The organism is Methylobacterium brachiatum, from assembly GCF_020523825.1.
GTDB classification, from domain to species: domain Bacteria; phylum Pseudomonadota; class Alphaproteobacteria; order Rhizobiales; family Beijerinckiaceae; genus Methylobacterium; species Methylobacterium brachiatum.
Genome location: NZ_JAJALK010000023.1, coordinates 1 through 56,206, shown reverse-complemented (window position 1 = coordinate 56,206; position 56,206 = coordinate 1). Strand labels below are relative to the sequence as shown.

Below are 56,206 nucleotides of genomic sequence, written 5' to 3'. Positions count from 1 at the left end.
CCAGGCTGTAGCCGGGACGGGCCTTCATCAGGGCGTCGCGCAGGGTCTCCTCGGCCTTCCGGTCCGCGGCCGAGACGAAGTCGCCCGGGCCCTTCCGCGAGACCTGAAGGTTCTCGACCTCGCCGAAATCGCGGCGCAGGCCGCGGGCGGCCTTGCGCACGGCGTCGACCATCACGGTCATGAGCGGAGAGGAGATCATTGGTCCGGGACTTTTCGGGGAATGGAGGTTGGCGCCGTGGTTACAGGCCGGCGCCGGAAAAGACGAGCCTGCCGGGGACGGGCAAGCCCGGCGGATTGTGGCCGGGGCTTCCGAAGCAGGCCGATCGACGCCGACGCGCGCCATCCCCTCCCCCCTGCGGGGGCGGGCGGCCCCTGCGACAGCAGAGGTCGGGAGAGGGGAACCCGGCGCCCGGAAGAGTCGGCGTGGGCGTGACGGCGCAGCCTCATTCTGCACTGCCGCTCCCCTCCCCCGCAGAGGGGGCGGAGCGGCGCGCGAGGCCGGCCGCAGAAAACCTACTCGGCCGCCTCGACGAACACCGTCCCGGCGCGCGGCAGGTCCAGGGTTTCCCAGGTCTCGGCCAGCGCTGCGGCGAGGCGGGCGATATGGGCCGCGTCGTGGAACGGCGACGGGGTGATGCGCAGGCGCTCGGTGCCGCGCGGGACCGTCGGGTAGTTGATCGGCTGGATGTAGATCGCGTGGCGCTCCAGCAGGTGGTCGGCGGCCGCCTTGCACAGCTCCGCGTCCCCGACCATCACCGGCACGATATGCGTCTCGGTCTCCAGCACCGGCAGGCCGGCCTCGGTCAGCGCCGCCTTGGTGGCGGCGGCCTGGGCCTGGTGCGCCTCGCGCTCGGTATTCGAGCGCTTCAGGTAGCGGACCGAAGCCCGGGCGGCCGCGGCCACGGCCGGCGGCAGCGCGGCGGTGAAGATGAAGCCGGGGGCGAAGCTGCGCACCGCGTCGCAGATCGCAGCCGAGGCGGTGATGTAGCCGCCGACGCAGCCGAAGCCCTTGGCGAGCGTCCCCTCGATCACGTCGACCCGGTGCATCACGCCGTCGCGCTCGGAGATGCCGCCGCCGCGGGGCCCGTAGAGGCCGACCGCGTGGACCTCGTCCAGGTAGGTCATCGCCCCGTAGGTGTCGGCGAGGTCGCAGATCTTGCCGATCGGCGCGATGTCGCCGTCCATCGAGTAGACCGACTCGAACACGATCAGCTTCGGCCGGTCGCCGGCCGCGCGGAGCAGCTCCTCGAGGTGCTGCAGATCGTTGTGGCGAAAGATCTTCTTGTCGCAGCCGGAATGGCGGACGCCCTCGATCATCGAGTTGTGGTTGAAGGCGTCGGACAGGATCAGGCAGTTCGGGATCAGCTTGGCGATCGTCGAGATGCCGGCCTGGTTCGAGACGTAGCCCGAGGTGAAGACGAGGCCGGCCTCCTTGCCGTGCAGGTCGGCGAGCTCGCGCTCGAGATCGACGAGCGGCGAGTTGTTGCCGGCGATGTTGCGCGTGCCGCCCGCGCCGACGCCGCAGCGCGCGGCGGTGTCGGTCATCGCGGAGACGACCTCTCTGTGCTGGCCCATGCCGAGATAATCGTTGGAGCACCACACGGTGATCTCGGTGGTCTTGCCGTCGGGCTTACGCCACTTGGCGGTCGGGAACCGGCCGGAGATCCGCTCGATATCGGCGAAGACACGGTAGCGCCGCTCGCCGTGGAGCTGGTCCAGGGCGCCCCGGAAATACCGCTCGTAGCCAGAGCCGGCGCGCGTCGAGCCCGCTTGGGCGAGCATCGTGCTGGGCATCCGGGTGACGGTCATCGAGCGTCCTTCGCGTGTTCGGCCGTGCGGGCGGTGCCGGCACGGCACCCAAGTCCCGCGATCGAGGTACGGCCTCGGTCCAGTCCTTCGCGTGAGAGGCGCAAGATACGCGCGGATCTGGAACTGGTTCAAGGTAAGGTTCCGACATCTCTGCCCTGCGCCCGTTGAGAGGCCAGGACGAACCCGCTAGCCTCACGGCCGCTCGCGACCCACCCGAACACGGCTCCAGATCCTTGAGCATCCCCTCGTCTTGCTGCCGAATGGCCTGCCCCGGTGCGGGATCGCGCACCTCAAGCCTGCGGCGACGAAGGGTCGCGCGATGAGCGAGACCAAGGATGCCCGCACCGAGCGCCTGAAGGCGGCGCTTCGCGAGAATCTGCGGCGGCGCAAGGCCCAGGGTCGCGGCCGCGCCGAAACGGGGCCGTCGCCCGGGGCGGGAGAGTCCGAACCCAGCGAAACCGATTCTCGCGGTCCAGATTCCGACAAAACCGGTCTATAGGGGACGGCCAAGCCTGGGCGCCGCGGCGTCCACCAGGAGAACGGCCGGCCGCGCGCCAGGGAGGTGCGCCGCCCGAGGACACACGATGGACCGCATTCACATCACCGGCGGCGCGCCTCTCAACGGCGTGATCCCGATCTCGGGCGCCAAGAACGCGGCGCTGCCGCTGATGATCGCGAGCCTGCTCACCGGCGAGACGCTGGAGCTGATCAACGTCCCCCGCCTCGCCGACATCTCGGCGCTGACGCGGATCCTGGGCAATCACGGCGTCGACCACATGGTCGTCGGCAAGCGTCCCGGGCAGACCACCGAGACCGGCCAGACGATCCGCCTCACCGCCTCGAACGTCATCGACACCACCGCGCCCTACGACCTGGTCTCGACCATGCGGGCGAGCTTCTGGGTGGTGGCGCCCCTGCTCGCGCGCTTCGGCGAGGCCAAGGTCTCGCTGCCGGGCGGCTGCGCGATCGGGACCCGGCCGGTGGACCTGCTGATCATGGCCCTGGAGAAGCTCGGGGCCGAGATCGAGATCGACGCCGGCTACGTGGTCGCCCGCACCAAGAACGGCCTGCGCGGGGCCGAGGTGAATTTCCCCAAGGTCACGGTCGGCGGCACGCATGTGGCCCTGATGGCGGCCTCGCTGGCCTACGGCACCACGGTGATCGAGAACGCCGCCCGGGAGCCCGAGGTGGTCGATCTGGCCGAATGCCTGAACAAGATGGGCGCCAAGATCCGCGGCGCCGGCACGCCCCGGATCGAGATCGAGGGCGTCGCCCGGCTGAACGGCGCCCGTCACGAGGTGCTGCCCGACCGGATCGAGACCGGCACCTACGCCATGGCGGTGGCGATGACCGGCGGCGACGTGATCCTCAAGGACACCCGGGCCGAATTGCTGCATTCGGCGCTCGACGTGCTGTCCACCACGGGGGCCGAGATCAGCCAGGTCGAGGGCGGGATCCGGGTGCGCCGCAACGGCGGCGGGATCGCGGCGGTGGACGTGACCACCGACCCGTTCCCGGGCTTCCCCACCGACCTCCAGGCGCAGTTCATGGCGCTGATGACGCTCGCCAAGGGCCAGTCGCATATCCGCGAGACGATCTTCGAGAACCGGTTCATGCACGTGCAGGAGCTGGCCCGCCTCGGCGCGAAGATCCGGCTCGAGGGCGACCTCGCGATCGTCGAGGGCGTCGAGCGCCTCAAGGGCGCGCCCGTGATGGCGACCGACCTGCGCGCCTCGGTCTCCCTGGTGATCGCCGGCCTCGCCGCCGAGGGCGAGACCCAGATCAACCGGGTCTATCACCTCGACCGCGGCTTCGAGGCCCTGGAGGCCAAGCTCGGGCGCTGCGGCGCACAGATCGAGCGGGTGCGGGCGTAGGCCTGGCACCTGCCGATCGCGCTGCTGGCGGCGCCGTATTGTCTCGCGCACGACGCCGCCTGAGACGCCTCAGCCGCCGATCTGCCCGCGCTTGTACCCGAAACCGGGTATCTCGCAGCCGCAGGGCGCGTTGTACGGGGCGGGACGGGTCGGGCAATCGTCTCGGGCCGTGACGCAGATGCTGCCGCTGCGCCAGCGCCGGTCGTAGCGCGGCCGATCCCAATCGTCGTCCGGGGGCGGAGGGGGCGGGGGCGGGCGCCGACGCGGGCGGTCGTAATCGTCGTAGGGCGGCGGTGGCGGGGGCGGAGGCCGGCGGGGCCAATCGTCGTCCGGCGGCGGCGGCGGGGGTGGCGGCCGACGGCGGCGGTCGTACTCGAAGCGGTCCGGCCCGGGGCGGCCGTAGATGTAGACATCCGCGTCCGGGCCAACCTGCGCGCGCACCGGGACGGAGATCAGCTGTGCCAGGGTCAGGGCGGCCAGGGCCGCGAGCGGGATCCGTTTCACCATCGTCGTCCTGCCTCGAATCGTCGCCTCTTCGTCCGGCCGCCCGTCTCGACGGAGCCCGGTCGGCCTCCTTTTGGGCGCGCTCGCTTGCGCCGAACCGGTGTTCGGGCCGGCGGCGAGCGCATGAGCGTGAATCGGATGAACCGCCGCCGAGACGGCGATCCCGGCCCCGGCCGTTGCCCGCGCCGGGTCTGACCGCTACCTACGGCCTGCCGCGAAGCCGCCGCCGTCGCACTCCGCCCGCGCCCCGCTATCCCCGAGGATCCTTTCATGGAGCTGCTCAAGCTCGCCGCCCTCGATACCGAGGACCTGACCGTGATCTCCGCGCACCTCCAGGACGCGATCCTGCGCCCGGAGGATCTGACCTACCTGGCGGGCGAGCAGCGCTTCCTGATGGTCGTGCGGCGCTTCGACTGGACCCCGGACGTCCCGCCCCGCCGGCGCCTGGCTGGGGTGCATTTTGAGCGCGTCCTGCGCGTGAAGACCCGCGGCCTGGCACCGGGCGACGCGATGCCGATGAGCCTGCTCGCCCTGACCTTCGAGGCGACCGACGCGCCATCCGGCCATATCGACATGGTGTTCTCCGGCGGCGCCGCGGTCCGCCTGGAGGTCGAGTGCATCGAGGTCCGGATGAAGGATCTCGGCCCGGTCTGGGAGGCGGTCGCCCGCCCCGGCCACGCGATCGATCCCGAGATCGACGCCATCCCCGCCCCCGGCCCGGCGGCCTGAGACAGACGAAAGACATCCGATGGTCCGGCTCGACAGCCAAGCTCCGAATTTCGCCGCCGACTTCGCGCGGCTGCTCACCGCCAAGCGCGAGATCGCCGAGGATGTCGACGAGGCGGTCCGCGGCATCATCCACGAGGTCGTGACCCGCGGCGACGCCGCCCTGGTCGAGTTCACCCGGCGCTTCGACCGGCTGGGTGCGGAGTTTTCCGCCGACGCGCTGCGGATCACAGAGGCCGAGATCGACGCGGCCGTGGCCGCCTGCCCGGCCGAGGCGCTGGACGCCCTACGCCTGGCCGCGGAGCGGATCGAGGCGTTCCACGCGCAGCAGAAGCCGCAGGATTACCGGTCGACGGACGCGCTCGGCGTGACCTCCGGCTGGCGCTGGACGGCGCTGGAATCGGTCGGCCTCTACGTGCCGGGCGGGACGGCGAGCTATCCGTCCTCGGTGCTGATGAACGCCGTGCCGGCCCGGGTCGCGGGGGTGCCGCGGATCGTCATGGTGGTGCCGACGCCCGACAACACCCTCAACCCCCTGGTGCTCGCCGCCGCCCAGCTCTCCGGGGTCCACGAGGTCTACCGGGTCGGCGGCGCCCAGGCGGTCGCGGCCCTGGCCTACGGCACCGCCAGCATCGCGCCGGTGGCGAAGGTGGTCGGCCCGGGCAATGCCTGGGTGGCCGCGGCCAAGCGCCGGGTGTTCGGCCAGGTCGGGATCGACATGATCGCCGGCCCGTCCGAGGTGCTGATCCTGGCCGACGGCCACGCCAATCCGGACTGGATCGCCGCCGATCTCCTGGCTCAGGCCGAGCACGACACCGCCGCCCAATCGGTGCTGATCACCGACAGCGCCGCGCTGGCCGAGGCGGCGGAAGCCGCCGTCGAGCGTGCGCTCACCACCCTGCCCCGGGCCGAGATCGCCCGGGCGAGCTGGCGCGATTACGGCGCAATCATCCGGGTGCAGGATTTCGACGAGGCGGTGCCGCTGGTCGACCGGCTCGCCCCCGAGCACCTGGAGATCGAGACCCAGGATGCCGAGGCGCTCGCGGGCAAGATCCGCAACGCCGGGGCGATCTTCCTGGGATCGCACACCCCGGAGGCGATCGGCGACTATGTCGGCGGCCCGAACCACGTGCTGCCCACCGCCCGCTCGGCCCGGTTCTCCTCGGGCCTCGGCGTCCTGGACTTCATGAAGCGGACGACGATTCTGGCCTGCACCCCGGAGAGCTTGCGGGCGCTCGGCCCGGCGGCGATAACGCTCGGCCGGTCGGAGGGTCTGGAGGGTCACGCCCGCTCCGTCGCGATCCGGTTGAACCTGTGAGGGTGTGGGGATGGCCGAGAAGCAGCGCGGGCCGAACCGCCTCGCCAAGGTAAGCCTGGACGAGGCGTCCATCGCCCGCGGCAACCCGGATCAGGAGCACGAGCGGGCGATCGCCCTGTTCGACATCCTGGAGGACAATTCCTTCACCATCCCGGGCCGGGAGGGGCCCTACGCGCTGACGCTGGGCCTCGTCGAGAACAAGCTGTCCTTCGCGATCAGCACGGTGGACGGCGAGCCGGTGATGACGCACCTCCTGTCGCTGACGCCGTTCCGACGGGTGATCCGCGACTACGAGATGATCTGCGAGAGCTACTACAACGCGATCCGCACCGCCTCGCCGTCGCAGATCGAGGCGATCGACATGGGCCGGCGCGGCCTGCACAACGAGGCGTCCGAGACGCTCAAGCAGCGCCTCGACGGCAAGGTCGATCTCGACCACGACACGGCGCGCCGCCTCTTCACCCTGATCTTCGCCCTGCACTGGAAAGGCTAGGGCGCCCTCCGGCCCCGAGCGGCGATGGCTGAGCCCTTTCCCGAGACCACCCCGAAGAAGCGGCGGGTGCAGTCGGTCCTGTTCATGTGCAACTACAACGCCGTGCGCTCGGCCGCGGCCGAGGCGATCGCGCGGGCCTATTTCGGCAAGTCGACCTACGTCCAGTCGGCCGGCGTCCGCTCGGGCGAGCCCACCGACCCGTTCATGATCGCGGCCCTCGACGAGGTCGGCATCGACGCGAGCCGGCACCGCCCCCGCACCGTCGAGCAGCTCGAGGATTGGGAGGGGCTGAACTTCGACCTGATCATCACGCTCTCGCCGGAGGCACACCACCGGGCCCTCGACCTGACCCACACGATCGCGGCCGATGTCGAGTACTGGCCGACGCCGGACCCGACGCTGCTGCAGGACGCCTCCCGCGAGCAGCGCCTGGAGGCCTACCGGGACGTGCGCGACGGGCTCACCCGGCGGATCAAGGCGCGGCTGAAGACCTAGCCGCGACGCGCTCCACCCGGGACAGAAGGCAGCCGGGCCGCGCGGTGTGGACGTTGACGAAGGCCGTGCGGGGATCGTCCAGGGCGCGCAGCAGCGGCGCGTCGACCTCCGCGCCGGGACAGACATGGCCGAGGTCGTACAGGCAGAGATCCTCCGCGTCGTAGGCCCGGACCGACACCAGGGCGTTGGCGCGGATGATCGGGGCGACGACGTCCGCCGCCTCGAAGCCCGGGCAGGGCTGCGCGTGCAGGAAGATCGGGCTCGGGGTCCAGTAGATGCCGCGTGGGCGCCCGAGATCGTAGGAGCCCAGCAGCATCGGCGCGCCCGGTTCGGCGCAGAGCAGGCAGCGCCGGCACGGAAATCCGCCCGCACCGGTCGCCGTCACCCGCCGCAGCAGGTTGTCGAAATCGTCGCGTCCGCTGCGGCGGAAACGGTCGGCGACGGCGGCGTCGATCGGGATGCAGCGATATCGGGTCATGGATCTCTCCGGGGCCCCGAAACCGTGCCGTCCAGCCGGCCGGAAAACGTCCCGTTCCTTGCTGCCGCGTCCCGGTTTCCCCGCCCATCGAGGGCCTGAGCCGTGCCGCCGCGACGGCCAAAACATTTCGCCAGCGAATGTAACCGCCCCGTGATTCCCCTGTCCGCGGAAAGTTCCTCACGCCCACAAATTGCTATAGTTTCCGAGACCGTCAATCGTTTCGGAAAAATCTCATGTTCAAGGCGCGATTTCTTGCAGTATCCGCCTGCGCCGGCATCTTGTCTTGCGCGCCGGCAAGAGCACAATGGAGCCCCGTCGGGGGCCTATTGAATGTCGCGGTCACCCAAAACTGCACGTTGACCTCGGGGAATATCGCCACCGCGACGCGAGACGGCATGTTCCTGTGCCCGGCCCGGGCGGAGCTGGTCGACTCCCAGGTCAAGGACGCGAGCCACTTCTATGTCGTCCATGAATACGGTCTTCTCGCCATCAGGACGAACTCGGATAAGCTGGCGGATTGCTGGGCCGCGCACCAGCTCGCCCGCGCGCCGAACGGGCCGCACTACGTCAAGCAGTGGATCACGCACTGGAGCAATTACGGCATGACCCGCCCGACGCTCGGCACGCCGGCGCAGAGGATCGCCAATGTGCGGGCCTGCTGCGCCTGCGGGATCTAGCGGTGTCGCGCGCGATCGGGTTGCGGCCGGCTGCGCGCCCGTTGCGTCGCTCGGAGCGTGAGCGCGCCTCGGCGGCTCACCCCCGGCTGCTGACCAGCCATGCCCGGATGCGGCCGGCGAGCCTGGGCCGGGCGCGGGCGACGTCGTCATCGTCCAGGAGCGGGGAGCGCGCCAGGGCCGCGAGATAGGCCTCCTCGGCAGCGCGGCAGGCGCGGAACGCGGCATCCGCGGCGGGATCGGGATCCGTGAGCGCCGCTTGGATCCGGAAGTTGCGGCTCAGGCATTCGCGCCAGCTGCCGTGGCGCATCTCGGTTTCGCTGCCGGCGCGCGCAGGCCCGGTGACGAGCAGCAGCGCCGCGAGCAGGGCAGACGATACGAAGGTGGCTGGCGACATGGATCGGGCACTCGGTCCAGCGGCAGAGTGCGTCCAGAGGGTTAGCGAAGGGTTAAGTGAGCACCGCAATACCGGTGCAGATCACGAGCCCGCGGGCCCCCGACACGAGAATCCCCGGCGCCCGAGCGGCGCGGCCGAAGCGATCAGCGGTTGGCGGTGGTGACCGGCGAGGTGACGCCGCCGAGGGAAACCCAGGCCGTGGCGTCCTGGCTCTCGCGCTTGATGAACACGTAGCCGGTCTTGTGCCACGGCACGATCGCGTTGGTCTTGTTGTCGAGGACCATATCGCCCCGGTCGGTGATCAGGGTGAGGACCGCGTGGCCCTCGCCTTTCTCGTCGATCACCACGGTCATCCGCATCGCCCGGCGGGGCAGGCCGGCCTCGGCCAGCAGGTGGCGCTTGAGCAGCTGGAAATCCTCGCAATCGCCGATGCCGTCCTCGGCGAGGTCCCAGCGGTCGGCGACGTGGAGATGCTCCATGTCGGTCTTCGGCTCGACCGACTTGTTCACCCGGCGGTTGACCGAGACGATCGTCGCCCAGATCGCCGGGGTCAGGCTGATGCGGGCCGGCTCGCTCCGGTCGACCGTGCATTCGGCCGCGTAGGCCTGGCAGAACGTCACCCAGGCCGCGATCGGGCGGGCGGCGCCCTGGGGCTCGGCCCCGAGCTGGGGAGACGGCAGGCTCGCGAAGGTCTGCGCCTGACCGGCATTGGCGCCGAGCCCGGCGAGGCACAGGGCAGCCCAGGCGAACCCGGCCAGAACGCGACGGCGGCGGGAAACCCGACGCGGCGCAGAGCTGGCGACCGAACCCTGCACCTTGGAAGCCGCGAACCGCATCGCCGTGACCCAACCGTTAAGCTCTCGTTAACGAAAGCTCTCACGCCGGGGGGCCGGCGGCAATCGGCGGCTTAACAAAAGGTTAATGCTGTGCGCAACGCGGATGGCGCGGGATTTTAACGGGCTGTGGCGCCGGCGCCCTTCGGGGTTTGGCCGACGCGCAAAATCGTGAACGTTCTCAACGCGGATCCGGTCGTTCGGCCGCTGTCACCCGGGTGCCGCATCCGCGAAAATCTGTGGGCGGCCGGCGACCACGGGGCGTCACCTACGGCGCATGCACCGCCATCCAAAGTTCAGGAGACGCGGCCGGGCTCAGCCGGATTCCTTGGAAACGGCGAGCAGCAGCGTCCGAAATCGGGGCCCGTCCGTGCCGGCCTGCTGTGCCTCCGAACGTGAAAAATCCGCCCGATGACGGGGCGCCTCGCGAGGAGCGCTCGCGCCCGCGCATCGCCCTGGGGGCGGTTGGCGTTGCGTGCCGGGTCGGCCGTGCTAAGTCGCCGTCGCTTGACAGCCGGTAAGGAGTGTCCGTGCGCGCGACCGCCCCCCTCATCCTCACCCTGTTCCTCGCCCTGATGCCCCGCCCCGCGCTTTCGGCGCCGGACGAGGCCGTCTACGCGGCGGTGAAGGCCCAGAACGAGCCGTATCGCGAGACGCTGAAGGGCTTGGTCGACGTCGATACCGGCACCGGTCAGGTGCCGGGCCTCGGGAAGGTCGAGGCGACCCTGCGGGGGCTGCTCGAGGGGCTGGGCTTCTCGGTGGAGGCCCGTCCCGCCCCGGCGCTGGGCGGCAACACCCTGGTCGCGACCAAGCCGGGCAAGGGCCAGCGCCGGATCATGATGCTGGTGCATTACGACACCGTGTTCGGCGAGGGCGACGCCGCCAAGCGGCCGTACACCGAGCGCGACGGCCGCGCCTACGGCCCGGGCGTCGCCGACGCGAAGGGCGGCGTTGCGATGGTCCTGCACACCGTGGCCGCGCTGAACGCCCTGCATTTCGACGGCTACGGCACCCTCACGGTCGTGTTCAATCCCGACGAGGAGCGCGGGTCGCCCGGCTCCCGGGCCGAGATCGGCAAGGTCGCGCGGGGGCAGGACGTCGTCCTCTCGTTCGAACCCTCCTTCGATGAGGCGGGCGTGGATGCGGTCACGGTGGCGACCAAGGGCATCAACTACGCGAGCCTGACGGTGAAGGGCCGCGCCTCGCATGCCGGCGGGGCGCCGGAGGCCGGGCGCAACGCCGTCGTGGAGATCGCCCACCAGATCCTGCAGCTCCAGGATCTGGGCGACGCCGACAAGGGCACGAGCCTGCACTGGACCATCGTCCAGGGCGGCACGAAGCCGAACATCATCCCGGACGCGGCGAAGGCGGAGGGCGACATGCGCTACTTCGTGCCGAGCGAGTATGACCGCGTCCTGGCCCAGGCCCGGACGATCATCGAGCGGCACCGCGTGCCGGACACCGAGGTGCGCTTCGACCTCGCCAAGGGCCGGCCGCCGCTGCCGCGCAACCCGGCCACGCAGGACCTCGGCGCGCGTGCCCGCGCGATCTACGCGGAGCTGGGCGCCGATCTGAAGCTTGCCGAGATCGGGGGCGGCACGGATGCGGGCTACGCCTTCCAGCCGGACAGCCCGGGTAAACCGGCGATCCTGGAATCCCTCGGCATCGTCGGCGGACGCTACCACAGCGCCGACGAGTTCGCGGTGCTGGCGAGCATCACGCCCCGTCTCTATCTCGCCACCCGGCTCGTCATGGAGGCGTCGAAGGCGGACGGGACCAAGGACGGGACCAAGTAGGCCTCCGCCGCGCTCCCGGCTCGCGCACGCCCGCCGCCGAAGCGGACGCCGGTCCGGCGGGCGGATCCGATCAGATCCGCCGATCGGAATCCAGGCCCTGCAGCGGACGTCCGCCCTCGGCATTGTTCCGGTCGGGGCGCCCCACGACGCCCCGTTGCGCAGATCGGTTGTGCACGACATACTCCCGTTAAGACTCTGAAGAGCGCGCGGAAAGTGCGCCGAGGGGACACCAGGGGATGGAACGTGGCTCAAGGACCGGGAGTGCGCCGCCATCTGTGCGGCATCTGGACCGCCTGGTCGGAGGCGGCATCGCCGGACGCCGCGGTCGGTGAGGTCGCGCGGGCGATCGGTACCCCTTCCCTGTCCCAGGTCGTCGCGTTCTTCTCGGCCGATTACGATCCCGAGATCCTGGCCGCCGCCCTGGAGGCCCGGTTTCCGGGCGTGCCGGTCGCGGGCTGCTCGATGTCGGGCGGCATCGCGCCGTCCGGCGGCCTCGACCGGGGCCTCGTGGTCATCGCGTTCCCGGCCGAGCGCTTCCGCATCGTCTCGACCGTGCTCGCCGCCATCGACCAGCTCGATGTCGAGCGCACCGCCTCTTCCGTGCGCGCCCTGCGCCGGACCCTCGATCCCCCCGGCGCCTGCCGCGAGGCCGAGGCGCCGGCGGCCGGCGGCCGCTTCGCGCTGTCGCTGATCGACGGGCTCGCCAACGCGGAGGAGACCGTCGTCTCGGCCATCGCCTGGGCCCTCGACGGCATCCCGATCGTCGGCGGCTCGGCCGGCGACGATTTGCGCTTCCGCGACGCGGTGCTGCTGCATGGCGGCCGGATCCACCGCAAGGCGGCGGTGCTGGTGCTGGTCGAGACCGATTGGCCGTTCGAGATCTTCAAGAGCGACAATTTCGAGCCGACCCAGACCAAGTTCGTGGTCACCGCCTCGGACAGCGAGCGCCGCACCGTCCACGAGCTCAACGCCGAGCCGGCGGCGCGGGAATACGCGATGGCGATCGGCCTCGACCCCGAGGGCCTGTCGCCGATGAGCTTCGCGGCCTACCCGCTCGCCGTGAAGGTCGGGGGCGAGTATTTCTGCCGCTCGATCCGCCGCGTGAACCCGGACGGGTCGCTGAGCTTCTTCTGCGCCATCGACGAGGGCGTGGTGCTGACGCTGGCCGAGCCGCGCGACATCGTCACCTCAACCCGGGCCGAGCTGACGCGGCTCGACACGGCGCTGGGCGGCGTCGACCTGATCATCGGCTTCGAATGCGTGCTGCGCCGGCTCGATGCCGAGAGCCGTCAGGTGGGCCACGGCATCGCCGACCTCTACCGCCGCTACAACGTCGTCGGCTTCGAGACCTTCGGCGAGCAGTACCGGGCCATGCACCTGAACCAGACCTTCACCGGCATCGCCATCGGCAAGGGGCTGAACGCGCGCGACGGCGCCGGCGACGCCCCGGCCGCGCCATGACCCTGCACCCGTCCGGGCTCGAGACCGACGCGTCCCTGCGCCGGCGGATCGAGAAGCTGGAGCGGATCAACGCCGCGCTGATGTCCCATGTCGAGCGCAGCATGGATCAGCGCGGCAGCGCCTACTCGCTGTTCCAGACCGCGATCATGCTGGAGGGGCGCGTCCGCACCCGCACCGAGGAGCTGACCGGGCTGATGCACCGGCTGGAGCGCTCGAACGCGGCGCTGGCGGCGGCCAAGGAGGAGGCCGAGACCGCCAACCGCTCCAAGACCCGCTTCCTGGCGGCGGCGAGCCACGACCTGCTGCAGCCGGTCAACGCCGCCCGCCTGTCGATCTCGGCGCTGGACGACCTGCCGCTGCCGCCCGAGGCGCGCGCCATCACGGGCCAGGTCGAGCGGGGTCTCCAGACCATCGAGGACCTGATCAAGACGCTCCTGGACATCTCCAAGCTCGATGCCGGCATCGTCCGGCCGCAGCTGCAGGCGGTCTTCCTGCCCGACCTGCTGGCCGAGCTGGCGGAGAGGTTCAAGCCCTTCGCCGAGCGCAAGGGCCTGCGGCTCGCGGTGCGCTGCCCGGAGCTGACCGTCACCAGCGACGTGATGCTGCTTCAGCGCATCCTCCAGAACCTGGTCTCGAATGCCATCCGCTACACCGCCACCGGCGGCATCGTGCTGGCGGCGCGCCGGCGCGCCAGCGGGGTGCGGATCGACGTGACCGATACCGGCTGCGGCATCGCCGCCGAGGAGCGCGACCTGGTCTTCGAGGAGTTCTTCCGGGGCGGCGCCCGGACGAGCAGCGCGGAGGAGCCGGGCCTCGGCCTCGGCCTGTCGATCGTCCGCCGGATGGCCCAGGCGCTGGACCATCCCCTCACCCTCGCATCCCGGCCCGGCCACGGCACCCGGGTGACGCTGGGCCTGCCGATGAGCTCGATTCCGGCTGCCACGGCGCCCCCGGTGCCGGTGGCGACCCGGCTCTCGGGCGCCCATGTCCTCGTGGTCGAGAACGATGCCGCCACGGCCGACGCCATGGCGCGCCTGCTGCAGAACTGGGATGCCCGGGTCTCGACATTCCGCGATCTCGCCGGCGTGCGCGGGGCGATCGATGCCGGGGCCGCGCTGCCCGACATCCTGGTGCTGGACTACCATCTCGACGACGGCGTTTGCGGGCTCGACGTCGCCGCCTATCTGCGCGGCCGATCTACGCGTCCGCTCCCCGCGATCGTCACCACCGCCGACCATTCCGAAGCGATCGAGGCGCGGGTGGCGGAGGCCGGCGCCGAGCTGGTCCACAAGCCGGTCAAGCCCGCCCAGCTCCGCTCATTGCTCACCTACATGCTGGCCTGACGAACAATCCCGTCCGCGCCGTGACATAGGACACGCCGCAGCCCTCGACGCTGTGCCGCGGCTGCGCGAGAGGGAACCGGCATCCGCGGTGCATCAGCGCCCGGGTCTCCCCACGCAATCGACGTCGCCGGCCCTCCGGGACGCCGCAGGAGCGCGCGCATGGCGCAGGTCCCGGCCGGTACAGGCGTCCCCGCCCAGCATGACGGCCTGCCGCCGCGGGAGCGGGTCCTGGCGATGGCGGCGATCGGGCTGGCCATGACCATGGCGGTGCTCGACGGGGCGATCGTCAACGTGGCGCTGCCCGTGATGGCCAAGGACCTCGCGGTGAAGCCCGCCGACGCGATCTTCGTGGTCAACGCCTACCAGATCGCCGTGACGGCGAGCCTCCTACCGTTCGCGTCGCTCGGCGACATCTTCGGCTTCCGCCGGGTCTACCTGCCGGGGCTCGCTCTGTTCGTGGCGGCCTCGCTCGCCTGCGCGCTGGCGCCGAGCCTGCCGCTCCTGATCGTTGGGCGGATCGTCCAGGGGCTCGGCGCCGCGGCGATCATGAGCGTGAATATCGGCTTCGTCCGGTTCATCTACCCGCACCGCATGATCGGACAGGGGGTCGCCAACGTCGCCCTGGTGGTGGCGGTGGCCTCGGCGGCGGGGCCGACCGTGGCGGCCGCGATCCTGTCGGTGGCGAGCTGGCCCTGGCTGTTCCTGGTCAACGTCCCGGTGGGGCTGCTCGCCCTGGCGGTGGCCACGCGCACCCTGCCGGCGACCCCGGCGAGCGGGCGGCGCTTCGACCTGGTGAGCGCGGTCCTCAACGCGCTGACCTTCGGCCTGCTGATCATCGGCATCGACGGGCTCGGCGACCCCGAGGGCCGGGCGATCGCCGTCGCGGAGCTCGTCGGCGCCCTGGTGATCGGCACGGTCTTCGTGCGCCGCCAGATCCGGCTGCCCGCCCCGCTCCTGCCGGTGGACCTGCTGCGGATCCCCGCCTTCGCCCTGTCAATGGCGACCTCGGTGGCCTCGTTCTGCGCCCAGATGGTGTCCTACGTCGCGCTGCCGTTCTACTTCCAGGACGTGCTGCACCTTTCCAGCACCCAGACCGGCTTCCTGCTGACCCCCTGGCCGATCGCGGTGGCCGCGATGGCGCCGATCTCGGGGCGCCTGGCCGACCGCTACCCGCCGGGGCTGTTGGGCGGCATCGGGTTGGCGATGCTGGCTGCCGGCCTCGTCTGCGTGACGCTCCTGCCCGAGGCGCCCGCCACCATCGACATCGTCTGGCGCCTGACCCTGTGCGGGCTCGGCTTCGGCCTGTTCCAGTCGCCCAACAACAAGGTAATCGTCACCTCGGCGCCGCGGGAGCGCGCCGGCGGCGCCAGCGGGATGCAATCGACGGCCCGGCTCACCGGACAATCGCTCGGCGCCGCCCTCGTGGCGGTGATCTTCGGGCTGACCCACGGGCTGGGCGCCGAACGGGCCGTCACCTGGTCCCTCGTCTGCGCGGTGGCGCTCGCCACGATCGGCGGCTGCGCCAGCGTCCTGCGGCGGGGTAAGGGCGGTTAGGCGGGCCCGGCATGCCACCGACCGGCCCGGCGCGCGTTGGCCGGAGATCCACAATCCCGCGTTCCCAGCCCCGGAGCCTCCGTCCATGGATCTCGACCTCACCGGCAAGAAGGCCCTCGTCACCGGCTCGACCGGCGGCATCGGCTACGCCATCGCCAAGGAACTCTGCGACCTCGGCGCCGAGGTCGGCATCAACGGCCGCACCGCCGAGCGCGTCGAGGCGGCGCTGACCCGGCTGCGCGCCGAGACAAAGGCCGGCCGGGTCTTCGCGGCGCCGGGCGACGTCGCCAGCGCGGAGGGGGTCGATGCCCTGACCCGGGCCCTGCCGGCGGTGGACATCCTGGTCAACAACACCGGGATCTTCGAACCGAAGCCGTTCTTCGAGATCCCGGACGCGGATTGGCAGCGCTTCTACGACGTGAACGTGATGAGCGGCGTGCGCCTGTCCCGCGCCTACGCGCCGGCCATGGCCGAGCGCGGCTGGGGCCGCGTGATCTTCATCTCGAGCGAGTCCGGCATCAACACGCCGACCGAGATGGTCCATTACGGGATGACCAAGACCGCACAGCTGGCGATCTCGCGCGGCCTCGCCCAGACGGTGGCCGGCACCGGCGTGACGGTCAACAGCGTGCTGCCCGGGCCGACCCTGTCGGAGGGCGTCGCGGAATTCATGACGCAGATGGCCGGAGGGGCGAAGGATGCCGACCTCGACGCGATGGGCCGGGCCTTCGTGGCCGAGCATCGCCCGTCGTCGCTGATCAAGCGTCTCGCGACGGTGGAGGAGGTGGCGAGCCTCGTCGCCTATCTCTGCAGCCCAGCAGCGAGCGCCACGACGGGCGCTGCGCTGCGGGTGGATGGCGGTGTCCTGCAAGGTCTCGCGTAGACCGCCTCGGGCGAAACGGTCATCGGCTCGGGGCCGTCCGGCCCCGTTTGATCGCGCGCCACCGGTCCGGCGTAAGCGCCGGACACGGGCTTAGCCGATCAAGACTTCAGGTGAGCCGCGAGATGCTTGTTCATCTCGAACATGGAGCACTTGTCCTTACCGAAGACCTTCTTGAGCTTGTCGTCGGCGAGGATCTCGCGCTTGTTCTCGGGGTTCTGCAGGTTGTGCTTCTTGATGTAGTCCCACACCTTACTGACCACCTCGCCGCGCGGCAGCGGGTTGGTGCCGACGATCGCGCCGAGATCCGCCGACGGCTTCAGCGGCTGCTGCAGGGCGTTCGGCTTCGCACCGGCGGCCTTGGTGGCGGCAGGCTTGGCAGCCTTCGCGGGCGCGGCCTTGGCGGCCTTCGGCTCGTCAGCCTTCGTGGTCTTGGCCGCCTTCGGCGCAGCCTTCTCGGTCTTCGTGGCCATAAACTTCCTCCGGTTCTCGGGCCGCAGGCCGGGGCATGAGCGCCCCACGGCCGAGCCAGCATAGCAGCAACTAAGCGGTGCTGCCGCCGTTCCAAGGGGAAATCGCCTTCGCGGGCCCCTCATCCACAGGGCACGCGCGGAAATCCACACCCGAACCGGCCGATCTGCACCGCCGCGCAGAACATTCCGTCGGCCTTGCGCGCGCGAAACCTGATCTTAACGGTGGCGCGCGAGAAATACAGTCATGTTTACCCCGGTCCTCGCGCTCGCGCTGTTGCTCGCCACCGGGCTCGTGCTCGGTCTTGGTCTGAGTGTCCGGGCCGAACCGGCCGCGTCCGGCCTCGAACCGCCCCGCGGGCTGGTCTGAAAGCGTCCGGGATTGCCGCGCCGCGCCGTCCGGTGCATCTGCCCGCGAGCATGATCGATCCCATCACCTCCACCACCCTGGAAAGCACCGCGCACGTCGTCCAGGTGGCGCTGAGCCCGGTCTTCCTGCTGTCCGGCCTGGCGACGCTGCTCAACGTGTTCGGCGCCCGGCTCGCCCGGGTCGCCGATCAGGCCGAGCGCGTCTCGACGCTGCTGGCCGGGGCCGGCGAGGCCGAGCGCATCGTCCTGGGCCAGCGCCTCGACCGGCTGCACACGCGCTCTCTTGCGCTGGATGCGGCGGTGTTCCTGGCCGCCCTCGGGGGCGTGGCGACCTGCGGCTCCGTTCTGACGCTGTTCGTCGGCGCCCTGCGCGACAGCACCGTGGCGAGCCTGCTGTTCGGCCTGTTCGGGGCCGCGATCCTGTGCACGCTCTGCGCGCTCATCGCCTTCGGCTTCGAGATGCTGCTGGCGAGCCGCTCGGTGCGGGACCGGATCAACCAGCGCCGGGCCAATGCCGGGATGCTCGCGGATCTTTAGGGCGACCGGAACCCGCTCCCGCCCCGGCGTTTAGTCACCAGGGCCGGGGGAACGTCCGGCCCGGTCTGCGTAACCCGGGAGTCACCATGCCGACGGATCTGCCCACCGAGCGCACCGTGAGAAAGACGGGCACCCTGGAGCTCGATCCCACCGGCGAGGGTATCGCCATCGACGAGACCGCCCGCCTGATCGCCTCGAACAAGGTCGAGGGCACGGCGGTCTACGATCGTGAGGGGAAGCACCTCGGGGCCGTGTACAACTTCATGGTGGATAAGGTCACCGGCCAGGTCGCCTACGCGGTCCTGGCCTTCGGGGGCTTCCTCGGCCTCGGCGAGAACCATCACCCCCTGCCCTGGAAGGCGTTGACCTACAGCACCGAACTCGGCGGCTACGTGGTCGACATCGATCCGGGCAACCTCGCCGGCGCCCCGAGCCACGGCCCGGGCGAGGACGCCTTCGCCGACCCGAACTACCGCGGGAAGATCGAGGATTATTACGGGGTGCGCGCGCCGACCCTGTGAGCCGGGTGGCGCGGGCGACCGGCGCGACCTCTCAGCAGATGCCGGGCGTTCGCGCATCGCTGCCGGATGAGCGCTGCGGCTACCCCCGGGCGCGCCTCCCTCCCCCCCGCGGGGAGGGAAAGCGCCGCCGGTTTGCCCGCCCCGCGCCCGCCCTTAGAACTTCCCGCCGAGGCCGACGCTGCCGCCGGGCGAGAGCATCGGGCCCATCGAGCTGCTGCCGGAGCCGCTCGACGCGTTGCCGCCCTCGATATCCTCGCGCCGGATCCGACGCTCGGCGGCGCTGGCCGATTGCGTCGCGCCGCCGGCGCTCCTGGGGATCGCGAGCTGCTTCGTCGGGGTGGTCTGGAGCGGCTGGCCGTCGGGATCGACCGCGGCGTTGCGCGGCTCGCGGTTGGGCAGGGACCCGCGCAGCGACGGCGGCAGCCCGACATCCGAGGCCGGCATCACGCCGCCCCCGCCGCCGAGCGCCTGACAGCCGGCCACCAGGCCGACCAGGGCGGCGCCGAGCGCGAGGCTGCGCGCCGCGGCGCGTCCCGACGAGGTGAGGGTCGACATCGTGTAGTCCTCGCAAGGGGCCGCAAGGGTCTGCGCGGCTCGCATGGGTTTCTGGTCCGCTGTCTACGCTGGGGTTGCGGCGAAAACCAGACACCCCCTCTGCGGCGCGGAACTTGCGGCCCGGCCGCGACGATCCATAACTTCGCCCAGGTCCTGCGACAGGATGCTCTCCGCAGGCGGGGTCGCGCCGGCGGCGGGCCCGAATCCGGCCGATACGGTCGCGGTCGTGCCGGCGCGTCGGCTCGGCCCGGCCCTTCCTCAGAGGATGTAGCGTGTTCAGAACCTCCCGGATGATCGCGGCCGTGACGCTCGCCCTGTGGGCGTCCGGCGTTGCGGCGCAGGCCCCGTCCAGCCCGGGCGATGGTGCATCCGGCCAAGCCCCGCCCCAGGCCTCGCCGCCGAGCCCGCCCGCCGCGCCGCCGGCCCCGGCCGCGACCACGGGAACCGCGCCCGCGACGCCCCCCGCCCCCGCCACGCCGGCGGCCCCGGCGAACGCCGCGCAGCAACAACAGCAGGGGACCCCGGCGACGGTCCTCGACACCCAGGATTACGAGAGCCTGCTTGGCCGCAGTGTGCGCAGCGCCGGCGGCGACGAGCTGGGTCGCGTCATCGACATCATCATCGACAAGGACGGGCATCCCCGGGCGGCGATCATCGATTTCGGCGGCTTCCTCGGCGTCGGCACCCGCAAGATCGCCGTGGATTGGCGCGCCCTGCGCTTCACCCCCGACGGCAACAAGGAGCGCAAGCTCTCGGTCGCGCTGACCCGCAACCAGGTCCGCGTGTCGCCCGAATACAAGGCCGGCGAGCCGATCGTCGTGCTCGGCCCGGCGAGCCCGGCCGCGCCCCCGCCCGACGGCGACCAGGCGACGAGTGCGGCGCCGCCCGCCGGCCCAGCCGCGCCCGCGCCGACAGCCGCCGCCCCGGCCGCTCCGCCGACGGCGCCCGCCGCCGCGACCGCGCCCTCCGCGCCGGCTCCGGCCGCGCCGCCCCCCGCCACCCCTCCTGAAAAGGCCCCGGACAAGTGACGGTGGCCCGGTTGAAGGCCAGACCCGCCGTTTCCCCCCGCGAGCGCGAGGTGTCCCGTCAGGACCCGCGGTCGCGGCCCGTCCGCCTGAAGGATCAGTCGGCCGAGGTCGCGCGCGAGCCCTCGCGCGCAGCCGCGGAGGCGGCGCCGGTGGACCGAACGGTGTCGGCGGTGAGCCGCCACGGGCTCGACGCCTTCGCGTTCTTCGTAGCCAACCTGCAGACCGGGTTCGGGCCGTTCCTGGCCGTCTACTTCTCGCAGGCGAAGTGGACCCAATCCGATATCGGCTTCGCCCTCACCGTGGGCAGCCTCGTCGCCCTGCTCGGTCAGGTGCCCGGCGGCGCTTTCGTGGACGTGGTGCGCTCGAAGCGCTTCGCTGCCGCGGTGGCGGTGATCGGCATCTCGGGCAGCGCCTTCGCGCTGGCGGTCTGGCCGAGCTTCCCGGTGGTGCTGCTGGCGATGGCGGTCCATTCGGGCGCGAGCTGCGTGCTGACCCCGGCGATCGCGGCGATCAGCATCGGGCTGGTCGGCCGGGCCCGGGCGGGCGAGCGCCTCGGCCGCAACGCGAGCTTCGCGGCGGTCGGCAACGCGCTCGGCGCCGCCGGCATGGGCGCCATCGGCTACTACCTCTCGAACGGCGCCGTCTTCTACCTGACCGCGGCCCTGGTGGTGCCGACGATCATCGCGCTCAGCCGCATCCGCGCCCAGGAGATCGACGCCAACGTGTTCCAGGAGCCGGCCGCTCCGGCGCAGGCGCCGCGCGCCTCCGGCAAGGACGGGGTCCGGGCGCTGCTGACCAATCGCGGGCTCCTGTGCTTCTCGGCCTGCATGGTCCTGTTCTTCCTCGCCAACGCCGCGATGCTGCCGCTGGTGGGCAGCGTGCTGACCCTGCGGGCGAGCGAGACCGCCACCGCGCTCATCGCCGCCTGCATCATGGTCCCGCAGGCGGTGCTCGCGGTGAGCGCCCCCGCGGTCGGCCGGGCGGCCGAGCGGTTCGGCCGCTACCCGGTGCTGCTCCTCGGCTTCGGCGCCCTGCCGGTGCGCGGGCTGATGCTCGCATACACCACCAACCCCTACGGCCTCGTCGCCATCCAGGTGCTCGACGGGATCTCCGCCTCGGTGCTCGGCGTGATGGTTCCGCTCGTGGTCTCGGATCTCACCCGGGGTACGGGGCGTTTCAACCTCGCGCTCGGCGCGGTCGGCACCGCGATGGGCGTGGGCGCTGCCCTGTCGACGTCGCTCGCCGGCATCATGGCCGACCGCCTGGGCAGCCACAGCGCCTTCCTGGGGCTGGCCCTGATGGGCTTCGCGGCCTTCATGCTGGTGGCGCTGATCATGCCCGAGACGCGCCAGCCCGCGGAGGAGGCGTGATCCGCGGCACCAGATTCGCTTGCGTGTATCCGCGCCGCTCAAGCGGCGTTCAGGTTTGACAGATAAAAGCGCGCGGGAGGTGCGGGCCGGTGCAACATATGGCAACGCTGTCGCGTTGCCGCTGCGGGTCCGACTGCGCCCGCGTTGCACTCCGCCTCAGCCCGCACCAGCCAGTGCCGCGTGAATACGGAATGGTCACCGCGATGGAAGAGCTGCACCAATACGCTGAGAGGCCCTTCGCCTTTGTCGGGCGATACCTCCGGCGCCGCTGGGTGCCCCACCTTGTGATCCTGATCTCCGTGCTCGGCGCGGTCGGGTTCTCGGTCTCGACCGATTACGCCCTCAAGGGCGTGGTCGACGCGCTGACCAAGGGTCCGGGTCCGGGCAACACCGTGGTCTGGGGGGCGCTCGCGGTCCTGATCGGCTTCATCGCGGCCGACAACATGCTCTGGCGCGTGGCGGCGCTGACCGGGGCCTTCACCTTCGTGGGCGTGACCGGCGACATTCGCCGGGACCTGTTCCGGCACATGACCGGCCATTCCCCGACCTTCTTCTCCGACCGGCAGCCGGGCACCCTGGCCTCGCGCATCACGGCGACCTCGAACGCGATCTTCACGGTCGAGAACATGTTCGTGTTCAACGTGATGCCGCCGACGGTCGCGGCCTTCGGGTCGATCGCCTACATCGCCACGGTCAACACCACCATGGCGGCGATCCTGGCCGGCGTCTTCGCCGCCGTGGTCGTGCTGATGTTCAAGATGGCCGCAGCCGGCAAGCCGCTGCACCACGACTTCGCCGCCAAGGCGGCCTCGGTGGACGGCGAGATGGTCGATCTCGTCGGCAACATGTCCCTCGTGCGCGCCTTCTCGGGCTTCAAGCGCGAGGGCCAGCGCTTCGAGGGCACGATCGCCACGGAGATGCGCGCCCGGCGCTCGTCGCTGCTCTACCTCGAGAAGCTGCGCATCGTGCACGCGGTGCTCACCGTGCTGGCGGTGTTCGGCCTGCTCTACTGGGCGATCCAGATGTGGGAGGCCGGGCAGGCGACCAACGGCCAGGTCGTGCTGGTCTGCACGCTCGGCATCCGCATCCTGGCGGCCACCCGCGACCTCGCGGTGGCCCTGGTCGACGCGACCCAGCACACCGCCCGCCTCGCCGAGGCCCTGCACACCCTGCTCCAGCCGCACGACCTCGTCGACCATCCGGAGGCCAAGCCGCTGACCGGACAGGGCGCCAAGATCGAGTTCGACCACGTCGCCTTCAACTACCCGGACGGGCGCCCGGTCTTCACCGATTTCGATCTGGTGATCGAGCCGGGCCAGAAGGTCGGCCTCGTCGGCAAGTCCGGCGGCGGCAAGTCGACCCTGTTCTCGCTGCTGCAGCGCTTCTACGACGTGAAGAGCGGCGAGATCCGGATCAACGGCCAGAACATCGAGCGCGTCACCCAGGAATCCCTGCGCGAGGCGATCACGGTCGTGCCTCAGGACGTGTCGATGTTCCACCGCTCCCTGCGCGAGAACATCCGCTACGGCCGGCCCGACGCCACCGACGAGGAGGTCTGGCAGGCCGCCGAGGCGGCGCGCTGCACCGAGTTCATCCAGGCCCTGCCGGAGGGCTTCGACACGATGGTCGGCGACCGCGGCGTGAAGCTCTCGGGCGGCCAGCGCCAGCGCATCGCCATCGCCCGGGCGATCCTGAAGAACTCGCCGATCCTGCTGCTCGACGAGGCGACCTCGGCGCTCGACGCGGAATCCGAGCAGGCGATCCGCCAGGCGCTCGCCAACCTGATGAAGGGCCGCACCGTCATCGCGATCGCCCACCGCCTCTCGACGCTCCAGGACTTCGACCGGATCGTCGTGCTGGAAGGCGGCCGCATCATCCAAGACGGCTCGCCCGACAACCTGACCCATCTCGACGGCTTCTTCCGCGAGCTGATGAAGAAGGAATCGATGTCGATGTCCCTGGCCGCCGCCTGAGGGCGGCGCTCCGGGGAACCCGGCCGTGCCCGACCTCGACAGCGTCATCCGGGAGATCGCGGCGGAGATGGCGCAGCGCTCCGACCGGGGCGCGGTGGCCGACTACATCCCCGAACTGGCCCGGGTCGACCCGAACCAGTTCGGCATCGCGGTGATCGATGCCGACGGCCGGGTCACGACCGGCGGCGACAGCGAGACGCCGTTCTCGATACAGAGCGTGTCGAAGGTGTTCACGCTCACCCTGGCGCTCGGCATGGCGGGCGACCGGCTGTGGAAGCGGGTCGGGCGCGAGCCCTCGGGCAACCCGTTCAACTCGATCGTCCAGCTGGAGCGCGAGTGCGGGGTGCCGCGCAACCCGTTCATCAACGCCGGCGCGATCGCGGTGACCGACCTGATCCTCTCGGGCCACGAGCCGCGGGAGGCGCTGGGCGAGATCCTGCGCTTCCTACAGTTCCTGGCCCAGGACCCGACCATCACCATCGACGAGCGGGTGGCGGCCTCGGAGAAGCGCACGGGCTTCCGCAACACCGCGCTCGCCAACTACATGAAATCGTTCGGCGTCATCGAGAACCCGGTGGATTACACGCTCGGCGTCTACTTCCACCATTGCGCCATCGCGATGAATTGCCGGCAGCTCGCCATGGCGGGGCGGTTCCTGGCCCATAACGGCCGCAACCCGTCGACCGGCCACAATGTCGTCTCGGCCGAGCGGGCGCGCCGCATCAACGCGATCATGCTGACCTGCGGCCACTATGACGGCTCGGGCGAGTTCGCCTACCGGGTCGGCCTGCCGGGCAAGAGCGGCGTCGGCGGGGCCATCCTGGCGGTGGCGCCCGGCAAGGCCTCGATCGCGGTCTGGTCGCCCGGCCTCGACGCGGCGGGCAATTCCCATCTCGGCCGCGTCGCGCTGGAGCGCCTGACCCAGCGGATGGGCTGGTCGGTGTTCGGGGCCTGAGATTCGCTGGCTTCAGCGCGCCGCCGTCTCTGCGAGATCCACGCGGAGGGCTCCGCCAAGCCAAAGGGCCTATCCCACAGATCCCCTCATCCTGAGGGGCCGCGAAGAGGCCTCGAAGGAGCCCTCAAGCCGGCCGCGCGATCCCTGGAGGCCTCCTTCGAGGCCTTCGCTTCGCTTCGGCACCTCAGGATGAGGGTTTTGGGTCGAAGCGGCTCCGGTTGCGCCCAGACCCGCCCTCGGACGGGTCCCGTGTCGCGAGGGAGCAGTTGCGCAGCAGAGCCTTTCGGATCTCGCCGTCGCCTCGAAACGCCGAGGCAACGTCATCCGGCGAACGGCCACCGCCCACGATCTTCGAGGAACGCATCGTATGCTATCCGGGATGCCCCTCGCCCGTCGAAACGGCCAATCCCGGCTTGGCGCGGACACGCTCGCCCTGCCTGTGCACCAACGAACCCTTGCAGGCGTGACAGTTCCAAGGCAGTGGCGAGCACATAAGCGACACAGCTGGGTACGGGAGGCGCGGGCGGATGGCGACGACACGGATCGTGCAGCCTGACGGACCCGCCCTGGAGCCCGGTGCCATCCTGGCCCGCCTCGACCGCCTGCCGCCGACGCGGACGATCTGGCGCCTCGTGGCGTTGCTCGGCCTCGGCTTCTTCTTCGAGCTGTACGACCTGCTGTTCACCGGCTACGTCGCCCCGGGCCTCGTGAAGGCCGGGATCCTCACGCCGACCACGCCCGGGCTGTTCGGCGCCAGCGGCGTGGCGAGCTTCGTGGCGGCCCTGTTCACGGGGCTGTTCATCGGCACCCTGATCTGCGGCTGGCTCGCCGACCGGTTCGGCCGCCGGGCGATCTTCACCTGGTCGCTCCTGTCCTACACGGCCGCCAACGTGGTGATGGCCTGCCAGACCGACGCGTTCGGGCTCAATCTCTGGCGGCTGATCGCCGGCATCGGGCTCGGCCTCGAGATGGTGACCATCGGCAGCTACCTCTCGGAGCTGGTGCCGAAGGGGATCCGCGGCCGCGCCTTCGCCCTGTGCCAGGGGATCGGCTTCACCGCCGTGCCGGTGGTGGCCTTCCTGTCCTACCTGCTGATCCCGACGGCGCCGCTGGGCATCGATGGCTGGCGCTGGGTCGTGCTGATCGGCGCCACCGCGGCAATCGGGGTCTGGTGGCTGCGCGCCGGCCTGCCGGAGAGCCCGCGCTGGCTGGTCGAGCGCGGGCGGCTCGCGGAGGCCGACGCGGTCCTGCGGCGCCTCGAGGGCCGGGTCGCCGCCGAATACGGCCGCCCCCTGCCGCCGCCCGCAGCACCGGAGCTGGTGCAGCGGCGCGGCGCCTACGGCGACCTTTGGGTGCCGCCCTATCGCCGCCGGGCGCTGATGATGGCCGGCTTCAACGTCTTCCAGACGGTGGGCTTCTACGGCTTCGCCAACTGGGTGCCGACGCTGCTGGTGGCGCAGGGCATCACCATCACGTCGAGCCTCGCCTACACGGCGCTGATCGCGCTGGCCGCCCCGGTGGGCCCGCTGATCGGGCTCGCCATCGCCGACCGGTTCGAGCGCAAGCATGTCATCGTCGCCGCCGCGCTGGTCTACATCGCCTGCGGTCTGGCCTTCGCGCAGACCCGGGACGTGCCGGTGATCGTCGCGCTCGGGATCGGCCTGACGCTGGCCTCCAACGTGATGTCCTACAGCTTCCACGCCTACCAGGCCGAGCTGTTCCCCACCGGCATCCGGGCCCGGGCGGTGGGCTTCGTCTATTCCTGGAGCCGCTTCTCCGCGATTTTTACGGGGTTCGTCATCGCCTTCGTGCTGCGCGAGGCCGGCACCCCGGGGGTATTCCTGTTCATCTCCGCCGCGATGCTGGCGGCCGGGTCGCTCGTCGGGTTCCTCGGGCCCCGCACCCGGGATGTGGCCTTGGAGAAGATCGCGGGGTGAGGCGCGGTCCGCACGCATGCGAATCGTGCTAGTCTGACGACATGGTCGCGCAGCCGAAACCCCGGATGACGGTCGACGAGTTTCTGGTCTGGGCCGAGGGCCAGCCAGGGCGCTACGAGTTGGTCGACGGCGAGGTTTTCGCGATGTCGCCGGAGCGGGTGCGGCACGCGGAGGTCAAGGCTTCGGCCTACCTCGCGCTCCGATCCGCCCTGAACCGGACTCAGTTTCCCTGTCGCGCGCTACCGGATGGAATGAGCGTCCGCATCGATGACACGACGGTCCACGAGCCCGACGCCCTGGTCTATTGCGGCGCGCGCGCGGACCCGGACGCGACCGAGATCCCCAATCCCGTCATTGTCGTCGAGGTTTTGTCGCCCAGCACCGTCGCGGTTGATTCCGGCCGCAAGCTTTCCGGCTATTTCAGCGTCGCCAGCGTCGCGCACTATCTGATGATCGACCCGGTCAAGCGCCTCGTGATCCACCATGCGCGCGGCACCGAAGGGCTGATCGAGACCCGCATCGCCAGCGAAGGCACCCTCGACCTGACGCCACCCGGAATGAGCCTGTCCGTCGCCGAGCTGTTTGCCGATCTCCCGCCCCCCGCAGATCCCGCGGCTTGATCCGATCCGAGGCGGATGTCACAGCGGCGCAACCGCGAATCAGGACGCCCGGATGACCACACCCCTCGATCTCCTCGTGCTCGGCAACGCCATCGTCGACGTGATCGCCCGCACGGACGACGCCTTCCTGGACGCCCAGGGGGTGACCAAGGGCGCGATGCAGCTGATCGACGAGGAGCGGGCGGAGGCTTTGTTCGCCGCGATGGGCCCGGCCACGATCGTCTCGGGCGGCTCGGGGGCGAACACCGCGGTGGGCGCGGCCCTGCTCGGCGCCAAGACCGGCTTCGTCGGCAAGGTGCGGAACGACGAGCTCGGCGGCCTGTTCGGCCACGACCTCAAGGCCACGGGCGTCGGCTTCACGGTGCCGGCGGCGAGCGAGGGGCCGGCCACGGCCCGCTGCTTCGTGCTGGTGACGCCGGACGGCGAGCGCACGATGAGCACCTATCTCGGCGCCTGCCAGGGGCTGAAGCCCGAGGACGTGGACCGGGCGCTCGTGGCCTCGGCCCGGGTGGTCTACCTCGAAGGCTATCTGTGGGACCCGCCCGCCGCCAAGGACGCGTTCCGCAAGGCGGTCCAGATCGCCCACCAGGCCGGCAACGCGGTGGCGCTGACCCTGTCGGACGCGTTCTGCGTCGGCCGCTACCGGGACGAGTTCCTGGGGCTGGTGCGCGACGGCAGCATCGACATCCTGTTCGCCAATATCGGCGAGCTGCAGAGCCTCTACCAGACCGACGATCCCGAGGCCGCCGTGGCCGCGCTCCGCGACGAGCGCAACGCCCGAGGCCGGCACCTGCTCGGCCTGGTCACCCGCTCGTCGGAAGGCGCCCTGGTGGTGCAGGGCGGCGAGGTCCGGTCGGTGGAGGCGAGCCCGGTCCGCGAGGTGCTGGACACGACCGGGGCCGGCGACCTGTTCGCGGCCGGGTTCCTGGCCGGCCATGCCCGCGGCCTCGACAACGTCACCAGCGCCCGCCTCGGCGCGCTGGCGGCCGCCGAGGTGATCCAGCATATCGGCGCGCGCCCCCAGGCCGACCTCATCGGCCTGGCCAAGGCGCGCAAGCTGATCTGAACGGGGCCGCTCAGAGCGCGGGCCGCCGGGGCGGGTCCCGGTTCGGCGTAAGCGAGCGCGCGTTGCGATCGCGGACTCGGAGCCGAGCCCGATGGCAACGCGCTGGGGACCGGCTCTAGGCGGCGCGCACCGTCGCGAGGAAATGCGTCACCTCGCTCCGGAGATGCTCGGAGCGCAGCGACAGCTCGGATGCCGAGCTGAGCACCTGGTCGGCCGCCGCCCCGGTCTCGTTGGCGGCGTCTGCGACCCCGGAGATGCTGCTCGTCACCTCGCCGGCGCTCGAGGCCGCCTCGGTGACGTTGCGGGCGATCTCCTGGGTCGCGGCCCCCTGCTCCTCGACGGCGGCGGCGATCAGGGTCGCCACCGCGCTGATCTCCTGGATCCGCCCGCCGATCCGGCCGATCGCCGACACGGCGTCGTCGGTGGAGGCCTGGATCCGTCCGATATGGCCGCTGATCTCGTCAGTGGCCTTGGCGGTCTGGCTCGCCAGCTCCTTCACCTCGGCGGCGACCACGGCGAAGCCGCGGCCGGCCTCGCCGGCGCGCGCCGCCTCGATCGTGGCGTTGAGCGCCAGCAGGTTGGTCTGGCCGGCGATGGTCGTGATCATCGTCACGACGTCGCCGATCCGGGCGGCGGCGCCGCTCAGCTCCTGCACCAGATGCGCCGTCGACGCCGCGTCCTCGACGGCGGCCTGGGTCAGCGCCGCCGCGTTCGAGACCTGGCGGCCGATCTCCTGGACGGAGGTCTCGAGTTCCTCGGCGGCCGAGGCCGCGGTGTTGACGTTGGCGGCGGCCAGCTGGGCCGCGCTCGCCACCCGCAGGGATTGGCTGGCGGTGCCGGAGGCGGTTTTGGTCATCGTCGTGGCGGTGGTCTGCAAAGCCGCCGCCGCCCCCGACACCGTCCCGATGATGCCGCCCACGGCGCCCTCGAAGGCGTCCGCGATCTGGCGCATGCCGGTCTTGCGCTGCTCCTCGGCAGCCTGCCTTGCCTGCGTGGTCTCCGCCTCCAGCGCGCGGGCCCGGATCAGGCCGTCCTTGAAGACCTGGACGGAGGCCGCCATGGCGCCGATCTCGTCCCGCCGCCCGGCATAGGGAACGGCGACGGACAGGTCCTGCGCCGCCAGCCTGGCCATGATCGCGGTCATGGACCGGATCGGGCGGGCGACGCCGCGCAGGATCAGCAGGAGGGCTCCGGCCGTCGCGGCCAGGCCGGCGACCAGCAGGGCGGCCGTCACGGTCCAGGCGGTCGTATAGGCGTCCTCGGCGCGCCGCGTCGCGGCCTGCGTGCCCGCGGCATTGACCTTGGCCAGGTCCGACAGCGCCCCGAAGACGTTGACCAGGGGCATGCGGGCCGGCGCGATGGCGTCGCGGGCGGCGTTGCGGTCACCGCGCTTGAGCGCCGCCATGATGGGTTCGCGGGCGGCGAGATAGGCCTGCCACCGCGCCTCGAAGGCGTTCCACATGGCGGTCTCGTCGGCGGATCCGAGATGGGACCGGTACTGCTTGAACTTCTCGGGGATGGCCGCATCCATCTCGGTGAACTCGGCGTCGAGGTCGCGGTTTTCGGCGCTGTCCTCGGCGATCACCTTGCGGATCGTCGTCGTGTGGTACCGGAGCGCCAGGAACTGGAGATCGTCCAGCTCGTGATTCTTGACGTTCCAGACCTCCCGCATCTCCCGGGCCGACTCATGCACGTCGTGAATGCTCAAAATATTGGTCAGAGAATTGACGATCAGAAGAACAAAGCCAACAAACGATACAAGAAATAATCGAATGGCAATACTACGCGCCCACTGCATTCCACCCTCCATCCCACGTCGCCGCATTGAACCTTAGCGCGCCGGGATGACAAAAAGAGTTTAAATTTCACCGCCCCATCTGAAAAATACGGCGGATCGGCGCGGAAGACCGCAGAACATCTTTCGCGCCGTTCGACTGACATCCGGAGCGGGGGCGACGCCCCCGCCGGATCAGGGCTGCAACAGCACCTTGCCCACCGCCGCCCGGCGGGTGAGCAACCCGAAGGCCTCCTGGAAATCGGCCAGCGCGTAGGTGCCGTGGACCTGCGCGGTGAGCTTGCCCTCGGCGACCCAGGCCAGCAGGCGGCGCTGGTCGGCCCGGTGCGCCTCCGGCTCGCGGTCGAGGAAGGCGCCCCAATGGACGCCCTGCACGTCGAGCTCCTTCAGGAGCATCAGGTTGAGCGGCAACCGCGGGATGCCGCCGGCGGCAAAGCCGATGACGAGGTAGCGGCCGCGCCAGGCCAGGGCCCGCAGAGCGGGCTCGGCATAATCGCCCCCGACCGCATCGTAGACCACATCGACCCCGCCGCCGCTGATCCGGCGCAGCTCGTCCTTGAGGGTCGCGGGGTCGTAGACCAGCGTCGCCTCGGCGCCGTGGGCGCGGGCGACAGCGAGCTTCTCCTCCGACGAGGCGCAGGCGATCACCCGGGCCCCCATCAGCCGTCCGAGCTCCACCGCGGCGAGGCCGACGCCCCCGGAGGCGCCGAGCACGGCGAGCCACTCGCCCGGCTGGATGCGCGCCCGGTTGGCCAGCGCATGCAGCGAGGTGCCGTACGTGATGGTGAGCCCCGCGGCCTGCGCGTCCGGCACGGCCTCCGGCACCGGAGTCAGCTTGGCGGCGTCGACAGCGATCCGTTCGGCGCAGCAGCCGGAGCCGGCATGGACGATGACCCGGTCGCCGACGGAAACGCCCGCAGCCCCCTCCCCCAGCGCCTCGACCACGCCGACGCCCTCGCCCCCGGGCGAGAACGGCAGCGGCGGCTTCACCTGGTAGCGCCCGGCCACGATCAGCGTGTCGAAGAAGTTGAGGGCGGCGAGGCGGATCCGCACCAGGGCCTGCCCGAGGCCCGGCACCGGATCGGGGCGCTCCACGATCTCCAGATGCTCCGGCCCGTCGAGCCTCGTGCACAGCAGCGCCCGCATCCTGTCCTCCCGGTTGGTGTCTTTGCGCTCTGTTCAGGCCCGGACCGGCGGCGGGGTCAAGCCGTCCCGATCATCTCGCGGATGCGCGCGCCCAGCACCTCGACCACGAACGGCTTGGTGATCACCTGCATGCCGGGGTCGAGCTGGCCGTTGCCGAGCACGGCGGCCTCCGCGTAGCCGGTGATGAACAGCACCTTCAGGCCGGGGCGCGTGGACCGCCCGGCCTCGGCCATCTGCCGCCCGTTCATGCCGCCGGGCAGCCCGACATCGCTGACCAGCAGGTCGATGCGCACGTCGGATTGCAGCACCTTGAGGCCGGCGACGCTGTCGGCGGCCTCGATCGCCGTATAGCCCAGATCCTCCAGCACCTCGGTGACCAGCATGCGCACGGTCGGCTCGTCGTCGACCACCAGCACGGTCTCCCCCGGCGCAGCCCGGGCGGGCGCCCCGGCGGCGGCCAGCGGATCCTCCTCCGCGACGGTGCCGCCATGGCGGGGCAGGTAGAGGCAGACCTTGGTGCCCCGGCCGAGCTCCGAGACGATCCGCACCTGGCCGCCCGATTGCTGGGCGAAGCCGTAGATCATCGACAGGCCGAGGCCGGTCCCCTGCCCGAGCGGCTTGGTGGTGAAGAACGGCTCGAACACCTTGCCGACGATCTCCGGCGCCATCCCGGTGCCGGTATCGGTGACGCGCAGCAGCAGATACGGCCCCGGCGGCATGTCGCGCTGCCGGGCCTCGCGCGCGTCGAGCGCGGTGTTGGCGGTCTCGATGATGATCGACCCGCCCTCCGGCATCGCGTCCCGGGCGTTGATGCACAGGTTGAGCAGCGCGTTCTCGAGCTGCGGCGGGTCGACCAGCGCCGGCCACAGGCCCGTGGCGGCGATCACATCGACCGTCACGGCCGGGCCGACCGTGCGCCGGATCAGCTCTTCCAGGCCAGCGACCAGCCGGTTCACGTCGGTGGGCTTGGGGTCGAGGGTCTGCCGGCGGGAGAAGGCGAGCAGGCGGTGCGTCAGGGCGGCGGCGCGCTTCGACGCACCCTGGGCGGCGTTGATGTAGCGGTCCACATCCTTGAGCCGGCCCTGGGCCAGCCTGGTCTGGATCAGCTCCAGCGAGCCCGAGATGCCGGCCAGCAGGTTGTTGAAATCGTGGGCGATGCCGCCGGTGAGCTGGCCGACCGCCTCCATCTTCTGCGACTGGCGCAGGGCCTCCTCGGCGGCCGCCAGGGCGTCGGCGCGCTCGCGCTCCGCGGTGAAGTCGCGCCCGACGGCGTTGATCACCGTCTCCCCGGGCCGCGCCGCCCAGGTGATCCAGCGGTAGCTGCCGTCCCGGTGGCGGTAGCGGTTGTCGAAGCGCGCCTGGCTGCGCCCCTCGGCGAGCTGGCGCCCGCCCTCGGCGGTGCGGCCGAGATCGTCCGGGTGGACGAAGTCGATCAGGTTCGTGCCGACGAGCTCGTCGGCGCGCCAGCCCAGCACCTCCGTCCAGGCCGGGTTCACCGCGGTGATCGTCCCGTCGAACAGGCAGCGCAGCATCATGTCGGACGAGAGGGTCCACAGGGCGTTGCGGTCGGCGGTGCGCTCCTCGACCTGCCGGGCCAGCGAGGCGTTGAGGTCGCGCAGCTCGGCGAGTGCCGTCTCCAGCCGGGCCTGGCTGTCCGTGAGGGCGGCGTCGGACAGGACCCGGCCCGTGGTCTCGTTGGTGAGGATGAACAGGCCCGCGACCTTGCCGTCCGCGTCGAGCACCCGCGAATACGAGAAGGTCCACCACGTCTCCCGGGCGCCCCGGTCGCTATCGAGCCGCCACGGCAGGTCCGTGAACCGCTCGGGCCGACCGTCCATGGCGGCGTCGATGATCGGCTTGGCCTGCGCCCAGCCGTCGGCCCAGACCTCGTCGAACCGCGCACCCATGGCCCAGGGCAGCCGCGGCCCGAGCAGGGGGACATACGTGTCGTTGAAGAAGAAATGGAGATCCGGGCCCCAGGCCAGGATCATCGATTCCGGCGAGTTGAGCACCAGCGACAGGGCCGCCCGGAACTCCGCCGGCCAGGTCTCCGGCGGGCCGAGCGGATGGCCGGACCAGTCGCGCGCGCGGATCATCCGCGCGGCTTCGCCGCCGCCGGCGAGGAAGGCCAGGGGATCGGTCACGGGGCGATGGCGATCCGGGTCATGGAGAAGCGTCGGCGTTTCGGTCTTGGGTCATCTCGAGAGCCGAAAACCACTTTTCGAGACGCCGCGCTAGACCAACTTGAGACGGACAACGCCAAGACCAGGCTAGAGCGCGTGCGCCGGTCTTGGCTTTACCCCCTCAATGCGCCTCCTGCCAATTCTCCGCCGCGTTGGCTTCCACCACCAGCGGCACCTTGAGGGTCAAGGCCGGCGCGGGCGCCTCCTCCATCACGCCGCGGATGATCGGGATCGCGCGCTCGACCTCGTCCTCGGCGGCCTCGAAGACCAGCTCGTCGTGCACCTGCAGCAGCATGCTGACCTTCAGCTTCTGGGCGGTGAGCGCGGTCTCCATCCGGGTCATCGCCCGGCGGATGATGTCGGCGGCCGAGCCCTGGATCGGGGCGTTGATCGCCTGGCGCTCGACGCTGGCGCGCTCGGACGGGTTGTTGGAGCGGATCTGCGGGTAGTGGCAGACCCGGCCGAACAGCGTCGTGACGTAGCCCTTGTCCCGGCAGATCTTCTTCGTGCTGTCGATGTAGTCCCGGATGCCCGGGAACTGCTCGAAATACTGCTTGATGAAGGCCGAGGCCTCCTCCCGGCCGATGCCGAGCCGGTCGGCCAGCCCGAAGGCCGAGATGCCGTAGATGATGCCAAAATTGATGGTCTTGGCCCGGCGCCGCAGGTCGGGGGTCATGTCCTTGAGCGACACGCCGAACATCGCCGAGGCTGTCGCCGCATGGATGTCGATCCCGTCCGCGAACGCTTTGCGCAGCTCCGGGATGTCGGCCATGTGTGCCAAGAGCCGCAGCTCGATCTGCGAGTAATCCGCTGAGATCAGCCGGTTGCCCGGCGCAGCCACGAAGGCCCGGCGGATGCGGCGGCCCTCCTCGGTGCGGATCGGGATGTTCTGCAGGTTCGGCTCGGAGGAGGACAGGCGGCCCGTCGTCGTGGCCGCCAGCGAGAACGAGGTGTGGACCCGGGCGGTCTCCCGGTCGGCATGGGTCTGGAGGGCATCCGTGTAGGTGGATTTCAGCTTCGAGAGCTGGCGCCACTCCAAGATCTTTTTCGGCAGGGGATGCCCGGCCTGGGCCAGTTCCTCCAGCAGCGTGGCGGGCGTCGCCCATTGCCCGGACGGCGTCTTCTTCGCCCCCGGCAGGCCCATCTTCCCGAACAGGATGTCGCCGATCTGCTTGGGCGAGCCGACGGAGAACTTCTCGCCGGCATCCTCCTGGATCTCCTCCTCCAGGCGGACCAGGATCTGCGAGAAATCCCCCGAGAGCCGGCTCAGCATCTCGCGGTCGACCCGGATGCCGCGCTGCTCCATCCGGGCGATCACCGGCAGGAGCGGCCGCTCCAGGGTCTCGTAGACGGCGACCCGCCGCTCGGCGACGAGGCGTGGCTTCATCATCCGCCACAGGCGCAGGGTGACGTCCGCGTCCTCGGCCGCGTAGGCGGTGGCCTTGTCGATGGCGACGCGGTCGAAGCTGACCTTGTTGCGCCCGGTGCCGGCCACGTCGGTGAAGGTGATCGGCTGGTGGCCGAGATGGCGCCGGGCCAGCTCATCCATGCCGTGGCCGCCCTTGCCGGCGTCGAGCACGTAGGAGATCAGCATCGTGTCGTCGAACGGTGCGATCTCGATGCCGTAGCGGGCCAGCACCACCCAATCGTATTTCAGGTTCTGGCCGACCTTCAGCACCCCGGGATTCTCGAGGAGCGGCTTCAGCCGGGCGATGGCCGCGTCGAGCGGGATCTGGCCGGGCACCGGCTCGGCCACATCGGAGGCCGCCGCGCCCTCGCCGAACAGGTCTGTGGAATCGGCCTGCACCTTCGCGGCCTGGATATGGGCCAGCGGGATGTAGCAGGCCCGGCCGGTGGCGGTCGCCAGCGAGACGCCGACGAGCCCCGACTTGTGCGCGTCGAGCGCGTCGGTCTCGGTATCGACCGCGACCACCCCGGCCTCCTCGGCTTCGGCGATCCAGGCGTCGAGCTGCTCCAGCGACGCGACGGTCTCGTAGGCGGCCGTGTCGAACGGCGCCACCGCCTCCGCGGCGCGGGCCGCGACGACGTTGCCCGGCGTCGCCTCGATCGGTGCCCGGGGCTTGGCCGGCGCGTCCGGCAGGTCGAGATCGGCGAAGGGATCGACCTCGCCGCCCTCGGGCGGGGCGGCGCCCGGCGGTCGCTCGGCCCCGGCCGCCGCGGTCTCCGGGTCCGGCGGCACGGAATCGCCGAAGAACGGCACCGCGTCGCTGCCGCCGGCGCCGTTCCGGTAGCCGTGGGGCCGGGCGCCCGGCAGCAGGGCCGGATCGGGCTTCACCGCCTCGGGATCGACATGCAGCATCTGGGCGATGCGGCGGGTCAGGGTGTTGAACTCCATCGCCTTGAGGAAGCCGACGAGCTTTTCGGGGTCGGGCTTGGGCACGGCGAGGTCGTCGAGGGGCACCGGGACGGCCACGTCCTCCATCAGCGCCACGAGCTTGCGTGAGAGCTTGGCCTGCTCGACATTGGCGAGCAGGGTCTCGCGGCGCTTGGGCTGCTTGATCTCGCCCGCGCGCTCCAGCAGCGCCTCGAGGCTGCCGAACTCCTTGATCAGCGCGGCGGCGGTCTTCAGGCCGATGCCGGGCACGCCGGGGACGTTGTCGGAGGTGTCGCCGATTAGCGCCAAGGCGTCGCCGATCTGGTTGGGCTGCAGCCCCTCCCACTTGGCGATGATCGCCTCGACATCGAGGTTGCGCTCGGGCCGGTAGCCGGCCTTGCCCTTGGCACCGGATTCGAAATCGTAGAACCGGACCAGCGGCCCCACGAGCTGCATCAGGTCCTTGTCGGAGGAGACGATGATGACGCCCGCGCCCCTTGCCTCCGCCTGGCGGGTGTAGGTGGCGATCAGGTCGTCCGCCTCGTAGCGCTCCAGCTCCACCGCGTGCAGGCCGAAGGCGCGCACCGCGTCGCGCATCAGCGGCATCTGGCGCTTGAGGTCGTCGGGCGCGTCGGGGCGGTGCCCCTTGTAGTCCGGGAACATCTCCTTGCGGAACGAGCCCTCGGACTTGTCGAAGACGATCCCGAGATGGGTCGGCATCGTGCCGGCGGCGCCCTCCTGGATGAACTGGGCGATCTTGGTGCAGAACAGCCGCACGGCGCCGGTGGGCAGCCCGTCCGAGGGGCGCGAATTGTACTTCTGGTCCTGGTTGATTGACTGAAAATAGGCCCGGAAGATGAACGACGAGCCGTCGACCAGGATCACCTGATCGCCCGGGCCGACTTTTTTCGGACTTGCAGCAGCGGTCTCGACGGTCATGGGCGCAGGCGTCTCGGGGCGATCAGGGGTCGGGCGCGCGGGCGAACTCGGCCCGGCAGGCCGCGACGAGAACGGGCAATTCGTCGTGGACGGTGAGCCAGACGATGTCCAGAGTCACGCTGTCGTAGCCGTGGCGGTAGACGTTGCCCGCCCCCGCGATCAGTCGCCACGGCACATCCGGATGCTGGGCCTTCGCGGCGGAGCTGAGCCGGCGGCTCGCCCCCGAGATGATCTCCCGGCAGCGCACGACGGCGTAGTGGGTGCGGTCGTCCGCCGCGAAGGTTGGAAATGTGAACCCGGCCACGAAGGCGACGGCCCGCTGCGCGTTGGCGACGATATCCGAGCAGGCGGCGCGGTCGCGCTCAGAAGGCGACAAGGGCATCGCGCTCGGCCCGCTCCCGGATCCGGTCCTTCAAGCCCGCGCGGTTGGCGACATCGACGCGGATCGGGAACAGATCGCCGATGAACCGGCACAGCCCGACATACCCGTAGACGCCGCCCACCAGAGGGGCATCGATCTCGATCATCACGTCGAGGTCGCTGTCGGCCCGGGCCTCGCCGCGGGCCACGGAACCGAACAGGGCCGCGTGCCGGACGCCGCGACGGCGCAGCTCAGCCTCGTTGGCGCGCAGGATGGCGAGGGCGGCGTACCTGTCCATGGCGGAGGGGCCGTGCGGATGCGATGGCCAGGATGTTAACAGAAATGCGGCGGTGGGGCCTGTGCATCGCCGCGCGCATTTCCCCCGGGTTGGCGAGGATCAGCACGATTGCTGCGTCTCTTCCCGCGGCCTTCCTGTGCGGCTCGATCGCATCGCTGGCGTGCCGGGGTATGAGCACAACGCCTTCCGAGCTATGATGACTTGGTCGGGGATGAAGCTGTCGTTCCGTACCCTGAGGGCTGCTGTCGAGGTCTGCTGACAGCGGACGTCGCCGACCGGCTCTCTCTCGTCCTCTAGACGCCTACCGTCCCGATGGCTGCGGCTCCAGGCGTATCGTCAGCTTGTGGCCGGTCGCCCGCGCGTAACGCTCCAGGGTGCGTGTCGAAGGCTTGGTCTTGCCGCTCTCCAGTCGGGACACGGCACTCTCGGTCGTCCCCATACGGGTTGCCACCTCGGCCTGGCTCAGCTGCGCATGGGTCCGAGCCGCGATCAGCGCCGATACCAGGGCGAATTCCTCATCGAGTGCGTCGTAGGCTTCGCGGTAGGCGGGATCATCCGCCATGCGCTTCTTGTGTAGCTCGCTGGCCTTGATCATGCTCATCGCACCTCCTTGGCCCGTTGCCGGGCGAGTTCGAGTTCGCGGTGTGGGGTTTTCTGGCTCTTCTTCACGAACACCCGCACGATCACGACGCGCTGCCCCGTTACCGTCACGTAGATGGCGCGGGCGATGCCGTCCTTGCCGGTGATCCGAAGTTCCCAGAGTCCGTGGCCCAGTGGCTTGCTCCAATCCCGCGGGAGGTTCTGCAAACCGTGGGCTTCGATCACCTGGATCATGCGGGCGAGCCGGGCCTGCATATCCACCGGCAGCTCGGCCTCTTCCTGAGCAGCGGACGACAGATATTCGACGCTCCACATATCCGGGACTTAGCAAAAATGCGAAGTTCCGTCAAAGCTGGGCGCTGGGACGCTGTCTGTCGTCATCTACGCCATCGGCGACGTCCTCAAGCCGCAGGCGACATTAGCGGCAGTCGAAGATCGGATCGGCCAGACATCCCTGCTCCGCCACGCAGTACAGGCTTGTTGATCCGCCCGCTTATCTTTGCGCTATTATTATATAGAAGCATTGTCGTCGTGCGCAGCACCACACGGGGGCAGTGGGATCAAAAGATCTGCCCCGTTCGACCGATCACGCGGCCAGCTCGCGTCCGAGCTCCTCCACCCGGCGCAGGTCGTCCACGAAGGCCGCGTAGGCTTCCGCCTTGGCCTCGTCGGGCAGGCGCAGCAGGTAGGACGGGTGGACGGTGATGAAGCCCTGGAAGCGGTTGTCGAGCCGGTCGAACCGGAACGGGCCGCGCGCCCGGGTGATCGGGACCGCCTTGCCGGTGAGCGCCAGAACCGCGGTGGCGCCGAGCGCGACCACGAGCTTCGGGGCGACGAAGTCGAGTTCCCGGTCCAGCCACCAGCGGTAGTGGCTGACCTCGCCGGCCGTCGGCTTCTGGTGGATGCGGCGCTTGCCGCGCTCCTCGAACTTGAAATGCTTCACCGCGTTCGTGAGGTAGCTCGCCTCCCGGTCGATCCCGGCCTCCGCCATGGCGCGCGAGAGCAGCTGCCCCGCCGGTCCGACGAAGGGCCGGCCCTGCCGGTCCTCCTGGTCGCCCGGCTGCTCGCCCACGAAGGCGACGGTGGCGCCGACCGGCCCCTCGCCGAGGACCGCCTGCGTGGCGCCCGGGACCAGCGGCTCGGTCCGCTTGATGATCGCGTTCAGCGCGTCGAGGCTCTTCGGGTCCTGGTCGGCCATGGCGGCGACGGCGCGGGCGGGTTCGCGGCGTGTGGGCAAGGTCGGCTCCCTCTCGATCATGGCTTCGGTCCGTCCCGCCGCCGCCCGGACGAGGGCGGGGATCGCGGCGGTCTCGGGCATGTTGCGCCAGTACTTCTTGGGCATCTCCGCCCGCATGGCCTTCAGGTTGGTGCGGGCCGGGTTGAACGTGCTCTCGTAATAGGTCTGCCAGCCGGCCTCGAACCCGTCGCCCTCGGGCAGCGCGGCCCGGTCTCCCGGCGGTCCGAAGGCCAGGGTCTCGGTATCCCAATGCGCCGAGCCGTCGGGTGTCAGGATCGACCAGCGCATGCCGCGGAAGCGCGCGACGAAGAACGGCGCGGCCGCCTCCAGGATGTGGTGGTCGGGCTCGAACCACGCCACGAAATGCTCGCCCCCCGAATCCTCGGCGCGGCGGAAGCGCAGGAAGGCGTGCATCTTGTGCAGGTCGCGCCCGATCGCCTTCGCCATCCGGTGCAGGCGGTGGACCAGGGGATCGCTGCCGACCTCCATCAGGTGCCGCTCGCCCCGGCAGACCCGCCAGATCAGGGCGTAGAGCAGGCCGTAGCGCTCCGGATCACGATGGGGGATCACCTGGGGGATCAGGCCGGCGACGGCCTTGGGCAGGGCGAGCGGGCCGGCAGGGGCCTGAGCCGTCTCGGCACCGAACAGGCCGGGCGAATCCGTCACCGACCACGTCACCGCCTCGGGCGGGACGCCCTGCGCCACGAGCCGGCGCGCGGCATCCCGGAAGCCGGCGAGATCGGCGCCGGGGCGCAGGAGGATGCTCTGCGGCGTGTACGGAGTCCCTCCCCCCTCTGCGGAAGAGGATGGGCCTTGCATCAGCGAGGATCGGGAGAGGGGCAGCGCGACGGTGGTGGTTGGAGCAATCGTCGCGCCCTGTCCGGCATCGCCGCTCCCCTCCCCCGCCCCGCTTTGCGGACCACCTTCCCCCACAGCGGAGGGAGGGAATGCACGCAGGCCGCTCATCAGAACAAGCTCAGCTGCCGGGCCGGCTCGACCAGGCGTTCGCGCAGGTCGAGCCGGTCGGTGAGCCCCACCGGGCGATGGTCGGCGGCGATCAGGAACGGGCGCGCGCGTTTCAGCCCCGAGGTCAGCCGGGCGACGTCGTCGAGGCGCAGGGTCGCGTGGCGGCGCGCCTGAACGATCTTGTCGACCGCCTTGGCGCCGAGGCCCGGCACCCGCAGCAGCCATTCCCGGTCGGCCTTGTTGACGTCGACAGGGAATTTCTCGCGGTGCTTGAGCGCCCAGGCGAGCTTCGGATCGATGTCGAGGGCGAGCATGCCGCCGTCCGAAGCGTCGGCGACCTCGTCGGGGGTGAACTCGTAGTACCGCAGCAGCCAGTCGGCCTGGTACAGCCGATGCTCCCGCTGGAGCGGCGGCGGCTTCGGCGGCAGGATCGACGACCCGTCCGGGATCGGGCTGAAGGCCGAGTAATAGACCCGCTTCAGGCCGACGCTGCCGTAGAGATGCGCGCTCTTGCGGATCAGCGCCTCGTCGGTGGTGGCGTCGGCCCCGACGATCACCTGGGTCGAATGCCCGGCCGGGGAGAAGCGCCGCTTCTCGGCCTTGGCCTCGACGATGCGCTCGCCGATCTGCGTCATGGCGTTCTGGATCGCGGCGGCGTCCTTCTCGGGGGCCAGCCGCTCCAGGCTCGCCTCGGTGGGAAGCTCGACATTGATCGAGAGCCGGTCGGCGTAGAGGCCGGCCTCCTCGATCAGCCAGGGGCTCGCCTCCGGGATCGACTTGAGATGGATGTAGCCGGCGAAGCCGTGATCGCGCCGGAGCGACTTCGCCACCCGGGTCAGCAGCTCCATCGTGTGGTCCGGCGACTTGATGATGCCGGACGACAGGAACAGGCCCTCGATGTAGTTGCGCCGGTAGAAGTTGAGGGTGAGGTTCACGACCTCCTCGACGGAAAATTTCGCCCGCCGGACATTCGAGGAGCGCCGGTTGATGCAATAAGCGCAGTCGAACAGGCACCAATTGGTCAGCAGGATCTTCAGCAGCGAGACGCAGCGCCCATCCGGCGTGTAGGCGTGGCAGATGCCCGCCCCGGTGGTGGAGCCCAGCCCATCCTTCCCTGCCGCGCGCTTCGGCGCCGCCGAGGAGGCGCAGGAGGCGTCGTATTTGGCGGCATCAGCCAGGATGCGCAGTTTCTTGGCCAGGGTCTCGTCCATCGAACAGACAATGAACGAGAGGCCTCAAGAGGCAAGGCCGACCGGCGTCCGGCCCCCGTCCGCGATGCCGCACCCCGAGCGCAGGCAATCCCCTGGCTCGTTTCCGCATGGCGTCCTGCTCAGAATGCCAAGGCAGGACAATGCTTTTCGTATAGTATAGTACTTGCCCTGAAGGATTAAAGATAAATAATTTACACATAAGAACTAATGAAGTACGGAACCAATATTAGAATGACAAAATGCAGACGCGCACTTGATTCCTTGGCATCGCGTTCCATTGTTATGTCTTGTGGACGAAGAAACTCGCCTGAGGCACCTAATGGGTGCCGAAAAATGGACTAAACCAAGCATGACGCTGGCATCTGGCGGATTCGTCTACATAATTGGGGGCTATATTTGAACTCGACTCGGTCCTCCGGGTCGCTTGAACAGGAGTTGTCTGATGAGTGCCACCATCGCTCCGGCATCCGCCTCACAAGCTCGCATCGTCCCAGACTTGGTAGCCAGCTCCGACAACAATCGGTCGGACGCTGTCAAAACCGAGCCCAGCAACCAGTCCGCCGATCCGCGCCCCGCGCAAACTGTCTCGCCCCGACAGGGCGATGCAATCCTGAGCCTTGCCAGCACGGACGGCTCAACAGCGCCATCCCAACAGGGGAACGGCGGTAGTCAGAGCGTGTCGGCGGCGAACCGGGCATATCAGGACACGGCTTCGCGCTCGAACAGTGGGGACAGTGTTTTACGGCCGCAAAGCGTGGATGATGATGTGAATTCGCGTGACATTTCAGTTGGCCCTGGCGGTTCATCCGGTAGCAGCGACGGCAGCGGAAGCATTGGAGTGGGTGGAACGCCTGCTGTCGGAGTCGGGAGTGGGGACGGAAACGGCTCAACATCGGCCCAAGATTCAACGCCAGCTCCAACTGACCCCACCGACCGCGGCTTAGGTGCGACGACCTATGTCTAAGGTACGATATCAAAGGCCCTTTATCGCGCCCCACGGATATCACTCAATAAAACTTATCACGCAGGCAAGGGAATAATCGATCAAATGCTTTTGCGAACAATAGCACCGGAACTGCAGTACTTCCGGTGTGTTGATCCTGCTCCTGCAACAAGCCTCTGATTCACATATTGAGTGAAGGTCCGCCAAGGAAAAGGCGGGCCTTCCCCCGCGAAAACAGCCGAGGCGACCCGAACGGGGGACACACGGTCCGGGTATTTGTTCTGGCCCTGTTATTGTTGAAGGGAACAGCTTCATATTCTCAACCGTTAATTCGCTTCGATATATATGAAATTAATGAATATCGGCCAATTGTTGCATTTGATGGGAGCGACGATCGCTCGTTAGAGCCTATGGCATGGAGCGCATTCACGCCAAGGAAGATGGTTCTCGCTTTTGAAGATATATCTTATTCCTGCTACTCCAACAAATTATCGTTCCAGGTATTGAATGGTAATATCGTATTTTACCCGGATACGACTGAGGGCACTACAATCCGCGGCCACCAACAGCCTCCTGAATTCGAGGAGAGGCAAGCCAATACGTTTGTTTTAGCAATCGGATCGCCGAATGCCGCTACAAAATTGCTATTCAGAGCCTTGAAATTGATGGTCTTCACTGGAGAGCAAAGACCATTGAACCGACGAATCCGGTAGAATTTTCATTGAGCAATATCTGGAAGAAACTGAGGGACGGGGATATTTCTGATGCGGATCGCTCGAATTTTACGGCCGAGCGCAAGCGACTCGAATCTGAATTGAATAATCAAACTGAGAATATATAGAGAGACTTAAACGTGCGCTGACATCAAAAGGTTACGACGCTGATCAGCCCATCAGCAGCATCCGTGAAAGAAGAGACAGTCTTTCTAAAACCTCAGCGTCTTTTCGCTCGGATTTTCGGCCGTCAACGAATTGTTTTTTCTGGAGCGGTCATATCGATTTCTCGGGCGACAATCCGGTCATGGCCTATGTTGCCAATCCTCCGACCGAGAGCGCTGACGACAACTGGTTCGAAACCCGTGTCATAAATCCACGCCGGGACGATAAATATGAGGTCATTCTTCAGTAATCGTCGATGTGCAGTCAAGATCGAACTGGCGAAAGAAGTAAAGGCCAGGGGAAATTGGATCAGCTTGCCCGCGATGCAGTAGGGCTGATCCAGAGACCGGCGAACACCGTCTGATCGGCGCTCAGCAGTTTCGCCCGGGAGCGCCTCGATCCCGGCTACACGCCGAACGATGGGGCTGCGGCGCCTCCATAATCCCGAGATGACCGACTCGGAACCGGACGACCTGCGGCCGGCGAGCGCAGTGCCGAAGGTCGTCCGAATGCGTCCGAAGCGCGGACGGCAGCGCGCCGAAGCGGTCCAAGCCCCCGACCCGATGGATCACTCCATCTCGTCCGGGTCGGCATCGACCACGCGACGGGCGAGGTCGTAGGAAAAGCCGGCGCGGGCCAGGGCGCCGAGGTCGCGGTCGCGATGCAGGGCCCGCGTGTCGGGCCTGCGGTGGATCCCGAGGCGCCGTCGCTTGGCGTAGGCGCGGGCGGCCTGCAGCTCGATATCGGCGGCTTCCACGTCGGGGATCGCGTCGCGCTCGGCCTGCATGGCCGCCTCGACCACGTCGCGGGGCACCCCCTTGGCGGCGAGCTTCGCCGCGGCGCCCCGGCTCGACGTGCCGCGGCGTCGCAGGGTGGCGAGGCGCATGTCGGCAAAGCGGACGTCGTCCACCAGCCCGGCCGAGACCGCCCGCGCCACGGTGGCGTCGATCAGCTCGGCGAAGGGGGCCGGATCCTCGCCGCGCAGCCGCGCGCGCTTGTCGACCCGCCGCGCCAGGGTCCGGCGCAGCATCTCGGTCGAGGCGCTGTAGCGCTCGAGATAGTAGAGCGCGACCCGTTGCAGCCAGGCCGCGCTGACCGGGCCGGGCGGCCGACGCTCGGCGGGCCGGTCCTTGTACGCGGGGCGGCCGTCTGGCCCGGACTCTGCAACGAATGGGGGTTTCACCGGTTCTTCACGATCTCGACAGGTTTGCGTTCCATGACTTGGGGATGGAACGCGCGCAACGCGACAGGCTCGGCCATGGTCCGGACCAACGCCCTACGCCGGATCTCAACCACGGCCCGTGGCGGCGACGCCTGCGCGCCGCGGCGACGATCGTGATGCGCCGCGAGTGGCTCCTCGTCCTGTTGGCCTTCGGGCTGGCCGCGATCGCGGCCGGGATCGTCTATCTGTCGCGCCCGACCACGCTGACGGTCGCGGTCGGCCCCCAGGACGGCGCCGAGGCCGCCCTGATCGAGGCCTATGCCAGCGCCCTCGACCGGAGCCGTGAGGACGTCCGGCTCAAGGTCGTCCGGTTCTCCGACGTGCGCGACAGCGCCCTGGCGCTCCAGCGCAACCGCGCCGACCTCGCGGTGGTGCGGCCGGACGTGTTCCTGCCGGAAAACGGCCTGACCCTGGCGATCCTGCACGACGAGGCCCTGGTGATCGCGGCGCCCGAGGCGTCCGAGATCGAGGACGTCCCGGCGCTGGCCCGCAAGCGGCTCGGCGTCGTCGTGCGCCACGGCGCCGACCTGCCGTTCCTGACCAACCTGCTCTCCTTCTACGACCTCCTGCCGGACAGCCCGATGGCGGAGGCGCCGGAGGCCGATCCCGCGACCGAGGCCGAGATCGCCGCCGGCCACGTGCAGGTGGTGCCGCTGAAGATCGGCGAGGTCACGGCCGCGATCGCCGAGAAGCGGGTCGACGCGGTGGCGGTGATCGCGAGCCCCGCCTCGAAGATCGCCGGCGCGGTGGTGCGGGCCATCGAGCTGGGCTCCCCCGAGCGCAAGATCGGCTTCGTGTCGATCCCGGACGGGGACGCGATCCTGCAGCGCTTCCCGGAATTGCAGGCGGTGACCATCCCGGCGGGGACCTTCGGCGGCCGCCCGAAGCGCCCGGACGAGGAAGTCCGCACCGTCGGCGCCTCCTATCGACTGATGGCGCGGGGTTCGGTGAGCCGGGTCGCGATCGCCTCGGCGACGCAGCACCTGTTCGAGTGGCGCTCGCGGCTCGCCGCCGCGGCCCCGGCCGCCAAGCTGATGAAGGCGCCCGATTTCGACACCACGGTCGCGGCGACCTCGGCGCGCCTGCCGAACCACCCGGGCGCGGTCGACTATTTCGAGCGTGAGCAGCAGACCTTCCTCGATCGCTACGAGGATTACATCTACCTGCTCGCCTTCTTCGGCGGCACGATCGGCTCCGGCATCGCCTGGATCGGGCAGCGGCTGGCGCGCAAGCGCCGGGAGCGGATCGACATCGTGCTCGACCGCCTGCTCGACATCATGCGCGAGGTCCGGGCGGCCACGACCACGGCCGAGCTCGACGCCATCGCGGTCGAGACCGACGGGCTCGTGGCCGATGTCGTCTGCTACGCCCGGGAGCGCAGCATCGACGCCCGGACGGTGAGCGCGCTCATCCTGGCGGTGGACGGCGTCCACGCGGCCATCGCCGATGCACGGCGGCGCGCGAACGACTCGGCGCCGGGGGCGCCCGGCCGCCCGCGCACCGCGCGGCTGCTGGCCCTGAATCTCCCGGCCGCGGAATAGCGGTGGCATTCCGCGCCGGCGCGCCGGTCCTTCGACGCACGGCTGGCGGCGTAGGCATATCATGCTAACGGGGGGCATGTTCGATCCCGCCGCCGCCCTTCAAACGGTTCTCGACAACCTCGACCGCGATGCCCGCGAGCCGACCAAGCTGCGCGCCCTGCTCGTGCCCGAGCTGCGCCGCGTCATCGAGGAGGGCCATCGCGCCGCCGAGGCCCAGCTGCTTGAGGACCGCAACGGGCTCCGCTGCGCGCAGGCTTTGTCGGATCTGACCGACGCCGTGGTGCGGACGATCCACGACGCGGTGGTCCGGCAGCTCTACCCCAACGACAACCCCTCGACCGGCGAGCAGCTCGCCGTGGTCGCCACCGGCGGCTACGGCCGGGGCACGATGGCGCCGGGCTCGGACATCGATCTGCTGTTCCTGCTGCCCTACAAGCAGACCGCCTGGTCCGAGAGCGTCGTCGAGGCGATGCTCTACGTCCTGTGGGATCTGAAGCTGAAGGTCGGCCACGCCACCCGCTCCGTGGAGGAATGCCTCCGCGAGGCCAAGGCGGACATGACGATCCGCACCGCGCTCCTGGAGGCGCGCTACCTGTTCGGCACGCGGATCCTGTTCGAGGAGCTGGTGACGCGTTTCGACGCCGAGCTGGTGGTCGGCTCGGCCGCCGAGTTCGTGGACGCGAAGCTGCGCGAGCGCGACGCCCGGGTCTCGAAGGCCGGCTCCTCGCGCTACCTGGTCGAGCCCAACGTCAAGGACGGCAAGGGCGGCCTGCGCGACCTGAACACGCTGTTCTGGATCGCCAAGTACACCTACCGGGTGCGCGACCAGATCGAGCTCGTGGGCGCCGGGCTGTTCACCCCGGAGGAATACGCGCTGTTCGAGCGCTGCGAGGAGTTCCTGTGGCGGGTCCGCTGCCACATGCACTTCGTCACCAAGCGGTCGGAGGAACGGCTGTCCTTCGGCCTGCAGCCGCGGATCGCCGAGCGCTTCGGCTACGAGGCCCGCGGCGGCCTGTCCGGCGTCGAGCGCTTCATGAAGGCGTATTTCCGGGTCGCCAAGGATGTCGGCGACCTCACCGCCATCGTCTGCGCCGAATTGGAGGCGCGCCATGCCAAGCGCACGCCGGTGCTCGACCGCTGGATCGGCCGGTTCCGCGACCGGTTCCGCGCCACCGCCATCGAGGCCGAGGATTTCTGGATCGACCACGGCCGGGTGAACCTGCGGGCCGAGGACGCGTTCGAGCGCGATCCGGTCAACCTGATCCGGCTGTTCTGGCTGGCCGACCGGCACAACCTGGCGATCCATCCGGATGCCAAGCGGCTCGCGAACCGGTCGCGACGCCTCATCACCCCGACCCTGCGGGCGGACCCGGAGGCCAACCGGCTGTTCATCGACATCCTGACCTCGCGCAACGCCCCCGAGGAGGCCCTGCGCGAGATGAACGAGGCTGGCGTGCTCGGCCGGTTCATCCCGGATTTCGGCCGCATCGTCGCGATGATGCAGTTCAACATGTACCACCACTTCACGGTGGACGAGCACCTGCTGCGCACCGTCGGCATCTTGGCGGCGATCGAATCGGGCCGCGCCGAGGAGGCCTACCCGCTGGTCTCGCGCCTCGTGCACACGATCCACAACCGCACGGCGCTCTACGTGGCGATCCTGCTGCACGACATCGCCAAGGGCCGGCCCGAGGACCACTCCATCGCGGGGGCCGCGATCGCGGAAAAGCTCTGCCCGCGCTTCGGCCTGAGCGAAGCCGAGACCGAGACCGTGACCTGGCTGGTCGAGCATCACCTGCTGATGTCGATGACCGCGCAGAGCCGCGACCTCTCGGACGCCAAGACGATCGAGCGCTTCGCCTCGGTGGTGCAGAGCCTGGAGCGGCTCAAGCTCCTGACCATCCTGACCGTGGCCGACATCAGCGCGGTCGGTCCCGGCGTGTGGACCGCCTGGAAGGGCACCCTGGTCCGCACCCTCTACGACGAGACCGAGGTGTTCCTCTCGGGCGGCCATTCCGAGATCGCCCGCACCGACCGGGTGCGCCTCGTGCAGATGAGCCTGCGCGAGCAGCTGCCCGGCTGGGCCTCCGAAGAGTTCGACGCCTACGCGGCGCGCCACGGCCAGGCCTACTGGCTGAAGGTCGACAGCCCCCGGCAGATCAAGAACGCGATCTTCCTGCGCGACGTGCTGAGCGAGGGCCGGACCAGCGCCACCGACGTGGCGCTCGACCCGGTGCGCGGGGTGACCGAGATCACGATCTACTCGCCGGACCACCCGCGCCTGCTCGCGATCATCACCGGCGCCTGCGCGGCGGCTGGCAGCAACATCGTCGACGCCCAGATCTTCACCACCACCGACGGCTTCGCCCTCGATACGATCTTCATCTCCCGGGCCTTCGAGCGCGACGACGACGAGCTGCGCCGGACCAAGCGCATCACGGCGGCGATCGAGCGCGCCCTGAAGGGCGAGATCCGCATCGCCGACCTCGTGGCCGACAAGCACCCGCCGACCAGCGCCCGGGCCAAGACCTTCCTGGTGCCGCCGGATGTCGGGATCGACAACGCCCTGTCCTCCCGCGAGACCGTGGTGGAGGTGACCGGCCTCGACCGGCCCGGCCTCCTCTACGAGCTGACCACGGCGTTCGGCCGGCTCTCGCTCAACATCACCTCCGCCCACGTGGCGACCTTCGGCGAGCGGGCGGTGGACGTCTTCTACGTCACCGATCTCACCGGCACCCGGGTGACGCAGCCCGACCGCCAGGCCGCGATCCGGAAGGCGATGCTGGACGTGTTCGCGGGCGACGTCGCCATGCTCAGGGCCGAGGGCCTGGAGGCCCTGGTCGCCGCACCGCCGCCGCGCGAGGCGTGAGCGTGCGGGTTGATTTCGGCCGCTCCGGGTCAGATATCAGCGCCGAATCCGATAACCTCCCACCCATCCCTGTCGACGACTGAAACGTGATGACGAGCAACGACATGTCCCAGGATGACCAGCGCCAGACCACGGTCGAGGCCGGTGCCAGCGCGGCCCAGGATACCGCGCCTGCGGGCAAGCCCGCCGAGGGGGCGTCCGTCGATCCGGTCGCCGAGGCCCTGGCCCTGCTGACCGCCGAGCGCGACGAGCTGAAGGACCGGATGCTGCGCACGCTGGCCGAGATGGAGAATCTGCGCCGGCGCACCGAGCGGGAGATCGCCGATGCCCGCGCCTACGCGGTCACGAACTTCGCCCGCGACGTGCTCAACGTGGCCGACAACATCCACCGCGCCCTGGAGAGCGTGCCGGCTGACGCCAAGGCCTCGGCCGACGGCGCCCTCAAGGGACTGATCGACGGGATCGAGCTAACCCAGCGCGACCTGGTCAAGACCCTGGAGCGCCACGGGGTGAAGCCCGTCGAGCCGCAGGGCCAGAAGTTCGATCCGAACCGCCACCAGGCGATGTTCGAGGTTCCGAACCCCGACGTCCCGGCCGGTACCGTCGTGCAGGTGGTGCAGACCGGCTACGTGATCGGCGAGCGCGTCCTGCGGCCGGCCCTGGTCGGCGTCGCCAAGGGCGGTCCCAAGGCGGCGGCCAACCCGGCCGACGCCGCCTGATCAGCGCGCCTGCGCCGACGAACCCTCGGCGCAGGGAAGCGCGGTCGCGAAATCCGCGATGAACTGCGCCGCCTGCCGGGTCTCGGCGCGCGCGCGCGGATCGCGGGCGACCTGACCCGCCTCGACTTCGAGGCGGTGGTTGCAGGCGCAGCTCGGCATCAGGCCCGAATCCGGGTCGGGCCAGCAGGCATCGTGATGCGCGCAGGCGCGGTCGAGCGCGTCGATCGGCGGATAGCCGGGGCCGCGATTCCCCGGCCCGCAGAAATTGCCGTAGATCAGGAGCGCGCCCCGGCCGGACGGCCCTGGCGGCACGATCTCCTGCGCGGATGCGGCGCCGACGGCGAGTGCGAGGGCGAACAGGGCCGTCGCGACGGCCTTGGGGCTGAGAACAATCACGGCCGATCCTGCATCGCGTCTGCCTGCTGACGCCGCGCCGCGTCCGCGGCGCAGCATTCGGCGGCCGCCTTCCCGGCCCGCCGAGGACTCCTTGGGCGGCGGACGGATTCGCGAAGCCGAACGTCTCGCATAGCGACCGAATGCAGCGATACCGTCAAGATCGGTCGTCGCGGTTATTGCTCCGGATCCGCATTTCGCACCCGTCTCGACCTGCGCGCGCCCCGCATCCTGTTTGCCGGCACTGTAATGGCCGGGAGCGCCGGCGCTGTAATCTGTTGTTCCTGCGACGCGCCGGCTCAAAGAGCCAGCAGCAGAAGGCCCATGACGATCACGGCGAGGATCAGGCAGAGGGCGAGATCGAGGATCGGCCCGCCGCCGCAGGCGGGCGGCTGCCGGACCCGATCGCCAACATGTTCAACCGTCATGCTCAGGATCGCATGTCCGTGCTTATCGCCTTCGCAACCACGGCCTCCGCAGCACGGAGGCGCGCGACGGCGCCGGCCAGCGTCGCTCCCCCGCTCGGAGGGATCGCGGCGGTCCGAAACGTCCCCGTTTCACAAAGACCGTGGACCTTATCCGCGGCCACGATGCCGATGGCTGGCAGCCCGAGCGCGGCGAGGAGATAGGCGATGCGCCTGAGCCGCAGGAGCGGATCGATCCGAGGGGAGCGGCGGGACTTCGTCCGCGGAAGCGTCAGGGGCGGCAATGGTTCGGCGACCAACCTACGCGTCTCAACCCGCATCCTCTTCGCCCCCTATGTGACGTGGGAAATTTGACCACGCATCCAAGCTACGTGTGCAAAATTCCCACGTCAATCGGAAATCGGGCGTCCGCATGCGGATCCGCCGCCTGTGGGATTGTCTCCCACGGTACATTCGCTAACGATGCCCCATGTCCGAGAGTGTCGACACCAGACCGGAGGGCGCCGCCCTGCACGCCCCGCTCGCGCGGTTGCTGCGGCCGCTCGTGCGCCTGCTCGTCGCCCGCGGCCTCACCTTCCCGGCGCTCACCGACCTGCTGCGCGAGCTCTACGTCAACGTGGCCGAGCACGACTTCGCCCTGCCCGGCAAGGAGCAGACCGACAGCCGCGTCTCCCTGCTCACCGGCATCCACCGCAAGGAGGTGCGCCGGTTGCGCGGGGCCGGGGCGCCGGTGAGCGCCGTGCCGGCCGTGGTCTCGCGCACGAGCCGGATCATCGCCCGCTGGATCGCCGACCCGGCCTTCACCGATCCGCAGGGCCAGCCCCTGCCGCTGCCGCGCATCGCCGAGGCGGGCGCGCCGTCTTTTGAGGCCCTGGTCGCCGGGGTGACACGGGACCTGCGCCCCCGGGCGGTTCTCGACGAGTGGCTCGACCGCGGGCTGGCCTTCACGGATGCGCAGGACCGGATCGTGCTGGCGGAGGCCGCCTACGTGCCGCGTGGGGACGGCGGGGCCGAGCCGCAGCTCTATTATTTCGGCCGCAACCTGCACGACCATATCGCGGCGAGCGTCGCCAATATCCTCGGCGACACGCCGCGCTTCCTCGAGCGGGCCGTGCATTACGACGGGCTGTCCAAGGAACTCGCCACCCAGCTCGAGGCCCGGGCGCGCGAGATCGCCATGGCGGCCCTGCAGCAGGCCAACCGCGAGGCGCATGCCGCCTGCGCGACCGATCCCGGCGGCCCGCACCGCTGGAATTTCGGCCTCTACGTCTACGCCGAGGCCGCACCGCCGGCCCGGCCCGCGAACGGGTGCTGAGAGGCCGGCCGGTGCGATCCTTCCCGAACCGCCGATTCGTCCTGCGCCTGCTCGCGGGCGCCGCCACCCTGCGGCCCGGAATCGCCCGGCCCCAGGAGAGCCCGCCCGATCAGGGGATCGGCGGCACCGGCATGAAGATGACCGACGAGCCGAAGGACGGCCCCCTCGGCGAGGGCGACCGCGGCATCGGCGGCACCGGGGTGATCGGCACGATCCGCCGGTTCGGCTCGATCATCGTCAACGACCTGCGGATCGCCTACCCGTCGGAGGTCGAGGTGCGGATCGACGGGGAACCCGCCAAGGCCGCGGACCTGAAGATCGGCCAGGTCGTGCAGGTCGTCGCCCGGCCGGAGCGCGGCGGCCTCGGCACAAGCCGCATCGACGTGACCAGCGAGGTTGTCGGCCGGGTGGATTCCGTCGCCCCGGGGCAGATCATCGTGCTCGGCCAGCGGGTCGCCACGATTGGGCTCACGGGCGATTGGCAAGCCGGCACCCGAGTGGCGGTGAGCGGCCTGCGCCGGCCGGACGGCGTGATCGTGGCGAGCCTGATCGAGCCGCGCAATTTCGGGCCCGACCGCGTCGCCGGGCCGGTGCGGCGCGACGCGGACGGGGGCCTGGCGATCGGCGGCCTGCGCCTGAAGGGCGCCGACGCCCTGCCCCCGGGCCGGCGCGCGATGGTGACCGGCGTGACCGAACTCGGACTCCTCGACGTGACCAACACCCCGGAGGTCGGGCTGCCCTTCCCCCCGGGCCTCCGGCGGGTGTCGATCGAGGCCTATATCGGCCGGGCCGACGCGGGCGCCGGCCTCGATCTCGGTTCGGGCCTCGTTGTGTCGGGCCATGCCGGGCTGCGGGTGCCGCGCCAGGGCAGCGTGCACGGGGTGCTCACCGCCGACATCGCGCCGGATGGCGGCCTCACCCTGGAGCGGCTCCGGATCGACGACCGGATCCCCTCCGAACCGTCCCGGCAGCCGGGATCGCCCCGGTTCGAGCGCGAGCGCGACCGCCTCGATCTGCAGAAGCTGCCCGACCTGCCGGAGATGCCCCGCGAGCGGCCCGGCCGGCTCGGCGCAGAGCCGGGCAGAGGCCGGAATCCGTTCGGCGGCCTCGGCGATTCCCACGGCCCCACGATCGACACCCGCCCCGGCGCGGGCAGCATCCCGGGCACGGACGGCCCCGGCGGTTTCGGCCCGCCCCGCGGCTTCGGTGGTCCTCCGGGGGGGCCGGGCCCGGGCGCCCCCGGCGGCGGGTTCGGGGGACCGGGTGGTTTCGGCGGTCCGCCCGGCGGGGGTGGTCGGCGCTGAGCGGCGCGATCAGCCCCCGGCCTCCCGCGTCAGCAACGCGCGCTTGCGGGCGACGCCCCAGCGGTAGCCCGAGAGAGCACCGTCCGAGCGGACCACCCGGTGGCACGGGATCGCCACCGCCAGATGGTTCGCCCCGCAGGCCTGGGCGACGGCCCGCATGGCGGTGGGCGCCCCGATGGCGCGGGCGATGTCGGCGTAGGTGGCGGTCGCACCCACCGGGATCGCCCGGAGCGCCGCCCAGACGCGCTGCTGGAACGCCGTGCCGCGGATGTCGAGGGGCAGGTCGAGGCCGGTGCCCGGCGCCTCGACGAGGCCGATGACCCGGGCCATCCAGGCCTCGAATTCCGGGTCGCCGCCCTCGATCTCCGCCCCCGGGAAGCGATCCTGGAGGTCGCGGACCAGGGGATCGGGCTCGTCGCCGAGCAGGATCGCGCAGATCCCCGCCTCGGTGGCGGCGACCAGGATCGCCCCCAGGGAACAGGCGCCGACGCCGAACCTGATGCGGATGCCGAGCCCGCCCTTGCGGTAGGCGGCGGGCGCCATGCCGAGGCGCCCGGCGGCCTCCGCGTAGAACCGGCTCGCGGTCCCGTAGCCGGCCTCGTAGAGCGCCTCCGTCACGCTGGCCGCCTTGGGCAGGCTGGCGGCCAGCGCCTCGGCCCGGCGGGCGGCCGCGTAGGCCTTCGGGGTGACCCCGGTGGCGGCCTTGAACACCCGGTGGAAATGGAAGGCGCTCAGGCCCGCGGCGCGGGCGAGGTCGGCCAGCGGCGGCATCGTCTCCGCGGCGTCGATCAGGCGGCAGGCCCGGGCCACGGCCTCGGCCCGGCGCTCGGCCAGCCCGGGCTCGTCCGGCCGGCAGCGCCGGCAGGGCCGGAAGCCCGCGGCCTCGGCCTCCGCGCAGGTGGCGTGGAAGGTGACGTTCTCGGGCCTTGCCGCCCGGGAGGGGCAGCTCGGGCGGCAATACACGCCGGTGGTGCGGACCGCGTAGACGAAGCGGCCATCCGCCCGCCCGTCGCGGGCGGCGAGCGCCGCCCAGCGCTCGGCATCCTCGGAAGCGGCGGTCGAGAGAGCGGCCATGGCCGTATTATGCGGTGCGCCGACTGCGTTGGGGAGGGGCTTGGCGGAGGCGGACATGACGGGACCTGCCGGCTGCGTATATCGAGTGCCCGTCACCCTGCCGTCCGGCGGCCGGGGCCGCATCCCGCGCCTTGCTGCCGAATTCCCGATCGTCCTCCCGAGTGCGTCATGGCGTCGAGCAACACCGATCACATCCATGTCGGGCGGGACGGCTGGCTGTTCCTGAAGACCGGGACCAACGACATCCTCGGGCAGTTCGAGCGCCCGGAGGAGACCACCGACCTGATCTGGAGCTGGCGCAGCCTGGTCGCGACCCGGGAGCGCCGGCTGCGCGCGCTCGGCATCCGCTACCGCCACGTCGTCGCGCCGGACAAGCTGCTGATCTACGACGATCGCCTGGACGGCATCGGCATCGCGCCGGAGGCCTCACCGGCCTACCGGCTGCTCCACGCCGAGCCGCCGCTCGGCAGCCGTTGGCGGCGGGGCCTCACCGGCCTCTACGCGGATTGGCGCCGGCGGACGCGCTGGCGGGAGACCTGCATCGATCTGGTCACGCCGATGCGCGCCGCCCGCGACGCATCCGACCTCTATTGCCGGACCGACACCCATTGGAGCTTCGACGGCTGCTACCTGGCCTATGCCGAGATCTGCCGGGCCTTCGGGGCGGAGCCGCGGGCGGATCTGCGCGAGCGGCCGTTCAGCCAGATCGACCACGATGGCGACCTCGGCAGCGCCTTCGACCCGCCCCGCCGGGCGCCGTCCCGGGCCTACCGGATCCAGCAGGATGCGGTGCGGACCTATGCCAGCCCGATCGTCGAGGCGCGCGAGAAGGCCGGCCTGCTGCACACGCTCCATGTCGGCGCCAACGTCGTCTACGGCAACGCGAAAGCGACCGACCCGCGCCGCCTGGCGCTGTTCGGCGACTCGTTCTCGCACGTCATGCCGTACATGCTGACGATCCTGCTCGCGGAGACGTTCCGCGAGGTCCACTTCGTCTGGAACACGTCCCTCGACTGGTCCTACATCGACCGGGCGAAAGCGGACTTGGTCCTGACCGAGGTGGCCGAGCGCTTCATGGCCCAGCTGCCGGACGACAGCTTCTCGCTCGACGCCTACGTGCAGGAGCGGTTCGGCGCCGAGCTGGCGAACCGGGGCGCTTAGCCTTCCAGCTTCGCCATCAGCGCCTCGGACAGGGCGAAGTTGACGTAGACGTGCTGCACGTCGTCCTGGTCCTCGATCACCTCGACCAGGCGGATCAGCTTCTCGCCGGTCTCGTCGTCGACATCGATCGTGTTCTGCGCCTTCCAGATCAGGCCGGTGCGGGTCGGCTCGCCGAAGCGGGCCTCCAGGGCCTTGGCGACCTCGCCGTAGGAATCCTGCGCGCAGACGACCTCGTGGCCCTCCTCGCTGGAGCTGACGTCGTCAGCGCCCGCCTCGATCGCCGCCTCCAGCATCGTGTCGGCATCGGCCACGCTCGCCGGGAAGCCGATCACGCCGACGCGGTCGAACATGAACGCCACGGCGCCGGTCTCGGCGAGGCTGCCGCCGGACTTGGTGAAGGCCGAGCGCACGTCCGAGGCGGTGCGGTTGCGGTTGTCGGTCTGCGCCTCGACGATCAGCGCGGCGCCGCCGGGACCGTAGCCCTCGTAGCGGATGTCCTCGTAGTTCTCGCCCTCCGCACCGGCGGCCTTCTTGATGGCGCGCTCGATATTGTCCTTGGGCATGTTCTCGGCGCGGGCCGCGATGATCGCGGCCCGCAGGCGCGGGTTCATGGCCGGGTCCGGCGTGCCGAGCTTGGCCGCCACGGTAATTTCGCGGGCGAGCTTGCCGAACACCTTCGAGCGGACCGCGTCCACCCGGCCCTTCCGGTGCATGATGTTCTTGAACTGCGAATGGCCTGCCATGTTGCGTGAGACTTTGTTCGTTGGCGAGGGCGGGCCTGTCAGACCCCGCCGTCGCGGCTGTGAGGTCGCCGCGTTATAGGCCGCCGGCTTCCGACGAAGCAACGCGCCAGCCGAGCGTCACGACAGGGGAAAGATCGCGTCCCCCGGACGTTGATGCACATCCGCAGCTGGAAACCCGATGTCGAGCCGGACCGAACACACCTATCCCGTGACAACCGCACGGGCCAGCGACCGCCGCTGGCTCAAGCTCGGGATCGCCACGCTGCTCGGCGCGGTGGCCGGCTCGATGCTGTTCGCCACCGAGGCCAAGGGGCGGCCCGACGCGCGCCGGCGCTAGGCGGCTTCACCCGTCGGCCCGCGCGATCCTCCGGCCCATGCGGGCAATTCCGCGGCAGCCGCTCCAGCACGCCCTCCGGACAGGCGCGGCGGACTATGCCGCCTCAGGCCGCCCGGACAGTCGCCAGGAAGCGCCCGACCTCGGCGGTGAGCCGCTCCGATTGGCGCGACAGCTC

Annotated in this window: 52 protein-coding genes (1 of these 52 cut by a window edge); 29 read left to right on the top strand and 23 right to left on the bottom strand. The window is 70.2% G+C overall.

Annotated features, from left to right (window positions below):
* Together LGR69_RS28940 and hemA are read right to left on the bottom strand one after the other, a co-directional pair.
* Positions 1–199 carry the 5' end (the start) of an inositol monophosphatase family protein gene (locus LGR69_RS28940; RefSeq protein WP_050733962.1) on the bottom strand. Its footprint begins 599 nt before the window's first position, so the window shows 199 of its 798 coding nt (coding positions 1–199); it begins with the start codon at positions 197–199; its stop codon lies off the left edge, out of view.
* 314 nt (positions 200–513) lie between these two features.
* The gene (gene hemA / locus LGR69_RS28935; RefSeq protein WP_412768915.1) at positions 514–1,782 is read right to left on the bottom strand and encodes a 5-aminolevulinate synthase; all 1,269 of its coding nucleotides are present in this window, start codon (positions 1,780–1,782) and stop codon (positions 514–516) included.
* A 346-nt stretch (positions 1,783–2,128) separates the two neighbouring features.
* Here hemA and LGR69_RS28930 point away from each other — a divergent pair, with 346 nt between their 5' ends.
* Both LGR69_RS28930 and murA read left to right on the top strand, forming a co-directional pair.
* Positions 2,129–2,308, top strand: coding sequence for a hypothetical protein (locus LGR69_RS28930; protein WP_230368205.1), 180 nt, complete (start codon positions 2,129–2,131; stop codon positions 2,306–2,308).
* A gap of 85 nt (positions 2,309–2,393) precedes the next feature.
* Positions 2,394–3,683, top strand: a complete 1,290-nt coding sequence (murA, locus tag LGR69_RS28925; RefSeq protein ID WP_007558115.1) for a UDP-N-acetylglucosamine 1-carboxyvinyltransferase — start codon at positions 2,394–2,396, stop codon at positions 3,681–3,683.
* Positions 3,684–3,752: 69 nt separating this feature from the next.
* Here murA and LGR69_RS28920 read toward each other — a convergent pair whose 3' ends face one another.
* Positions 3,753–4,190, bottom strand: coding sequence for a hypothetical protein (locus tag LGR69_RS28920; RefSeq protein WP_230368204.1), 438 nt, complete (start codon positions 4,188–4,190; stop codon positions 3,753–3,755).
* Positions 4,191–4,457: 267 nt separating this feature from the next.
* Here LGR69_RS28920 and LGR69_RS28915 point away from each other — a divergent pair, with 267 nt between their 5' ends.
* Genes LGR69_RS28915 through LGR69_RS28900 form a run of 4 tightly spaced genes read left to right on the top strand, consistent with a single transcriptional unit; the run spans position 4,458 to position 7,219 of the window.
* Positions 4,458–4,916 carry a DUF2948 family protein gene (locus LGR69_RS28915; protein ID WP_007567957.1) on the top strand — a complete coding sequence of 153 codons (459 nt, stop codon included), beginning with the start codon at positions 4,458–4,460 and terminating at the stop codon, positions 4,914–4,916.
* A gap of 19 nt (positions 4,917–4,935) precedes the next feature.
* On the top strand, positions 4,936–6,231 hold the full coding sequence (hisD, locus tag LGR69_RS28910; RefSeq protein WP_230368203.1) for a histidinol dehydrogenase: 1,296 nt from the start codon (positions 4,936–4,938) through the stop codon (positions 6,229–6,231).
* A gap of 10 nt (positions 6,232–6,241) precedes the next feature.
* Positions 6,242–6,724 (top strand): UPF0262 family protein, encoded by a 483-nt coding sequence (locus LGR69_RS28905; protein ID WP_007567961.1) that lies wholly within the window; start codon positions 6,242–6,244, stop codon positions 6,722–6,724.
* A gap of 24 nt (positions 6,725–6,748) precedes the next feature.
* Positions 6,749–7,219 carry an arsenate-mycothiol transferase ArsC gene (locus LGR69_RS28900; RefSeq protein ID WP_007567963.1) on the top strand — a complete coding sequence of 157 codons (471 nt, stop codon included), beginning with the start codon at positions 6,749–6,751 and terminating at the stop codon, positions 7,217–7,219.
* On the opposite strand, the gene LGR69_RS28895 is transcribed toward LGR69_RS28900, so the two are convergent.
* A complete protein-coding gene (locus tag LGR69_RS28895) occupies positions 7,197–7,697 on the bottom strand; it encodes a DUF1203 domain-containing protein (RefSeq protein WP_230368202.1) in 501 nt (166 codons plus the stop codon). The genes LGR69_RS28900 and LGR69_RS28895 overlap by 23 nt on opposite strands.
* 233 nt (positions 7,698–7,930) lie before the next feature.
* On the opposite strand from LGR69_RS28895, the gene LGR69_RS28890 reads away from it, so the two are divergent.
* Positions 7,931–8,374: a hypothetical protein gene (locus LGR69_RS28890; RefSeq protein ID WP_230368200.1), complete on the top strand. Its 444-nt coding sequence runs from the start codon at positions 7,931–7,933 to the stop codon at positions 8,372–8,374.
* A gap of 76 nt (positions 8,375–8,450) precedes the next feature.
* Here LGR69_RS28890 and LGR69_RS28885 read toward each other — a convergent pair whose 3' ends face one another.
* Complete coding sequence (locus LGR69_RS28885) at positions 8,451–8,768, bottom strand: hypothetical protein (protein ID WP_230368198.1); 318 nt, start codon at positions 8,766–8,768, stop codon at positions 8,451–8,453.
* A gap of 143 nt (positions 8,769–8,911) precedes the next feature.
* A complete protein-coding gene (locus LGR69_RS28880; RefSeq protein WP_230368196.1) occupies positions 8,912–9,604 on the bottom strand; it encodes a transglutaminase-like cysteine peptidase in 693 nt (230 codons plus the stop codon).
* A 527-nt stretch (positions 9,605–10,131) separates the two neighbouring features.
* On the opposite strand from LGR69_RS28880, the gene LGR69_RS28875 reads away from it, so the two are divergent.
* From LGR69_RS28875 to LGR69_RS28855, 5 genes are all read left to right on the top strand, one after another.
* Positions 10,132–11,397 (top strand): glutamate carboxypeptidase, encoded by a 1,266-nt coding sequence (locus LGR69_RS28875; RefSeq protein WP_230368194.1) that lies wholly within the window; start codon positions 10,132–10,134, stop codon positions 11,395–11,397.
* Positions 11,398–11,658: 261 nt separating this feature from the next.
* Positions 11,659–12,858, top strand: coding sequence for an FIST signal transduction protein (locus LGR69_RS28870; protein WP_230368193.1), 1,200 nt, complete (start codon positions 11,659–11,661; stop codon positions 12,856–12,858).
* Complete coding sequence (locus tag LGR69_RS28865) at positions 12,855–14,201, top strand: ATP-binding response regulator (RefSeq protein ID WP_230368192.1); 1,347 nt, start codon at positions 12,855–12,857, stop codon at positions 14,199–14,201. Before LGR69_RS28870 ends, LGR69_RS28865 begins: the two co-directional genes overlap by 4 nt.
* Before the next feature lie 159 nt (positions 14,202–14,360).
* Positions 14,361–15,755 carry an MFS transporter gene (locus LGR69_RS28860; RefSeq protein ID WP_122161376.1) on the top strand — a complete coding sequence of 465 codons (1,395 nt, stop codon included), beginning with the start codon at positions 14,361–14,363 and terminating at the stop codon, positions 15,753–15,755.
* 85 nt (positions 15,756–15,840) lie between these two features.
* Entirely contained in the window at positions 15,841–16,638 is a 798-nt protein-coding gene (locus LGR69_RS28855) for an SDR family NAD(P)-dependent oxidoreductase (protein ID WP_230368191.1), read from the top strand.
* Positions 16,639–16,736: 98 nt separating this feature from the next.
* Here LGR69_RS28855 and LGR69_RS28850 read toward each other — a convergent pair whose 3' ends face one another.
* Entirely contained in the window at positions 16,737–17,108 is a 372-nt protein-coding gene (locus tag LGR69_RS28850; RefSeq protein WP_007567987.1) for an SWIB/MDM2 domain-containing protein, read from the bottom strand.
* Between the two features lie 244 nt (positions 17,109–17,352).
* Here LGR69_RS28850 and LGR69_RS31945 point away from each other — a divergent pair, with 244 nt between their 5' ends.
* The 3 genes from LGR69_RS31945 to LGR69_RS28840 all read left to right on the top strand — a co-directional run bounded on the left by LGR69_RS31945 (position 17,353) and on the right by LGR69_RS28840 (position 18,532).
* Positions 17,353–17,475, top strand: a complete 123-nt coding sequence (locus LGR69_RS31945) for a hypothetical protein (RefSeq protein WP_007567989.1) — start codon at positions 17,353–17,355, stop codon at positions 17,473–17,475.
* A gap of 50 nt (positions 17,476–17,525) precedes the next feature.
* Positions 17,526–18,011 carry a DUF2721 domain-containing protein gene (locus LGR69_RS28845; RefSeq protein ID WP_007567991.1) on the top strand — a complete coding sequence of 162 codons (486 nt, stop codon included), beginning with the start codon at positions 17,526–17,528 and terminating at the stop codon, positions 18,009–18,011.
* 86 nt (positions 18,012–18,097) lie between these two features.
* Entirely contained in the window at positions 18,098–18,532 is a 435-nt protein-coding gene (locus LGR69_RS28840) for a PRC-barrel domain-containing protein (RefSeq protein ID WP_007567993.1), read from the top strand.
* Positions 18,533–18,685: 153 nt separating this feature from the next.
* Here the strand turns inward: LGR69_RS28840 and LGR69_RS28835 are convergent, their stop codons facing one another.
* Positions 18,686–19,087 carry a hypothetical protein gene (locus tag LGR69_RS28835; protein ID WP_039904165.1) on the bottom strand — a complete coding sequence of 134 codons (402 nt, stop codon included), beginning with the start codon at positions 19,085–19,087 and terminating at the stop codon, positions 18,686–18,688.
* Between the two features lie 290 nt (positions 19,088–19,377).
* On the opposite strand from LGR69_RS28835, the gene LGR69_RS28830 reads away from it, so the two are divergent.
* From LGR69_RS28830 to LGR69_RS28800, 7 genes are all read left to right on the top strand, one after another.
* Complete coding sequence (locus LGR69_RS28830) at positions 19,378–20,115, top strand: PRC-barrel domain-containing protein (protein ID WP_230368223.1); 738 nt, start codon at positions 19,378–19,380, stop codon at positions 20,113–20,115.
* Positions 20,112–21,485: an MFS transporter gene (locus tag LGR69_RS28825; RefSeq protein ID WP_091863929.1), complete on the top strand. Its 1,374-nt coding sequence runs from the start codon at positions 20,112–20,114 to the stop codon at positions 21,483–21,485. Before LGR69_RS28830 ends, LGR69_RS28825 begins: the two co-directional genes overlap by 4 nt.
* A gap of 203 nt (positions 21,486–21,688) precedes the next feature.
* Positions 21,689–23,458 carry an ABC transporter ATP-binding protein gene (locus LGR69_RS28820; protein WP_039902032.1) on the top strand — a complete coding sequence of 590 codons (1,770 nt, stop codon included), beginning with the start codon at positions 21,689–21,691 and terminating at the stop codon, positions 23,456–23,458.
* 25 nt (positions 23,459–23,483) lie between these two features.
* Positions 23,484–24,413, top strand: coding sequence for a glutaminase (locus tag LGR69_RS28815; protein WP_007558718.1), 930 nt, complete (start codon positions 23,484–23,486; stop codon positions 24,411–24,413).
* A 527-nt stretch (positions 24,414–24,940) separates the two neighbouring features.
* Positions 24,941–26,350, top strand: a complete 1,410-nt coding sequence (locus LGR69_RS28810; protein WP_122161382.1) for an MFS transporter — start codon at positions 24,941–24,943, stop codon at positions 26,348–26,350.
* Positions 26,351–26,415: 65 nt separating this feature from the next.
* Entirely contained in the window at positions 26,416–26,970 is a 555-nt protein-coding gene (locus LGR69_RS28805) for a Uma2 family endonuclease (RefSeq protein WP_230368190.1), read from the top strand.
* A 52-nt stretch (positions 26,971–27,022) separates the two neighbouring features.
* Positions 27,023–28,036, top strand: coding sequence for an adenosine kinase (locus LGR69_RS28800; RefSeq protein ID WP_122161384.1), 1,014 nt, complete (start codon positions 27,023–27,025; stop codon positions 28,034–28,036).
* A gap of 115 nt (positions 28,037–28,151) precedes the next feature.
* Here LGR69_RS28800 and LGR69_RS28795 read toward each other — a convergent pair whose 3' ends face one another.
* The 11 genes from LGR69_RS28795 to LGR69_RS28745 form a co-directional block, all read right to left on the bottom strand.
* Positions 28,152–29,834, bottom strand: coding sequence for a methyl-accepting chemotaxis protein (locus LGR69_RS28795; protein ID WP_230368189.1), 1,683 nt, complete (start codon positions 29,832–29,834; stop codon positions 28,152–28,154).
* Between the two features lie 171 nt (positions 29,835–30,005).
* Complete coding sequence (locus LGR69_RS28790) at positions 30,006–30,977, bottom strand: NADPH:quinone oxidoreductase family protein (protein WP_122161386.1); 972 nt, start codon at positions 30,975–30,977, stop codon at positions 30,006–30,008.
* 56 nt (positions 30,978–31,033) lie between these two features.
* The gene (locus LGR69_RS28785; protein WP_230368188.1) at positions 31,034–33,121 is read right to left on the bottom strand and encodes a hybrid sensor histidine kinase/response regulator; all 2,088 of its coding nucleotides are present in this window, start codon (positions 33,119–33,121) and stop codon (positions 31,034–31,036) included.
* Between the two features lie 160 nt (positions 33,122–33,281).
* The gene (polA, locus tag LGR69_RS28780) at positions 33,282–36,434 is read right to left on the bottom strand and encodes a DNA polymerase I (RefSeq protein ID WP_230368187.1); all 3,153 of its coding nucleotides are present in this window, start codon (positions 36,432–36,434) and stop codon (positions 33,282–33,284) included.
* Between the two features lie 22 nt (positions 36,435–36,456).
* Entirely contained in the window at positions 36,457–36,816 is a 360-nt protein-coding gene (locus tag LGR69_RS28775; protein ID WP_230368186.1) for a HepT-like ribonuclease domain-containing protein, read from the bottom strand.
* Positions 36,797–37,093 carry a nucleotidyltransferase family protein gene (locus tag LGR69_RS28770; protein WP_230368185.1) on the bottom strand — a complete coding sequence of 99 codons (297 nt, stop codon included), beginning with the start codon at positions 37,091–37,093 and terminating at the stop codon, positions 36,797–36,799. The genes LGR69_RS28775 and LGR69_RS28770 overlap by 20 nt, the downstream gene beginning before the upstream one ends.
* A 301-nt stretch (positions 37,094–37,394) precedes the next feature.
* Positions 37,395–37,694 (bottom strand): helix-turn-helix domain-containing protein, encoded by a 300-nt coding sequence (locus LGR69_RS28765; protein WP_230368184.1) that lies wholly within the window; start codon positions 37,692–37,694, stop codon positions 37,395–37,397.
* Positions 37,691–38,008, bottom strand: a complete 318-nt coding sequence (locus LGR69_RS28760; protein WP_230368183.1) for a type II toxin-antitoxin system RelE/ParE family toxin — start codon at positions 38,006–38,008, stop codon at positions 37,691–37,693. Before LGR69_RS28760 ends, LGR69_RS28765 begins: the two co-directional genes overlap by 4 nt.
* A gap of 271 nt (positions 38,009–38,279) precedes the next feature.
* A complete protein-coding gene (locus LGR69_RS28755) occupies positions 38,280–39,749 on the bottom strand; it encodes a UdgX family uracil-DNA binding protein (protein WP_230368182.1) in 1,470 nt (489 codons plus the stop codon).
* Positions 39,750–39,895: 146 nt separating this feature from the next.
* On the bottom strand, positions 39,896–41,107 hold the full coding sequence (locus tag LGR69_RS28750) for a putative DNA modification/repair radical SAM protein (protein ID WP_230368181.1): 1,212 nt from the start codon (positions 41,105–41,107) through the stop codon (positions 39,896–39,898).
* Positions 41,108–43,496: 2,389 nt separating this feature from the next.
* On the bottom strand, positions 43,497–44,111 hold the full coding sequence (locus LGR69_RS28745; RefSeq protein ID WP_230368180.1) for a RecX family transcriptional regulator: 615 nt from the start codon (positions 44,109–44,111) through the stop codon (positions 43,497–43,499).
* A 155-nt stretch (positions 44,112–44,266) separates the two neighbouring features.
* On the opposite strand from LGR69_RS28745, the gene LGR69_RS28740 reads away from it, so the two are divergent.
* The 3 genes from LGR69_RS28740 to grpE all read left to right on the top strand — a co-directional run bounded on the left by LGR69_RS28740 (position 44,267) and on the right by grpE (position 49,279).
* Positions 44,267–45,691, top strand: a complete 1,425-nt coding sequence (locus LGR69_RS28740) for a TAXI family TRAP transporter solute-binding subunit (RefSeq protein WP_230368222.1) — start codon at positions 44,267–44,269, stop codon at positions 45,689–45,691.
* A 76-nt stretch (positions 45,692–45,767) separates the two neighbouring features.
* Positions 45,768–48,560, top strand: a complete 2,793-nt coding sequence (locus LGR69_RS28735) for a [protein-PII] uridylyltransferase (protein WP_039902025.1) — start codon at positions 45,768–45,770, stop codon at positions 48,558–48,560.
* A 104-nt stretch (positions 48,561–48,664) separates the two neighbouring features.
* Positions 48,665–49,279: a nucleotide exchange factor GrpE gene (grpE, locus tag LGR69_RS28730; RefSeq protein ID WP_007558684.1), complete on the top strand. Its 615-nt coding sequence runs from the start codon at positions 48,665–48,667 to the stop codon at positions 49,277–49,279.
* Here the strand turns inward: grpE and LGR69_RS28725 are convergent, their stop codons facing one another.
* Entirely contained in the window at positions 49,280–49,675 is a 396-nt protein-coding gene (locus tag LGR69_RS28725) for a hypothetical protein (RefSeq protein WP_230368179.1), read from the bottom strand. It lies immediately after the preceding gene.
* Positions 49,676–49,971: 296 nt separating this feature from the next.
* The gene (locus tag LGR69_RS31940) at positions 49,972–50,100 is read right to left on the bottom strand and encodes a hypothetical protein (protein WP_268868860.1); all 129 of its coding nucleotides are present in this window, start codon (positions 50,098–50,100) and stop codon (positions 49,972–49,974) included.
* Between the two features lie 466 nt (positions 50,101–50,566).
* On the opposite strand from LGR69_RS31940, the gene LGR69_RS28720 reads away from it, so the two are divergent.
* Together LGR69_RS28720 and LGR69_RS28715 are read left to right on the top strand one after the other, a co-directional pair.
* Complete coding sequence (locus tag LGR69_RS28720) at positions 50,567–51,412, top strand: DUF6502 family protein (RefSeq protein WP_230368177.1); 846 nt, start codon at positions 50,567–50,569, stop codon at positions 51,410–51,412.
* Between the two features lie 11 nt (positions 51,413–51,423).
* Complete coding sequence (locus LGR69_RS28715; RefSeq protein WP_230368176.1) at positions 51,424–52,716, top strand: DUF5666 domain-containing protein; 1,293 nt, start codon at positions 51,424–51,426, stop codon at positions 52,714–52,716.
* Positions 52,717–52,725: 9 nt separating this feature from the next.
* Here LGR69_RS28715 and ada read toward each other — a convergent pair whose 3' ends face one another.
* Positions 52,726–53,790 carry a bifunctional DNA-binding transcriptional regulator/O6-methylguanine-DNA methyltransferase Ada gene (gene ada / locus LGR69_RS28710; protein WP_230368174.1) on the bottom strand — a complete coding sequence of 355 codons (1,065 nt, stop codon included), beginning with the start codon at positions 53,788–53,790 and terminating at the stop codon, positions 52,726–52,728.
* 168 nt (positions 53,791–53,958) lie between these two features.
* Here ada and LGR69_RS28705 point away from each other — a divergent pair, with 168 nt between their 5' ends.
* Positions 53,959–54,951: an alginate O-acetyltransferase AlgX-related protein gene (locus LGR69_RS28705; RefSeq protein WP_230368173.1), complete on the top strand. Its 993-nt coding sequence runs from the start codon at positions 53,959–53,961 to the stop codon at positions 54,949–54,951.
* Here the strand turns inward: LGR69_RS28705 and LGR69_RS28700 are convergent.
* Positions 54,948–55,694 (bottom strand): YebC/PmpR family DNA-binding transcriptional regulator, encoded by a 747-nt coding sequence (locus LGR69_RS28700; protein ID WP_007558666.1) that lies wholly within the window; start codon positions 55,692–55,694, stop codon positions 54,948–54,950. The genes LGR69_RS28705 and LGR69_RS28700 overlap by 4 nt on opposite strands.
* Positions 55,695–55,872: 178 nt before the next feature.
* Between LGR69_RS28700 and LGR69_RS28695 the strand changes: the two genes are divergently transcribed.
* Complete coding sequence (locus LGR69_RS28695) at positions 55,873–56,031, top strand: hypothetical protein (protein ID WP_230368170.1); 159 nt, start codon at positions 55,873–55,875, stop codon at positions 56,029–56,031.
* The last annotated feature ends 175 nt before the right edge of the window (positions 56,032–56,206 follow it).

Excerpts from the sequence above, each read along its gene's own strand:
- LGR69_RS28860 (WP_122161376.1), top strand. The coding sequence starts at position 14,361 with ATGGCGCAGGTCCCGGCCGGTACAGGCGTCCCCGCCCAGCATGACGGC.
- hisD (WP_230368203.1), top strand. The coding sequence starts at position 4,936 with ATGGTCCGGCTCGACAGCCAAGCTCCGAATTTCGCCGCCGACTTCGCG.
- LGR69_RS31945 (WP_007567989.1), top strand. The coding sequence starts at position 17,353 with ATGTTTACCCCGGTCCTCGCGCTCGCGCTGTTGCTCGCCACCGGGCTC.
- LGR69_RS28805 (WP_230368190.1), top strand. The coding sequence starts at position 26,416 with ATGACGGTCGACGAGTTTCTGGTCTGGGCCGAGGGCCAGCCAGGGCGC.
- murA (WP_007558115.1), top strand. The coding sequence starts at position 2,394 with ATGGACCGCATTCACATCACCGGCGGCGCGCCTCTCAACGGCGTGATC.
- LGR69_RS28740 (WP_230368222.1), top strand. The coding sequence starts at position 44,267 with ATGCGCCGCGAGTGGCTCCTCGTCCTGTTGGCCTTCGGGCTGGCCGCG.
- LGR69_RS28810 (WP_122161382.1), top strand. The coding sequence starts at position 24,941 with ATGGCGACGACACGGATCGTGCAGCCTGACGGACCCGCCCTGGAGCCC.
- LGR69_RS28840 (WP_007567993.1), top strand. The coding sequence starts at position 18,098 with ATGCCGACGGATCTGCCCACCGAGCGCACCGTGAGAAAGACGGGCACC.
- ada (WP_230368174.1), bottom strand. The coding sequence starts at position 53,790 with ATGGCCGCTCTCTCGACCGCCGCTTCCGAGGATGCCGAGCGCTGGGCG.
- LGR69_RS28800 (WP_122161384.1), top strand. The coding sequence starts at position 27,023 with ATGACCACACCCCTCGATCTCCTCGTGCTCGGCAACGCCATCGTCGAC.
- LGR69_RS28905 (WP_007567961.1), top strand. The coding sequence starts at position 6,242 with ATGGCCGAGAAGCAGCGCGGGCCGAACCGCCTCGCCAAGGTAAGCCTG.
- LGR69_RS28885 (WP_230368198.1), bottom strand. The coding sequence starts at position 8,768 with ATGTCGCCAGCCACCTTCGTATCGTCTGCCCTGCTCGCGGCGCTGCTG.
- LGR69_RS28890 (WP_230368200.1), top strand. The coding sequence starts at position 7,931 with ATGTTCAAGGCGCGATTTCTTGCAGTATCCGCCTGCGCCGGCATCTTG.
- grpE (WP_007558684.1), top strand. The coding sequence starts at position 48,665 with ATGTCCCAGGATGACCAGCGCCAGACCACGGTCGAGGCCGGTGCCAGC.
- LGR69_RS28880 (WP_230368196.1), bottom strand. The coding sequence starts at position 9,604 with ATGCGGTTCGCGGCTTCCAAGGTGCAGGGTTCGGTCGCCAGCTCTGCG.
- LGR69_RS31940 (WP_268868860.1), bottom strand. The coding sequence starts at position 50,100 with ATGACGGTTGAACATGTTGGCGATCGGGTCCGGCAGCCGCCCGCCTGC.
- LGR69_RS28845 (WP_007567991.1), top strand. The coding sequence starts at position 17,526 with ATGATCGATCCCATCACCTCCACCACCCTGGAAAGCACCGCGCACGTC.
- LGR69_RS28700 (WP_007558666.1), bottom strand. The coding sequence starts at position 55,694 with ATGGCAGGCCATTCGCAGTTCAAGAACATCATGCACCGGAAGGGCCGG.
- LGR69_RS28930 (WP_230368205.1), top strand. The coding sequence starts at position 2,129 with ATGAGCGAGACCAAGGATGCCCGCACCGAGCGCCTGAAGGCGGCGCTT.
- LGR69_RS28895 (WP_230368202.1), bottom strand. The coding sequence starts at position 7,697 with ATGACCCGATATCGCTGCATCCCGATCGACGCCGCCGTCGCCGACCGT.
- LGR69_RS28790 (WP_122161386.1), bottom strand. The coding sequence starts at position 30,977 with ATGCGGGCGCTGCTGTGCACGAGGCTCGACGGGCCGGAGCATCTGGAG.
- LGR69_RS28850 (WP_007567987.1), bottom strand. The coding sequence starts at position 17,108 with ATGGCCACGAAGACCGAGAAGGCTGCGCCGAAGGCGGCCAAGACCACG.
- LGR69_RS28695 (WP_230368170.1), top strand. The coding sequence starts at position 55,873 with ATGTCGAGCCGGACCGAACACACCTATCCCGTGACAACCGCACGGGCC.
- LGR69_RS28760 (WP_230368183.1), bottom strand. The coding sequence starts at position 38,008 with ATGTGGAGCGTCGAATATCTGTCGTCCGCTGCTCAGGAAGAGGCCGAG.
- LGR69_RS28855 (WP_230368191.1), top strand. The coding sequence starts at position 15,841 with ATGGATCTCGACCTCACCGGCAAGAAGGCCCTCGTCACCGGCTCGACC.
- LGR69_RS28830 (WP_230368223.1), top strand. The coding sequence starts at position 19,378 with ATGATCGCGGCCGTGACGCTCGCCCTGTGGGCGTCCGGCGTTGCGGCG.
- LGR69_RS28820 (WP_039902032.1), top strand. The coding sequence starts at position 21,689 with ATGGAAGAGCTGCACCAATACGCTGAGAGGCCCTTCGCCTTTGTCGGG.
- LGR69_RS28775 (WP_230368186.1), bottom strand. The coding sequence starts at position 36,816 with ATGCCCTTGTCGCCTTCTGAGCGCGACCGCGCCGCCTGCTCGGATATC.
- LGR69_RS28865 (WP_230368192.1), top strand. The coding sequence starts at position 12,855 with ATGACCCTGCACCCGTCCGGGCTCGAGACCGACGCGTCCCTGCGCCGG.
- LGR69_RS28765 (WP_230368184.1), bottom strand. The coding sequence starts at position 37,694 with ATGAGCATGATCAAGGCCAGCGAGCTACACAAGAAGCGCATGGCGGAT.
- LGR69_RS28770 (WP_230368185.1), bottom strand. The coding sequence starts at position 37,093 with ATGGACAGGTACGCCGCCCTCGCCATCCTGCGCGCCAACGAGGCTGAG.
- LGR69_RS28920 (WP_230368204.1), bottom strand. The coding sequence starts at position 4,190 with ATGGTGAAACGGATCCCGCTCGCGGCCCTGGCCGCCCTGACCCTGGCA.
- LGR69_RS28755 (WP_230368182.1), bottom strand. The coding sequence starts at position 39,749 with ATGCAAGGCCCATCCTCTTCCGCAGAGGGGGGAGGGACTCCGTACACG.
- LGR69_RS28915 (WP_007567957.1), top strand. The coding sequence starts at position 4,458 with ATGGAGCTGCTCAAGCTCGCCGCCCTCGATACCGAGGACCTGACCGTG.
- LGR69_RS28720 (WP_230368177.1), top strand. The coding sequence starts at position 50,567 with ATGTCCGAGAGTGTCGACACCAGACCGGAGGGCGCCGCCCTGCACGCC.
- polA (WP_230368187.1), bottom strand. The coding sequence starts at position 36,434 with ATGACCGTCGAGACCGCTGCTGCAAGTCCGAAAAAAGTCGGCCCGGGC.
- LGR69_RS28735 (WP_039902025.1), top strand. The coding sequence starts at position 45,768 with ATGTTCGATCCCGCCGCCGCCCTTCAAACGGTTCTCGACAACCTCGAC.
- LGR69_RS28705 (WP_230368173.1), top strand. The coding sequence starts at position 53,959 with ATGGCGTCGAGCAACACCGATCACATCCATGTCGGGCGGGACGGCTGG.
- LGR69_RS28900 (WP_007567963.1), top strand. The coding sequence starts at position 6,749 with ATGGCTGAGCCCTTTCCCGAGACCACCCCGAAGAAGCGGCGGGTGCAG.
- hemA (WP_412768915.1), bottom strand. The coding sequence starts at position 1,782 with ATGCTCGCCCAAGCGGGCTCGACGCGCGCCGGCTCTGGCTACGAGCGG.
- LGR69_RS28835 (WP_039904165.1), bottom strand. The coding sequence starts at position 19,087 with ATGTCGACCCTCACCTCGTCGGGACGCGCCGCGGCGCGCAGCCTCGCG.
- LGR69_RS28750 (WP_230368181.1), bottom strand. The coding sequence starts at position 41,107 with ATGGACGAGACCCTGGCCAAGAAACTGCGCATCCTGGCTGATGCCGCC.
- LGR69_RS28795 (WP_230368189.1), bottom strand. The coding sequence starts at position 29,834 with ATGCAGTGGGCGCGTAGTATTGCCATTCGATTATTTCTTGTATCGTTT.